Genomic DNA, 57671 nt, shown 5'->3' with positions numbered 1-57671 from the left:
CACCATGTGCCTCATCGACAACTACTGGGATGTTACGGCTATGAACGATTTCAATAATACGCTTTAAATCAGCCGAAAAGCCGTAGTACGTTGGATTAATGACAAGAACTGCTTTTGTATCTGGATAAGCATTTAAAGCTTTTTCAACAGCTTCTGGCGATATTCCATGAGAAATACCGTATTCACTATCTACTTCAGGATGAATAAAAATCGGGATTGCACCAGCGAAAACAATCGCCGACATAATGGATTTATGTACATTCCGTGGTACTAGAATCTTATCACCTGGACCGACGACAGTCAGAATCATCGTCATGATGGCGCCACTAGTACCTTGAACGGAAAAGAATGTATGATCAGCACCAAAGGCTTCGGCAGCAAGTGCTTGCGCTTCTTTAATTGCGCCTTTTGGTGAATGTAAATCGTCTAGTGGAGCAATATTAATTAAATCAATTGATAAAACGTTGTCGCCGACGAATTCTCGGAATGCAGGATCCATACCCTGCCCTTTCTTATGGCCTGGAATATGGAACTGAATTGGATGTCTGTTCCGATGTTTAAGTAATACGTCGAACAATGGAGTCTCTAATTGTGACAACGCAGGTACCACCTCACTTTTTTATATTTAAGAAAACAAATGAATTATAGCACCTAATTGCATGAAAAAAAAGACTTTACTGAAAAAATAAAAATAAAAGGATTTTCAGACGATTTCGAGAAATTAGTATCGTAGGAAAGGGGAGATACTATGAATTGGAATACACGTGTGACAAATCTTTTAAATATTAAATACCCAATTATTCAAGGAGGGTTAGCCTATTTAGCATATGCTGATTTAGCAGCAGCGGTTTCGAATGCTGGGGGGCTAGGGCAAATTACAGCAATGAGTTTACGAGATCCTGACTTATTGCGTGCTGAGATTCATAAAGTACGAACATTAACGGATAAACCGTTTGGCGTAAATTTTGCAATTGGTATGTATGGCACTGGTTATGAGGATATGGTGCGCGTTGCGGTGGAAGAAAAAGTACCAGTCGTTACAATGACTGGCGGGAATCCTGCGCCTATTTTTGACATTTTGGAAGGGACGGATATTAAAAAATTAGTTCTTGTTGCTGCACGTAGACAAGCTCAAAAGGCGGAAGAACTAGGTGCAGATGCTGTTATGGTCGTTGGACAAGAGGGCGGAGGTCATCTTGGACGCGATGATATCGGAACGATGGTGCTTGTGCCACAGGTTGTTGATAGTGTGAAAATACCTGTTATTGCCTCCGGTGGAATTGGCGATGGCCGTGGCTGGATGGCAGCTCATGCACTAGGGGCAGAGGGAATTGAAATGGGCACGCGTTTTATCGCGACAAAGGAATGTGTTGATGCCTCTGAAGCTTATAAAGAAGCCTTAATCGCAAGCACCGAGGCAGATACGACTGTTATAAAACGCTCTATAGGTGCACCGGCAAGAGCGTTGCGCAGTGAATTTACGGAAAAGATTTTAGAAATTGAGAGCACTACACCTACGTATGAGGCATTAAAAGATTATATAAGCGGGCATGCAAATAAACGTTTTATTTATGATGGCGAAAAAGATGAAGGGATTGGCTGGGCTGGACAAGTTACAGGAATGATTCATGATATTCCAACAGTCGAGGAGCTGATCACTCGAATGCTTGCAGAAGCAGAAAGTATTCGGGTAAAATGGGCTTAATGTATATGTTTTTCGTATCGGTCAGTAATATAAAGGTGGTTATGTCCAATGGAATACTCTTATCCGTTTTCGACGGATTGGTCAACTGAGGAAATTGTTGATGTTGTCCAATTTTTTGAAGGAATTGAACAAGCTTATGAAAAAGGTATTAAGCGTGAAGTAATGATGGCAAAATATCGTCGTTTTAAAGAAATTGTTCCTTCACAGGCCGAGGAAAAAACCATTTTCCGTGAATTTGAAGAAGCAAGTGGCTATGTCAGTTACCCTGTTGTGAAACAAACAAAAGAAGCAGCTGATGGCACGATTATTAAAGTTGCACCAAAGCAACGTCGATAAAAAATGAGACTAGGACAAAACTGGTCAAAAAATTAAGAAGCGTGAGAAATCAATTTTAGCAACATTGATTTCTCGCGCTTTTCTGATAAGGATTTTTTAATTTTTCCCCTCGTTTTGCTCCCTAATTTTATTGACTGTTCTTCTATCTGATAGCTTTACACTATCTCTGTGTTAAAAATATGCGTATTTCATATACTACATAAACAATATGAAACATCCTAATTTTTTGAAAAGCAGAGAAAAATAAATAATTTCCTCAAACCCTCATCCACAAGAATATTCTTCAAACAAATTTTTATTTGTTAGGGATAATAACGTAAATTTTCCACAATATATAAATGCCATGGAAATTGTTTTAGTTATTTTGCCGCAGAGCTTGAAGTGTAATCCTTCAAATTTTATTTTCCAACAATGATGTTATAAATAGGGAGTAAACGGCTAAAGGTTTCTTCAGTTAATTGATGAAGTTGACTAGCTGATAGCTTAACTGCTTGGTCTTTTGGAATGTGTCGACCTACTAAAAACTCACCTTTTTTAACATCACGTAAACGAATAAGTAAGTCATCTAGCTTGTCTTCCTTTGCATCTAGCATGGAGATTGCTGCTGGAGACATATGATCCCCAGAAACAATGAAATCATCAGGAAGCTGCTGTAGCATTGCTTTGTTGGCAATTAAACGTTCTGCCATCACATTTTTTTGTGGAGCTTCATAAATAATAGCTAAGACGATGAATAAATGTGTGCTCCAAAGACCAATCTGAAAGTGAGGTAATGATTTATAACCTCTTTTGTACGGAGCGAAGGCAACCCAGCTATCGTTTGGGGGATTTACTGTTCTACGCGCATGCTTCGCAACATGAGGATAAAATTCTTCTCCAAGATGACTCGAAAAGAAGGAAGAAAAATCCTCTCCAAGCAATTGGAATTTTGGTCGTACACAAACATTTAAAGCATCCATTCTCTGTTCTAAACCGTCTATTTGAAAAACATTGAAGTCTTTGTTAGTCCACTTTATTTTCGGCATTTTTATTAACTCCTTTCGATTTATAAGGTTTATTTTATAAGGAAAATGGGAAAAAATCTTATAACAAGCATTTTATCGAATGTGATAAGTTTTTGTAAAAAAATAAAAAAAGGAAGTGATTTTTATGAAACCAATCGTAAAAATTATACGTAAAGTAGACATTGAAAAGCAATATGAACACATTTTACAATTAGAATTAGATTATGAATTAGCCTCCCTATTCTCGGCAATGAATGAAAAAAATGAACTTGAAATTGAAAAAAGTAAAAAACGTCTGGCTGAAATTCAGCGGGAACTTGAAAGTTTGCACGCCTATGCGTAACAAAGATTTTATACCGATTTAAAAAATCACTTGCTGAATATTCCGACAGCAGGTGATTTTTATTGTTATAAAGGGTAAAATAGACAGTATATCATAATGGGAAGTTATATGATCAGGGAAGAATTAGGTGCTACTTATTCACAAAAGTATTTTAAGTAGGCTAAAAGCATAGGGCCTTTTCTTATAATCGAAGGGTGGGTTTTTATGGATTTACAACAAATTGATCAATTTGCGAAAAGTATTATATTTGAAGCGGGAAGCCGTATTCGAGAGGCCTTTTCGTACAATCTAGTTATCGAGACAAAATCAAGTGCAAACGACCTTGTCACAAATATTGACCGTGAAACAGAATTATTTTTTATCGAAAAAATACGAGGTTTCGATCCAACCCACAAAATTTTAGGGGAAGAGGGAATGGGAGAGAAAGTAGAGTCGTTAGAAGGTGTTGTATGGATTATTGATCCAATCGATGGCACGATGAATTTTGTGAAACAACATCGTCATTTTATGATTTCTATCGGCATTTTTGTAAATGGGGTAGGTAAGCTTGGTTACATATTTGATGTAATGCGTGAAGATTTATTTTATGCTATTGCGGGTGAAGGGGCATGGTATAATGACTCACCATTACGTAAATTGCAGTCAGTCAAAATAGAAGAATCGGTCATTGGTATAAACGCACACTGGGTAGCACCCAATCGACATATTCACCATGAAAAAGTAATTGAAATGGTTCGGAAAATACGCGGAACGCGGTCATATGGTTCAGCCGCAATGGAAATAGCGTTTGTTGTCAGTGGTAAATTAGATGCTTATGTATCTATGCGACTATCGCCATGGGATATTGCTGGAGGGACTATTATCGCTAAGGAAGTTGGTGCCATCACCACCAATTTACATGGAGAGGGTTTTGATTTCCTGCATCAGGATACGTTTATCATTGCCAATCCTTCTATACACAAAGAGTTATTAGAAAAATATATTGTGCCTTATGTATAATAAAAGGAGCCATGTCTATTTTTTAGACAGGCTCCTTCTTACTTAATCAATTATGCCTTGGCATAATTCCGTCCGGAATCGGCTTTGTGCTTAGGCCTGCGTGATGCAGGTCAGTTAGCCGTTATCGCATGGATGCGATGATTTTAGGCTAACATCCTTTTAAGAACTCCTTTCCGATTCCGTGACATCCGCCGGAGGCTTTAGGCCAACAAATGTTTTCTGTGCGAAAGCGTAGTGTTAACGCAGCGACAGGATGTTGGTCACTCAGTCGTGTGTTGCTGTCGCTTCGCTTTCGCACAGATAAATTGCCACAGGACGTGGCTTTCTCAGACTGAGTTCCTTTATTTCAGCGGATGTTTGGATACCCACTGAAAAGTGACTTAAAACCGTATTCAGCTCACCACCTATAGAGGTGGTAGACTTCTACTGAAAGAAGTTAAAGTAGTCCTTGCTCACGAAGTTTACGTTTCATTTTAAAGGCTGTCATGAAAATGACACATGTAGCCACAATGCCTGCTATTATACCTAACCAACTACCAGCTGCAATAGAATATCCGATAGAACACATTGCTAAGACAGCCGCTAATGCGTAAACGGCCATTACGAATTTTGCACGATTCATAGCCGAGCCTCCTATATTAAAAATTTGTAAATCAAATATATTTTTTAGAATGAGGAAAATTCTAATAAGGACATTTCTACCCTTCTTGTGCTATAATATCACAGTTAAACATTCGAAAAAAGAATATGGAGTGGAATAATGACAAACTTACGTCAAGATCTTCGCAATATCGCAATTATCGCACACGTTGACCATGGTAAAACTACTTTAGTCGACCAATTATTAAAACAATCGGGTACATTCCGTTCAAACGAACATGTTGAAGAACGCGCAATGGACTCTAATGATATTGAACGTGAACGTGGTATTACAATTTTAGCGAAAAATACTGCAGTAAATTATAACGGGACTCGTATCAACATCCTTGATACGCCTGGACACGCCGACTTTGGCGGTGAGGTAGAACGTATTTTAAAAATGGTAGATGGCGTTTTACTAGTTGTCGATGCGTATGAAGGTTGTATGCCGCAGACACGCTTCGTACTGAAAAAAGCGTTAGAACAAAAATTAACACCAATTGTGGTTGTTAATAAAGTAGATAAGGACTCAGCTCGTCCACTAGAAGTAGTAGATGAAGTATTAGAATTATTCATCGAGCTTGGTGCAGATGACGATCAATTAGACTTCCCTGTTGTTTATGCTTCTGGGGTAAATGGTACTGCTTCACTTGATGCAGATCCATCGAAACAAGAAGAAAATATGCAATGTCTATTTGAAAAAGTAATCGAAGCTATCCCAGCACCTGTTGACAATTCAACTGACCCATTACAATTCCAAGTAGCTTTACTTGACTATAATGATTATGTAGGTCGTATCGGTATCGGTCGTGTATTCCGTGGTACAATCGAAGTTGGTCAACAAGTAGCACTTATGAAATTAGATGGAACTGTAAAACAATTCCGTGTTACAAAAATCTTTGGCTTCTTTGGCTTAAAACGTGAAGAAATTCAATCAGCAAAAGCTGGTGATTTAATTGCCGTTTCAGGTATGGAAGACATCAACGTCGGTGAAACTGTGTGTCCTGTTGAACACCAAGAGGCTTTAACACCATTACGTATTGATGAACCAACTTTACAAATGACGTTCTTAGTAAACAATTCACCATTCGCAGGTCGTGAAGGTAAATTTGTAACAGCACGTAAAGTAGAGGAGCGCTTACGTTCTCAACTTCAAACAGACGTTTCTTTACGCGTCGAAGATACAGATTCTCCGGATGCTTGGACTGTTTCTGGACGCGGTGAGCTTCACCTATCTATTCTTATTGAAAATATGCGTCGTGAGGGCTTTGAGCTACAAGTATCAAAACCACAAGTAATCATTCGTGAAGTTGATGGAGTAAAATGTGAGCCATTTGAACGTGTACAAATTGATGTTCCAGAAGAAAATGTTGGATCAATTATCGAATCAATTGGTACTCGTAAAGGTGAAATGTTAGATATGATTAATAATGGCAATGGCCAAGTTCGTTTAACATTCTTAGTACCTGCACGTGGTTTAATTGGGTATACAACTGAATTCATGTCAATGACTAAAGGTTTCGGTATCATCAACCATACTTTCGATTGCTACCAACCATATATTCCAGGTCGTATTGGTGGTCGTCACCAAGGTGTACTTGTATCAATGGAAACAGGTAAATCGACAACTTATGGTATGATGCAAGTAGAGGACCGTGGTACACTATTTGTAGAGCCAGGTACTGAAATTTATGAAGGTATGATTGTTGGTGAAAATACACGTGATAATGATATCACTGTAAACATTACAAAAATGAAGCAAAAAACGAATGTTCGTTCTGCTACAAAAGATGCGACTAACGTAATTAAAAAGCCGCGTTTATTAACACTAGAAGAAGCATTAGAATTTTTAACTGATGATGAGTACCTAGAAATCACACCAGAATCTATTCGCCTTCGTAAACAAATTCTAGACAAAAACGAACGTGAGAAAGCAGCGAAAAAATTAAAAAACGCTGATAAATAATTTTTGCTTCCACGAAAGGAAGATGAGTCTTGGATATTAAGTCCGCTTTATTAGGTGAACTAAATGTTATTCAAGTTGCTGCACAAACAAACGCAGAGGAAACAGCTGAAGCCTATAAAAAAATGGCAGGGATAACACGTTTTTTATATGAAAACTTACCGAACTATGATATAGCAGGCTATGTTCTGTTTGCTCTAGTGTTTTTACTCTCGGCACTTGTTTATAAACTAGGCTTTGCAAAGAAATTAAAACTATCACAAAATATAATTATTTATATTTTCCTGTTTTTAGGGTGTATTATGTTAACATTTTTTGCATTATATCTTCCGATGGTAGAAGGGCTAATTGTAGCAGCGTTAATTTTGATCATCTATAAAACACGTTTATGGCGTGAAAAAAGAGAAGAGCAACAAGCTACTAATCAGTGAAATAACTTTACTTTAATAGAAGCAGTCTTAGCTTTGAATAGCTAAGACTGTTTTCTTTTGTTTTACTTTTTTCAGGTAGCAAAAGAGAAGCGTCAGCTAAAAATGTCAAAAAGCGAGGGGTGGTAAGTGTCGCATTGTAGAATAATTTTAAAATCTAGGCACCGAAATCTTCCGATATGAATAAGTTAATGTCGATAGGCTTATTTTCATCAATCAAGGAGGAAATGGAATGCGGTGGCTTAAAAAAGGTTTACTATTTAGTATTATTGCTTTATTACTCCTTTCTTTGACGGCTTGTAATAAAACGGAACTTGAAAAAGTCAAAGTTGGAGAAGTGACGCGCTCGATTTTCTATGCGCCGCAGTATGTAGCACTTGAAAAAGGGTACTTCAAGGATGAAGGGCTTTCCGTTGAGCTACAAACAATTGCAGGTGGCGATAAGACAATGACGGCATTACTTTCTAATGGCATTGATATCGCCTTAGTTGGATCGGAAACCTCTATATATGTAACGCTCCAAGGCGCCAATGACCCAATTCAAAATTTTGCGCAGTTAACTCAAACAGATGGCACATTTTTAGTGGCGCGTAAAAAGATGGATAATTTTTCGTGGGATCAGTTAAAAGGCTCTACATTTTTAGGGCAACGTAAAGGTGGAATGCCACAAATGGCTGGTGAGTTTGTCCTGAAAAAACATGGCATTGACCCTGCGAATGATTTAAAACTCATTCAAAACATTGATTTTGCTAATATTTCTACAGCCTTTGCTTCTGGAACGGGGGACTATGTACAGCTATTTGAACCACAAGCTAGTATCTTTGAGAAAGAAGGTAAGGGCTATATTGTCGCTTCATTTGGTACTGAATCAGGGCAATTACCTTATACATCGTTTATGGCAAAAAGCAGCTATTTAAAGGACAAAGCGAAGACAGTTCAAGGCTATACAAATGCATTAAAACGAGCACAGGATTTTGTACAAAAAGCGAGTCCGGCAGAGATTGCGAAAATTATTCAGCCATACTTTGAAAATGTAGATGTTGGATTAATTGAAACAGTGGTAGAGCGTTATAAATCACAGGGTTCCTATGCTACAGATCCTATTTTGGATAAGGGGGAATGGGATAACTTGCAAAAGATCATGGAGGAAGCAGGTGAACTTCCTCAACGGGTGGATTATGAAAAGCTTGTGAATACAACCTTTGCTAAAAAGGCAGCTGAGTAATATGGAATTTTTAAAAGTAGAAAATATTCACCATAGCTATTTTTCGAAAACGCAGGCAAAGGAAGTTTTACGTGATATCAGTTTAGAAATTCGTGAAGGTGAGTTTGTTTCTTTTATTGGACCGAGCGGATGTGGGAAAACGACGTTATTATCAATTATTGCGGGCTTATTTTCATCTACAGAAGGCAAGATATACATTGATGGTGAGGAAATTTCAACTCACAATCAGTCTCTCATAGGCTACATGCTTCAGCAAGATTATTTATTTCCTTGGAAAACTATTGAAGAAAATGTCACTATAGGTCTGAAAATTATGGAGCGAAGCACTAAAACTCATAAAGTAACTGCAAATGCACTTTTGCAAGAAATTGGTTTACCTCATGTAGGGAACAACTATCCGAGAGAGTTATCAGGTGGCATGCGTCAACGGGTTGCACTTGCAAGAACTTTAGCAGTGGAACCTAAAATTTTATTGCTAGATGAACCATTTTCGGCACTTGATTATCAATCAAAATTAAAACTTGAAGATTTGGTTGTTGAAACGTTAAAGGCCTATCAAAAAACGGCAGTTCTTGTGACACATGATATTGGTGAAGCTATTGCGATGAGTGAACGGGTATTTCTATTCTCTGCAAATCCAGGTACATTTCATAGAGTATTTGATATACCTCAAGAGTTACAAGAGCTTTCACCTTTTGATGTTCGACAGCATCCAGCATATTCAGATATATTCCAAACTATTTGGAAGGAGCTGGAGAGTCTTGGATAATACATTATTTAAACAATATCAGCAATTGTTAAAAAAAGAAAAGCGCTATGTTCGATTATATCAGCTAATCATCTTACTCGTATTTTTCGGTGGGTGGGAGCTTCTTTCAAGATTTGGATGGATTGACCGTTTAATTTTTAGTTCACCAACGCAGGTATGGCACACATTAGTAGAAAAAGTGAGCGATGGTACGTTATCACTTCATGTTGGTGTTACTTTAATGGAAACGATTATTGGCTTTATTGCGGGAACACTAATAGGTACATTAATAGCAATAGTATTATGGTGGTCACCGATGTTATCAAAAGTACTTGATCCATATTTAGTTATTTTAAACGCCATGCCAAAAGTTGCTTTAGGACCAATTTTAATAGTCGCACTTGGTCCTGGGTATTTTTCTATTGTAGCAATGGGTGCATTGATTTCAATAATTATTACAACTATCGTAGTTTATACAGCTTTTAAAGGGGTGGATCCAAACTACAGCAAAGTATTACAAACTTTCGGGGCAACCAGATGGCAAATATTTAAAGAAGTTATTTTACCCGCTTCATTTCCAACGATTATTTCTACTTTGAAAGTAAATGTAGGACTTTCTTGGGTAGGTGTCATAGTTGGTGAATTTTTAGTTGCCTCAAAAGGGCTTGGTTATTTAATTATTTATGGCTTTCAAGTGTTTAATTTTAATCTTGTTCTTATGTCGCTTCTCATCATCGCCTTTTTTGCGACGATTATGTATCAGGTTGTAGAGTTGATTGAGAAGGCGATTGTAAAAAATAATGGCTAAATGACAAAGGAGGTGTCTCAATATTATGAGACACCTCCTTTAACTTCTTTCAGAGGATGTTTGGACACTTGCTGAAAGAAGTTAAAATTCTTTATCCATTTGTGGTGAAGTACGATAGAAGCGGAAACTTCCCGTTTCAATGCGTGCAACGGTATTTTCTTCAATACGATCGTGGCATGTACCACACATATACGTATGAATTGGTCGATTGCGTAATTTTTTCGCTAACGGTAAATTATCATCTAAATTGTTAATTGTATCGCAAATAACGCATTTTACGCGCATTGCAATCCCTCCTACTCAGCACGAATAGCTAATACATTTTTGATCGGGTTGTCTACATTTGAACCGTCTCTAAATAGCACATGAACAGGACCATCTTCTAGTAATGGCTTGCCATCTTGGCTATATTTTAAAATTAATGTATGAGCTTCTTCGATTGTAAATGGGTATTCTTTGCCATCTTCGCATTCAATGACGATTGTTGTCGCTTCAGGTTTAATTTCGGCATTTTTCAAGAATGGGCTTAATTCGATTCCGAAAGTACCTGTTTCCATCCCTTTGCGGTCAAATTTCCGTTCTGATTTCAATGTTGGTGGGAAAGTAGCTCCTTCCATAATCTCACGTGACCAGTGAGCACCTACCTCACGCATATATTTAATATCCGAATCTTCCTCAACTTCTTTTGCATCGAAGTACGTTTTTAAATCTAATTTACGATCATCAAAAATCCAAACTGTGGGATCTAATGTTAATTGGAATGTAACTGCGCCCTTGATAGGAATTATTGTTTCCATAATAGAAATCCTCCTCAAATCTTGTATATCCATGAAATAGTATAACGCTAATGACTAGAGATAATAAAGAAATATAATTCGAATTCTCTATTTTCCGATGAAGACACTTGCATTTTTAACGACTAAAAGATAAACTTTATTAAGATAGAATCGAAGAAATATCAGATAATGGGGGCGTCCTCATGGATACTAAATCACAAACTTCTTATCAAGAGAAGGCTTTGGAGCTTTTAGTTGCTGATGCCGACAAAATTGCTCGCCTCATTCGAGTACAAATGGATCATTTAACAATGCCACAATGCCCTTTATATGAAGAAGTATTAGATACACAAATGTTCGGCCTTTCACGTGAAATTGACTTTGCTGTGAAGCTTGAGCTCATTGATCGCGAAAAAGGCAAAGAAATTCTCGATTCACTCGAGAAAGAACTTTCTGTACTACATGACGCGTATACAGACAAATAAAAAGAAAAAACTCAAACGCAATTTGCGATTTGAGTTTTTTTTCTAGAATGAGGTTTTCCGATGAAACAATACTTAAAACGTTATGCACAAAATTTTGATTACCCATTGTTTTTTACGGTCCTATTGTTAAGCCTATTTGGATTAGTAATGATATATAGTTCAAGTATGATGGTAGCGATTGCAATAAAAGAAAAGGCGCCAGATTATTATTACCACAAGCAAGTAATTAATTTATCTGTAGCTTTTCTTGGATTTTTAGCTGCGGCATTTTTCCCGTATAAGCATTATGCAAATAAAAAAGTTATGTTGATACTTACAGCTATATTAGTTGTACTATTTACTTGGGTAAAAGTTGCTGGTAATGGTGATGAAGCAGGAATAGGTTCTAAAAGTTGGATTTCCGTTCCCGGTTTTGGGAACTTTCAGCCTTCTGAATATGCGAAGCTATTTATAATTTTATATTTTGCTGCTGCTTTTTATCGGAAAGGACAAAAATATACGCTTGAAAAGTTACAGCCAACAGAAATATTTTATCCAATATTCCTCTGGATTCTTGTTGTAGCTGGTGTAGCCTTTGAAACCGATTTGGGAGCTAGTATTATTCTTTGTGGAATTGCTGTTTGTGTTGTAGCAGCGAGTGGCATTCCATTTAAAACCTTTTGGAAGTTTTTTGGGGTATTAGGGGCATTTGGTGGAATCATTCTTGGTATACTATGGTTGTTTAAAGGAGATATGTTAACGGATAACCGTATGGGTCGTATTAAATCATTTATGAACCCGTTTGAGTATGAAAATGGTAGTGGTCATCAAGTTGTCAATAGTTATTATGCAATTGGCGGAGGCGGTTTAGAAGGAAGAGGTCTCGGTCAGTCCATTCAAAAATTGGGGTATTTGCCTGAACCACAAACCGATTTTATTATGGCGATTATTATGGAGGAACTAGGAATTTGGGGAGTTCTTATCGTTTTGGGTGGTTTAGGATTTATTGTATATAAAGGGTTTTCGATTGCATTACGCACGAAAGATCCACTAGCACGTATGATTTCTGCTGGTATTTCTAGTTGGATTGGCTGGCAAACGTTTATCAATCTTGGCGGTGTAACTGGGTTAATCCCGTTAACCGGTGTAACGCTACCTTTTATTAGCTATGGCGGGACATCTATAATTATTCTATCTTTAGCGATGGGAATATTAATTAATGTTTCTATGTTTGAAAAGATAGAAAGAAGAAAAACACAATCATAAGGGGGATATCAATGGAGTCAATCAAAAAAATTCTCGTAGCCAATCGAGGAGAAATTGCAATTCGTATTTTCCGCGCATGTACGGAGTTGAATATCCAAACTGTAGCCATTTATTCGCGAGAGGACAGTGGGGCATTCCATCGCTTTAAAGCAGATGAGGCATATTTAGTGGGAGCTGGCAAGAAACCAATTGATGCTTATTTAGATATTGAGGGCATTATTACGATTGCTAAAGATGCTAATGTTGATGCGATTCATCCAGGTTATGGTTTTTTATCGGAAAACGTAGAATTTGCACGTCGTTGCGAAGAAGAGGGGATTGTCTTCATTGGTCCGACTTCCCAGCATTTAGATATGTTTGGAGACAAGGTGAAGGCGCGTGAACAAGCAATTGCTGCAGGTATTCCTGTTATTCCTGGTACAGATGGTCCAGTAGCTGATTTAACTGAGGTAGAGGCTTTTGCTAGCGCTCATGATTATCCAATTATGATTAAGGCAGCACTAGGCGGCGGTGGTCGTGGGATGCGTCTTGTTCATACAGCAGAGGAGCTAGCTTCGTCCTATGAACGTGCAAAATCAGAGGCGAAGGCAGCATTTGGCTCTGATGAGGTGTATGTAGAAAAGGCTATTATTAAACCGAAACATATAGAAGTCCAAATTATTGGCGATAAACAGGGCAATATCATTCATTTATATGAACGTGATTGTTCGATACAACGTCGTCATCAAAAAGTTGTTGAAATCGCACCATCTAACTCGATTTCGGAAGATTTAAGAAACCGAATTTGCGATGCTGCGGTTCAATTAATGAAAAATGTCTCATACATAAATGCGGGGACAGTAGAATTTTTAGTTGCAGGCGAGGATTTTTATTTCATCGAAGTCAACCCTCGTATTCAAGTAGAGCATACGATTACTGAAATGATTACGGGTGTTGATATTGTGCACGCCCAAATTAAAGTGGCAGCGGGCTACGGTCTTCACAGTGAGGAAATACACATTCCACAACAGGCGGATATTCCAATGATCGGGTATGCGATTCAAGCACGTGTCACAACGGAAGACCCAGCGAATGACTTTATGCCAGATACAGGGAAGCTTATGGTGTATCGTTCAAGCGGAGGCTTTGGCGTTCGTTTAGATGCCGGTAATGGTTTCCAAGGGGCTGTAGTAACACCTTACTATGATTCATTACTGGTGAAAATTTCAACAACAGGAATGACGTTTAAAGAAGCCGCAGCAAAAATGGATCGAAATTTAAAAGAGTTCCGTATTCGTGGGGTGAAAACGAATATTCCATTCCTAAATAATGTCGTAACCCACGAGAAATTTTTAACGGGTGCATTTGATACAAGCTTTATCGATACAACGCCTGAACTATTTATTTTCCCTGAGCGTAAGGACCGTGGGACAAAGCTCTTAAGTTATATTGGCAATGTGACACTAAATGGCTTCCCAGGCGTAGAGAAAAAGGCGAAACCAATTTTTGTACAGCCGAGCATCCCAAAAGTCGATAAATTGATCATTCCTCCAGCAGGTACAAAGCAAATTTTAGATGCCCAAGGAGCAGACGGGCTTGTGAAATGGATTCAAGAGCAAGAGGATGTGCTATTAACGGATACAACTTTCCGAGATGCGCACCAATCACTTCTTGCCACGCGTGTACGTTCACAGGATATGTTCGAAATTGCAGACGCAACAGCGCGCATGATGCATGATTTCTTCTCACTCGAAATGTGGGGAGGCGCGACGTTTGATGTGGCGTATCGTTTCTTAAAAGAAGACCCATGGGAGCGCCTTGCCAAGCTACGTGAACAAGTACCGAATGTGTTATTCCAAATGTTATTGCGTGGTGCGAATGCAGTTGGGTACACAAACTACCCAGACAATTTAATTCGTGAGTTTATCGCTGAATCAGCGGCATCAGGCATTGATGTATTCCGTATTTTCGATAGCTTGAACTGGATAAAAGGAATGGAAGTAGCCATTGATGCTGCACGTCAATCTGGTAAAATTGCTGAAGCTGCTATCTGTTACACAGGAGATATTTTTGATGAAACAAGAGCAAAATATTCAGTTCAATACTATAAGGACATGGCGAAGGAGCTAGAAGCAGCAGGGGCCCATATTTTAGCGATAAAAGATATGGCTGGATTATTGAAGCCGGAAGCAGCGTATCGTTTAATTTCAGAGTTGAAAGAGACGACAAGTCTCCCAATCCATCTGCATACGCATGATACAAGTGGCAATGGTATTTATTTATATGCCAAGGCGATCGAGGCAGGGGTGGATATCATTGATACGGCGCTCGGTTCGATGGCAGGTTTAACTTCACAGCCAAGTGCAAATTCCTTGTACTATGCAATGAAGGGCAGTAAGCGTGAGGTTCGTGCCGATATTGATGCGCTTGAAAAGTTATCGTACTACTGGGAAGATGTGCGTAAGTATTATAAGGATTTTGAAAGCGGCATGATCAGCCCACATTCTGAAATTTATGTCCACGAGATGCCAGGTGGCCAATATAGTAACTTGCAGCAGCAAGCCAAAGCAGTGGGTCTTGGGGACAGATGGGAAGAAGTGAAGCGCATGTATTCCCGCGTAAACCTTCTCTTTGGCGATATTGTCAAAGTAACACCATCTTCGAAAGTAGTCGGTGATATGGCGTTATTTATGGTACAAAACGATTTAGATGAAAGCTCTGTACTGACAAGAGGGCAAACTATCGATTTCCCAGATTCTGTGATTGAGTTCTTCCAAGGCTATTTAGGACAACCACATGGTGGCTTCCCAGAGGCACTTCAAAAGGTAGTGTTAAAGGATCGTGAAGCAATTACGGTACGTCCTGGCGAGCTACTAGAGCCTGTGAATTTTGAGCAATTAGAGGCGATACTCGAAGAAAAATTAAATCGTGCCGTGACGAAGCAGGATGTGTTAGCGTTTGCTTTGTATCCGAAAGTGTTTGAAGAGTATGCAAAAACTGTGAACTCCTTTGGGAATATTTCAGTATTAGATACACCAACATTCCTTTACGGGTTAAAACTTGGCGAAGAAGTCGAAGTTGAGATTGAAAAAGGAAAAACATTGATTATTAAACTTGTTTCCATAGGTGAACCACAGCATGATGGTACTCGTGTTATTTACTTCGAGCTTAATGGTCAATCTCGTGAACTAGTCATTCAAGATATGACTGTCGAGGTAGATGGCAGCTTGGCTTTAAAAGCAGATCCAAGCAATCCAAATCAAATAGGAGCAACGATGCCAGGTACGGTCTTAAAGGTAGTCGTATCGAAAGGAAGCCCTGTAAAACGTGGGGATCACTTATTAATTACCGAAGCTATGAAAATGGAAACGACCGTCCAAGCACCAAAAGACGGCGTTGTGAAAGAAGTACACGCAAGTGCGGGGGACGCGATTTCAACAGGTGATTTGTTAATTGAAATTGAATAATCAATAAAAAAGAAGGTTATTAGATTGCTTTTATAGCATACTAATAACCTTTTTTATTTTGCTATTTTGTCTCATCATCATAGTGTAGGATTGATTTTCGTTCCGGCTGATTCACATGACATGCGTTTTAACAAATGCTATCCAACTAACTTTTGAAATTTGTCGGCATCCACCTATCATAGTGAAAAAAAAATCCACATACTATTGATGATGTGTCTATCAATTTGCTATTTTTCAATAATAAATTGTGAAATTTTTGAGGCAGAAGCGTTTGAAAAAATAAAAAGATTCGCCATCATAAAACATGGCGAATCTTTTTCTACTATTATTTGTTTTTTTCATTATAATTGCTACGTGCAACTAGCATTACCATATAGCAAAGTAGACCAAATAGAATTGAAATAAATAATGAATGAAGTAATGCGACTGTTAAATTCAATTTAGTTAAAACTACTAGCATACCAGCAATCACTTGTAAAATTACTATCGTAAAGGCAATAATCCAGCCATAGTAAATAACACGTTGATGTTTATATTCTTTTACAGCGTGCCAAGTTATGTATGCAATCCAAATGAAAAAGATAAGAACAGCTAAGCGATGTCCCATTTGCACCCATTCATACATATTATTAAAAGCTGCGAATGGTGTATCGTTATAGCAAAATGGCCAGTCAGGACATATTAAGCTAGAATCAGTATGACGAACAAGCGCCCCTGTATAAACTACTAAATAAGAATAAATTGTGACAGCAATCGTATGCCGACGTAATTTTTTTCCAATATAAACGTTATCGGCATCAAATTTCCGATCGACTTCAAATACAATCATAGAAAGAAGGAGAACAGCAGCAAAGGAAATAAGAGAAATCCCAAAGTGGAGTGCTAGTATGAAATCACCTTGTCCCCACAACACTTGAGCTGCTCCAATAAGAGCTTGTGCGATTAAGAAAAACATCGCTAAGAAACCTAAAAATTTTACTTCACGAATATGACCGAGTTTACGCCATGTCCAAACTGTTAACGCAAGAATTGAAATAGATACGACCCCAGTTACAAGACGATGTGAAAATTCAATTAAGACTGCTGGTGTAATTTCTTTTGGAATAAGAGAACCATTGCAATCAGGCCAGTTTCGACCACAGCCTAAGCCACTATCTGTTTTGGTAACAAGTGCTCCACCTAGTAAAATAAGGAGCATTCCAACTGTAGCGGCAACAGCAAACCATTTCATATACCTGTTGTGTTGCATAAAATGAGTCACCTACTTTATCTATGAACATTACATGAAAGTAATGTTTCTGCTACTAGATGATATCGAAAATACAGGTAAAAAACAACTTGTAAAGAGTAGGGAGTATTAGATGTTGATTCCATTTCACAAATTGTTCATAATTTCGTGCTCTAACCTTCACAATTCATTTTAGAAAATGTTTTACTATAGATATGTTGTTTTTAATTATTTTTCTAGACAAAGCTAATTTTTACAACTTCATCTAAATTTCACTTAATGTCTAGAAATCAATCGCAAATTTCGCTATAGTAATTGGTAGCGGAATATGCTTACAAAAATGAAAGGAGAGGTATTATGTCAAACGGTCGTGCACTGACGGCTACTAGAAATGGCGGACCAGCATCAACATCAGTTGTAAAAGATTTCTTAGCACTAATAAAAATTGGAATCGTTAACTCGAATCTTGTCACAACTTTTACAGGGATGTGGCTGGCATTTCAATTTACTAGTAGACACTTCTTGCAAGAGCTAGATGTCATATTGTTCACCATGCTGGGTGCGGCATTGATTATAGGTGGCTCGGGCGCAATGAATAACTTTATTGATCAGGATATTGATCCAATCATGAAAAGAACGAAAAGTAGACCGACAGTAACAGGTAGATTTAAGCCGAATTTTGTATTGACCATTGCCCTCTCATTTTTAATTGTAGGTGAAATTTTGTTATTTGCGGCATCGTTTGCGGCCGGCATGTGGGGACTAGTAGGGATATTTGCTTATGTCGTTCTGTACTCAATGTGGTCAAAGAGGAAGCATGTTAGTAACACGGTTGTAGGTAGTATTTCAGGGGCGATTCCACCAGTTATTGGGTTTGCAGCTGTTGAACCTGCATTAGGTCCTGGAGCACTGGCCTTATTCCTCATCATGTTTGCATGGCAACCACCGCATTTTTATGCGCTTGCTATGAAACGCACTGAGGAATATCGTGCAGCTAATATACCAATGCTACCTGTAGTAAAAGGATTTAAACGTACAAAGTACTCGATGTTTTTCTGGATTCTTTTATTATTACCATTACCATTCCTTTTACCAGAGCTTGGGGTTGGCTTTTTAATTCTTGCCACTGCATTGAACTTGGGCTGGTTAATTCTAGCTTTTAAAGGCTTTACCACAAAAGATGATATGAAATGGGCAAATAAAATGTTTATCTATTCGTTGAATCATATGACCATACTATTTGTATCCATCATAATTTTTGCGTTGTTTAGCTGAATTTAGGAATTCTTTCTTTTCCTAAAGAATTCATATAGACAGAACTTATTTCCTAGGTACACATGAAAATACAACAAAGAAAGAGGGGTTTAATTAAGCATGATGAAAGGGCTTAAAAAATGGCGTCTTTTTTCACTACTAGCAGTGATGATGGTTTTCCTTTCTGGTTGTGGTGAAGATTATATTTCTGCACTGAAACCATCTGGTCAAGTAGGTAAAGAACAATTCAATCTATTAATGCTAGCTACTGGGATTATGACGTTAGTTGTAGTAGTAGTATCCGTTATCTATTTACTTGCATTCTTAAAATTCCGCCGTTCAAAAGTTGGCGAAAACGTTATTCCTAAGCAAGTAGAAGGAAGTCACACTCTTGAAATAATTTGGACAGTTATTCCAATTATTTTATTATTAATCTTAGCTGTACCAGTTGTTACGGCTACTTACAAATTTGCAGATGTTGCTGCAATGGACGAAGTAGATGAAAACGGTGACAAAACAGCACTTACAGTAAATGTAACTGCTAAATTATATTGGTGGGAGTTTGAATACCCTAACCAAGGTATTGTAACTGCTCAAGAATTAGTTGTACCAACAGGTCAAAAAGTTTACTTTAACTTAAAAGCTGCCGATGTTAAGCACTCATTCTGGATTCCTGCTGTAGGCGGTAAAATGGATACGAACGTAGATAACTTAAACAAGTTCTATCTAGAATTTGATAAGGAATCAAAAGACCTTAAAGACGGCGTATTCTATGGTAAATGTGCTGAGTTATGTGGTCCTTCACACGCTCTAATGGACTTCAAAGTTAAAGCATTAAGCCCAGATGCATTCGATGCATGGGTAGCTTCAATGAAAACAACAGATGGAAATATGCCAGATAAAACTTCAGCTGATCTTGGGGAAGCAACATTTGCTAAGAGCTGTATGGGTTGTCATGCTGTATCTGGTACAAGCGGCCCAGGTTCAAAAGGTCCTAACTTAACTGCATTTGGTGACCGTAACCGTGTTGCTGGTTTCTTAGAACATAATGAAGAAAACTTAAAAGCTTGGATTAAGGATCCTGGCCAATTCAAACCAGGTAACTTAATGATGAATGCAGATGGTACTGCACCAATTTATGGCGACTTAACTGACGAAGAAATTCAAGCTCTAGCAACTTATATCATGGGCTTATCTGTTGAGAAATAATTTTAAGTTTTATGTAACAAACTTTGAGGGAGGTAAAAGTTGTGAGCTCATACACACAGAAAAAGGGCTTTGGAGCAACTGTCTGGGACTACATTACAACTGTTGACCATAAAAAGTTAGCGGTAATGTATTTATTAGCCGGTACATTGTTCTTCGCTATCGCTGGTTTTGAAGCGTTATTAATGCGTATTCAATTAATGAAACCAAATAACGATTTCATCTCAGCTGGTTTTTTCAATCAATTATTAACAATGCACGGAACAACAATGTTATTCCTAGCTGCGACTCCATTACTATTTGCATTTATGAACATGCTTGTACCATTACAAATTGGTGCGCGTGACGTAGCATTCCCGTTCCTTAACTCTTTAGGGTTCTGGTTATTCTTCCTAGGTGCAGTATTCCTTCACCTGTCATTCTTTATGGGTGGCGCTCCTGATGCGGGCTGGACGTCTTATGCATCATTATCTTTATATTCTCCTGGACATGGTATTGACTTCTATGTTCTCGGTTTACAAATATCAGGGGCAGGTACATTAATATCAGGTCTTAACTTTATCGTTACGATTATTACAATGCGTGCTCCAGGTATGACATTCATGCGTATGCCATTATTCACTTGGACTTCACTTGTATCAAGTGCATTAATTCTATTCGCATTCCCTCCATTAACAATTGGTTTATTAATGATGTTATTTGACCGTATGTTCGGTGGTAACTTCTTTGACCATACAATGGGTGGTAACACAATTATTTGGGAACACTTATTCTGGATCTTCGGACACCCAGAGGTTTATATCTTAGTATTACCAGCGTTTGGTTTATTCTCTGAGATTATTCCAGCGTTCTCTCGTAAACGTTTATTTGGATACTCTTCAATGGTATTCGCAACAATTTTAATCGGTTTCTTAGGGTTCATGGTTTGGGCTCACCACATGTTTACAGTTGGTCTTGGGCCAACAGCTAACGCAATCTTTGCTGTTGCAACAATGGCAATTGCCGTTCCAACAGGTATGAAAGTATTCAACTGGATCTTAACTATTTGGGGCGGATCAATTAAAGTTACAACACCAATGCTTTATGCACTTGGTTTCATCCCGTCATTCGTTGCGGGTGGTGTTACAGGGGTAATGCAAGCATCTGCACCTCTTGACTACCAATTACACGATTCTTACTTTATCGTTGCTCACTTCCACTACGTAATCGTTGGTGGTATCGTAACAGCGTTATTTGGTTCAGCGCACTTCTACTGGCCAATTTTCTTCAACCGTATGTTAAACGAAACACTTGGTAAAATTACTTTCTGGGTATTCTTTATTGGATTCCATTTAACGTTCTTCGTTCAACACTTCTTAGGTTTAATGGGTATGCCACGTCGCGTATTTACTTACATGGAAGGTCAAGGTTGGGATCAGTTCAACTATATCTCTACAATCGGTGCATTAATGATGGGTGTAGGGGTTATCTTAATGGTAATCAACTGTTTAATGTCTATCAAAGGCAAACCAGCAGGTCGCGATCCATGGGGCGATGGACGTACATTAGAATGGTCAATTCCACAACCAATCCCATTCTATAACTTCCGTCAAACACCACTTGTTCGTGGTTTAGATCCTTGGTGGATTGAAAAACAAGAAGGTAATAAAGAAATTACATTTGCTGAGCCAATCGGTGATATTCATATGCCAAATAACTCAGCTATCCCATTTGTTATTTCTATAGGTATGTTTATCGCGGCATTCGGTGCTCTTTATAATCCAGATGCGGATAAACCGTGGTCAATTTACATTTTAATTGCAGGTCTTGCAATTACATTTGGTGCTATGATTTTCCGTTCTGTTAAGGACGATCACGGCTTCCACTTACACAAAGAAGAAATTCTTGAAATCGAAGAACATCTTTATGGCAAAGGGGGAAATAAATAATGGATTTCAATACTAAATTTACTCCTCATACTTGGCCTGATCATCCTGAACAAGCTACGATGGAAGGGAAAAATAAAGTTGTTGGTTTCTGGATTTTCCTTGCTTGTGAAGTTGTACTTTTCGCAAGTTTATTCGCTACTTACCTAGCACTGAAGAACAAAGGGCCTGCTGGCATGGAGTTCACAACACAAAGTTTATTTGAATTACCTTTAGCTTTCGCAATGACGATGTTATTATTAACATCTTCACTAACGTCTGTTTATGCAATTTACCATATGCGTAACTTTAACTTTAAAGCTATGCAAACTTGGTTTGGTATTACAGTACTTTTAGGTCTTGGATTCTTATGTCTTGAAATTTATGAATTCAATCATTATGTAGGTCTTGGTTTTACATTTGACCAATCTGCATTCTCAACTGCGTTTTATTCATTAGTTGGTACACATGGTTTCCACGTAACATTAGGTCTTGTGTGGATTACTACGTTAATGCTTCGTAATGCTAAGCGTGGCCTTAACTTATACAATGCACCTAAATTCTTCGTGGCTGCTTTATACTGGCACTTTATCGACGTAGTTTGGGTATTCATCTTTACAGTAGTTTACTTGATGGGAGTGATCGGATAATATGTCTTCACACGATACACCTATAGTTGCTAAGTCTCAGGCACAATTCGAGTATGATCGTCATCATAATGCCGTTCATATGCGTAAACAAGTAATCAACTTTGCGCTAATGATTTTCTTTACGTTTATCGCATTCGCAGTAGTTGCAGCTGATTTTTCTAAATACTTAATATTACCACTCATTTTATTGCTTGCTGGTGTTCAAGTTGTTCTTCAACTGTACTCTTTCATGCACTTAGAAGACAAAAAAACACACTTCGGTGGTGTAATTGGCTTCTTCATGTGGATGGGTATATTAATCGCATTTACATTCTTCTTAGCATTTTTAACAATTATTTGGTGGTAATCACCAAAAAAGCACGTTCTCTACTTCCAGTAGAAACGTGCTTTTCTTTTTGGGTCTATTTAAGAAATAATATAATTCATGTTGGGTTTAGATACTTTGAATATTTTTTCTATAGATACGATAATCTTGTAAGAGGGGTAAACTATAGATAGTAATTTGTTCACCTTTCGTTCATTGCAGAATAAGTGTAAGCGTTCTATAATAGGAGTACTGAAGTTAAAGGAGTGCGTTCTGTATGCCACTTAGTATATTTGGTTTCCAAGCTTTATGGAGCCCATATTTAATAGGGGTTCTTGTTTTCATAACAGTCATCTATTTTTTAGTCACAACAAAGTGGCGCAAGGATTTTAAAGTAAGTGAGCCTTTGAAAAAGGGAGAGGCTATTTATTTTGTACTGGCAATGGTAACGATTTATATTATTAAAGGATCTCCAGTAGATTTAATGGCGCACATTATGTTTACGATGCATATGGTACAAATGGCTATTTTATTATTACTTGTACCGATTTTCTTAATTAAGGGAATTCCTTGGTGGGTATGGAAAGTAGCGATTGAAGCACCGGTTGTTAAATCTTTATTTAAAGTATTTACACTCCCTGTGGTTGCGGTATTTGTGTTTATTGGTTTATTTTCTTTCTACCATTTACCTACAGTATTAGATTACATTAAATTAAACGAAACTTTACATGGTACATATACATTTGTATTATTTGTTTCTGCTGTTTTAATGTACTGGCCTTTGATTCAAAAGATGCCTAATAGTCCACAAATGAAACCTTTGCATAAGTTAGCCTATATCATTGCTAACGCTGTATTAATTACACCTGCGTGCGCGTTAATTATTTTTGCTTCAGACGCTATGTATGAAACATATACAAATGGTGATGCATGGTTAAAAGCAATGGAACTTTGTGTACCAGCTTCTACATTATCTAGTTTATCTCTTTCAGGACCAGAGCTCTTTACAAATATGGATCCTGTTGCTGATCAGCAGCTAGGCGGCGTTTTAATGAAGATTTTACAAGAGATTATTTTTGGTGTATTACTTGGAGCAATATTCCTTAATTGGTATCGTTCAGAACAAAAGGATCCTGATAAAATTACTGCTGATGCGTTAAAAGAACATCAAAAGAAATGGGAAAGCCAACAGCAACATCAGTTGTAAAATAGAAACTTTAATTTGTATAAGGGGTTTTGTAAATGGAATTGCAAATTTTGCCTACTATAAGTACATCATTCATCGTTATTAGTGCAGTACTTGTAGCTATTGGTTGGGGCTTAATTATAAAAAGAAAAGTAGAGGCACATAAAAAAGTAATGCTTGCAGCAGGAGTTGCAGCACTTATCTTCTTTATTATTTATGCTTCACGTACAGTCTTTATTGGTAACACAGCATTTGGTGGCGGAGAAGATTTAAAACCATATTATACTTTCTTCTTAATTTTCCATATTACTCTGGCAACAACTGGAGCAGTATTTGGTATTGTTAGTATTATTTCTGGTTTGAAAACTAATCTCAAGCTTCATCGTCGTATTGGACCGATTACAAGTATTATTTGGTTCTTCGTAGCTATTACCGGAGTTTTAGTATACATTTTACTATATATTATGTTTGAACCGGGTGAAACAACATCTGTCATTAAAGCTATTTTAGGCTTTTAACCTCTTTCAGCGGGTGTTCGAACATCCGCTGAAAGAGGATGCAATTATGCCTATGCCGAGGCATAATTGATTAAAAAAGTCTCCCTCCTTATTTTTGAGAAGGAGGGAGATTTTTTATGGATGTTTGATTAAATAGGGAAAGGACAACAACTACGAGTAAAGGACCGATTAGAATACCAAAAAATCCAAATATTTTAAAGCCGATAAACATCGCAATAAAAGTTGTTAGTGAGGAGAGTCCAACTTTATTTCCAATAACTCTAGGCTCAATCATACGTCGAACTAGAAATTGTAAGATCGTTAGTATGACTAGCATAACTGCATAGATATATTCACCTGTAAAGGCTTTGTATATTGCCCAAGGAATAAGCAAAATAAATGAGTCTAAAAAAGGAATGAAATCTAAAATGACTAGTAAGAGTGAAAAAATAAGTGGGAATGGAGTTTTAAGAAAATAAAAGGTTCCAAAAGATATAGCAAAAATGCAAATACCAACTAAAAATTGTGCTTTCATAAAACCAAATAAAGCAAGTTTCACGCGCTGTCCAATAAATAGTATTTTTTGATGATAGTGAAATGGAATAGGCGCTAACATTTTACGGTTAATATTCGGTAATTCTAAAAGAAGCATATATAACACAATCCAATAAACAAAAATATCAAACAAACGAGAAGGTATATACGTAAGTAAAGATGACCAAACATTCACATTTGTTAAAGAAAGAGCATATTTCTCGATTGAAGATAGAGCTCGTGCTATCATAAGTTGAATTTGTATAACTAGATCTAAGGGCAAATGATAAGTATAGTTGGAAAGCTTTGATTGTATTTCAATCCATAGTGCTGATAGCTGATTGAGGTACTCTGGAATATGAACGATAAAAGTTGAAAATTGTTTCCAGCTTATAAATATAATGAGAATACATAATAGTAATGAGATACTTGAAAAGAATATAAAAAAAATGGATGCGACTATTTTGCGTTTTTTTCGGAACCGTTTACTAATTCGGATGATGACCGGTTCCAATAATAATGCAGTTACGTAGGCAAGCAATATGGGTAGTGACAGGGATATAAACCAGAGAATTGCAATTCCGACAGCTATAACGATTATCGGATGGCGAAAAAAGGGGTGTTTGAAAAATTGTAACATTAACTTCACCTACATCATGTAAAAGATATAGTTAGTATGGGAAGAAATAAAATTTTTACTCAAAATAAAAAAGACTGGACCACCAGTCTTTTCAGATTTAGCTATTGCACTGCATGCTGTTGCCAATTTTGCTGTTGCCTGATAAATAATAAAATGATTTCGATGTTTAATCGACATGTAAGCACCGTGAAATAACTATCTAAAATTATGCATGAATTTCAAAAGCTTGTAGGTCTAATTTAACCTTTTTTAAGATTTCTTCACATTTTTTTACAAGATGAGCTGGGAAAACTTCATCATCACCATACTCAACGCCGTGTGGATAGTAGTACTTACCAAGCGCTGGTTTCATTAATGTTAGGATTGCATCGTGTGCACCAACATCACCTGATTTTGCATATGCGAATACACGTAGGTAATAACGTCCTTCACGAGTATCGAAACGCTTATCAAATGTCATACGCTCGTAATCCCAGCCGCCGTCACATTCTAAACCATTGTTTTTCATGACGCTTACAATAAGTTCTTGATCAGCTGTTAAATTTTCAAGGTTAGTATTTTCAAAATACATTTATAATCCTCCTTTTGGTTCTCGTACCAAAGTATACGCTCATTTTTATAATAGAGCATATTCGACATTGTTGCAATGACAACATTGTGTCAACCCAATTACAATTGATATAATAAATTAGAATAATGTGATAAGAAGGAGTCATGTATGAAAGCTTTATTTCGCATTTTTATGGCATGTATTGCAATTGTGTTGATTGGCTTTATTTTTTTTAATACACCACGTGAAAACGAGCCACTAAAAGGCCCGAATGCCAACTCAAATATTATTCCAAAAACTGAATTAAAGCAGCCAGAAGTGGGGGCAACGACACGTCCAAAAAGTGGGATGTCGACTTTAATCGGTCAAGGAGTAAAGGTAGTTTTGGATAAATATGGTGAGCCGGCACGAAAGGAACCATCATCCTTTGGTTACGATTGGTGGATCTATAATACAAATGCTTCTACATTTTTCATGGTAGGCGTTGAAAATAATGTTGTAACACAAGTTTACATTTCAGGTAAAGATTTAGATGCTTACCCTTTTAAGGTTGGTCAGAAGCGCGATGATATATACAGAATGACAATCATTGATTATGAAGTAACTGCGAATGTCGATAAAAATATTTTCGTTTTCTCAATGAGTGAAGAAGATATGCAGACACGATTGCTTATAAAATTCGATGGGCTTTTTGCACAACTTTATATAGATAGAGAAACGGGTGAGCTACAAGGGATACGCTTTACTAATAGTAAAACGCTTGTTCTTCATCAACCTTATGAAATGACTTATCAAGGCGAGCTAGTTATACCAACACCTCCTTCTTCCTTTTTACAGCAGGAAATTAATGAAGCCAGTGCTACAGAGCTTGACGATTTAATAAATGTAACGAGAGTCCAACATGATTTAGCTCCATTAAATATGGATAAATCATTAGAAGAAGTTGCAAAAATGCATAGTGAAGATATGAAGGTTCAAAATTTCATTGGTCATGAATCACCAACAAATGGAGATTTAAAAAAGAGATTGGAAACTCATGGAATCGAATATAGTGAGGCGAATGAAAATCTTGCGACTGATTATTTTGATGCGATTGAAGTAATACATGGCTGGCTTAATTCACCTGAGCATCGAAAAATCATTTTAAATGATAAATATACGGCGGTGGGATCTGGTGCATTTTTAAACTATTATACGCAAATATTTTTAGAATCTTCATCTCAGAAGTTAAATAGTGACTCTGAGGAATCAGAAGAAAATATCGATGAATCATCACAATAAATATAGAAATCTGAGACTGAAGATAAACTTGGCGAAATCAAGTTTATCTTCAGTCTTTTTATTTTTAGGCGAAATAGATAAGCACAATGACCTCCTACATTTTTCGTCACACCGGTACATATGCCGTCATATGATAGAGAACCGAAAGGGGGAATGAAGCTTGCAATTAGCTGAGCTATTAAAAGACTGGCCATGTAGCGTAACCGGAGGATCTATTCGCACAACTATTACAGGTATTGAGGATTATGCTCAGGCAATAAAACCTGGGGATATTTTTATTGTACGTAAGGGTAAAAAAACATCAGGAAGTCGTTTTGTCAAAGAAGCATTAGCTCGGGGTGCAGCCGCTATAGTATCAGAGGAAAGTATTTCACTACCTATTACCGATCAAAATATTCCTTTTGTTTGGGTTCCGAATACATCACTATTTTTATCGTATGCGAGTGCAAAGCTTTCAGCCTTTCCAGCAGAAGCATTAACAGTCATTGCGATTACTGGTACAAATGGTAAAACAACAGTGAGTCATTTTGTGAGCCAATTGCTAAGAGCGCTACATAAAAACGTTGCAGTTATTGGAACTGTAGGATTTTTCATCAATGAAGAGAAACAACAAACAGTGTATGAGCAATTAACTACATTACAGGCAAAAGAGTTGCATCCTATTTTAAAGCAATGTGTACGAAATGGTGTTACACATGTTGTTTTAGAAGCTTCATCAATGGGATTACAGCAACATAGACTTGATCATTGTGATATTGATTGTGGCGTTTTTTTAAATTTATCGGAGGATCATTTAGAAGATCACGGAGGGCTTGAGGCATATAAACGTGCGAAAAAAAGGCTGGCAGATTTATCGAAAAAGCTAGTGCTAAATGGAGATGATAATTTTTGCCGTTCTGTCGGTATTTATGATAAGAAAAAATCCTGCTCATTTGGCTTTGATAATCATAATGATTTACATATCCAAATTGTCAGTGAATCAATTGGAAAAACAGTACTTTGTTTGCAAACGTCATCGAGTGAGCATATTGTAGAAATCCCTTTTGTCGGGAAATATCATGTGCAAAATGCTGTAGCTGCGTTAATGACTTTATGGCGTCTAGGTTTCTCAATTGAAGAGATAGCGGAGCATATGTGGTTGTTAAGGCTACCGGAAGGAAGACTTGAGAAAATAGACAATCCATCTGGGATTGATGTGTTTGTAGATTACGCGCATACTGCAGAGGCATTACAGGCTGTTTTGCAAACTTTTGATCGCTCGAAAACTCTTTACCTTGTATTTAGTTGTGGGGGAAATCGAGATAAGGCGAAACGTTTTGCGATGGGAGCAGTAGCTAGTAAGTATGCAGATGTAATTTTTTTGACAACTGATAATCCACGTGATGAAGACCCTATTTTAATTAATGAGAGTATTGTAGCTGGTTTTACTGAACAGCAATATTATGAAATCTATCTAGATCGAAAAGTTGCTATTCATCAAGCATTAGCAAAGGCAGAAAAAGGTGATATTGTACTTGTTGCCGGAAAAGGGCATGAACAGACCCAACAAATAAAAAATCAAAAATTCCCTTTTTCCGATCAACAATGTATTCGAGATTACTTTTTAAATCTTATGTCTGAGGACGGCGTTGAATGACAAAGAAAGAACCAGTTGCAATAGCAAGTTTTCGTCCAGTCTCATCCTCGATATCACATTCCATCACAAGTGTCTGACGACCTTTATGTACGAAACGTCCACGAGCGATTAGTTCCTTGTTAGTCGTTGTAGCGATATAAGAGATATTCATATTTGTTGTGACAACATTGTATCCTTCTGGTACTGAACGCGAAGCAAGTCCTCCCATTGCCGCATCTGCAATAGTTGCAATAATTCCACCGTGTGGTACCTTAATGGTATTATGGATAACGGGTGTAATGGGAATACGAACCTCACTAACTTCAGGCTCAAATTTGCCTACCATGTGTAAGGCAGCATTAATATATCGTCGATGAATACCTTGCTGTTTATCGCGAAGACCAGACAATAAATGTAGTAAAACTTCCTCATCTTCACCTGTACTATGTTGTAAAATCTCTGCTAGTAATTGTTCTATTTGTCCTTTAGATGATGGTACCAATTAAAAAACTCCTTCATTAAAAATTATCAATAATGTAAAATTACCATAAAATCTGTTATGATGGGAAAGAGATTGGGGGAATTAAAAATGATGATGACCTCTGACTGGGCAATCATTTTGGATGAGGCCGATGCGCTTTGTGAGATGATTCTTTCCTCTGAGCCTGCGAAAATGCTGCAGCAAGCGTATGATGCTGTGTATAGCGATGTTCAAATAGTTGAAGCTATTTACGCATTTAATCGCATGAAAGAGCAGTATGAAGATGTACAACGTTTCGGAAAATATCATCCGGACTATCATACAATTATGAAATCGATTCGTCAGCAAAAGCGCGCACTCGATTTGAATGAAAAGGTTTCGGCTTTGAAAATTGCTGAGAATGATTTTCAAGATTTGCTTGATCAAATAAGCTTACTTATAGGGAAAACTGTTTCAGAAGCGGTAAAAGTTCCTGTAAGTAATCCGTTCTTTTCAGCAGGTTCTTCATGTGGTGGAGGATGTGGCTCAGGCGGTTCTTGCTCTTGTTCTGCATAAACAAAGTAATACTTTTTCTTAGACTGTAAGCGAACTCAAGTGAGTTTGTCTGCAGTCTTTTTTTGTTACTATCGCGATAGTCATAAACATCAGGATGTATTTATTGCAGAAAAATTGTATAGTAATTGCATAGGTGATATAGAAATTAAAGGAGGAATAACTGATGAAGACTTATCGAATTGCCGTTATACCAGGAGATGGGATTGGTAAAGAGGTTGTACCAGCGGCGATAGAAGTTCTAAATAAAGCCGCTCAATTAGATGGTAGCTTTCAATTTGAATGGACAACATTCCCATGGGGCTGTGATTATTATTTAGAGACAGGCAAAATGATGCCTGATAATGGTATTGAAATTTTGAAAGGTTACGATCAAATCTTTTTAGGTGCTGTAGGTATGCCAGATTTAGTACCAGATCATATTTCATTATGGGGACTACTTATTAAAATTCGTCGCGAGATGAAGCAAGCAATTAATGTGCGTCCAGCCAAGTTACTTCAAGGTTTGCCTTCACCTTTACGTAACCCAAATGGCTTTGATTTTGTTGTTGTGCGTGAAAACTCAGAGGGAGAGTATGCTGAAAGTGGTGGCAGAATACATAGTGGACAGGATGAGGTTGCAATCCAAAATGCTATTTTCACAAGAAAGGGAACAGAGCGTGCAATGCGATATGCATTTGAAATGGCGAAAACTCGACGTCAGCATGTTACAAGTGCCACAAAATCTAATGGAATTACATACAGTATGCCTTTTTGGGATGAAGTATTTGCGGAAGTAGGTAAAGATTACGAGAACATAGGACAAGTATCTAATCATATTGATGCGTTAGCTGCCTTTTTAGTGATGAAACCAGAAAACTTTGACGTAATCGTTGCATCCAATTTATTTGGAGATATTTTAACTGACTTAGGTGGTGCAATTATGGGGAGTATCGGAATTGCTCCGGCTGCAAATTTAAATATAGAGCGACAATATCCATCCATGTTTGAACCAGTCCATGGCTCCGCTCCTGACATTGCAGGACAAGGGATAGCAAATCCGCTTGGACAAATTTGGACAGGTAAAATGATGCTTGATTTTTTAGGCTATCATGAGCTTGGTACAAAAGTACTGAATGCGATGGAAGCAACATTGGCAGAAGGTATTAAAACAGCCGATTTGGGAGGAAAAGCTACATTACGTGATGTAACGGATGCAGTATTACGTCATTTACAATAAAGTGAAAAAATTATTTAAAATGATCCCTGTTACATGTTAATTATATAGGTAGAGAATTAATAAAAGGTAAGGGCTTTTAGAAGGCCCTTACCAATCAATGTGTTAAGCAATATAAAATGGAGAGAAGGCTCCATTCCTATGTTCTTATTTTTGTAGTAATTCTACAGCAATATCAGGTCGATCTGTAATAATACCTTTTGCGCCGTTGTGAATTAATTTATTCATTGTTGTTACGTCATTGATAGTCCAATAATGAACAGGGATGTTTAAATTGCTTAAAAACTGAATAAACTTAGGAGATTCTAATGTAATGACTCCTGATTTAGGCGGTATTTGGAATACATCTACCTTTGGATGATATAAATGTCCGAACTGGCTTGAGAAAGAAGCGAATGCTTTACGAATATCTGATTCACCTGCACCGAGTGCTACTTGATTTTGCGCATATAAATTAAAACGATCTACTTGTTCACCGTAAAAGCTTGTGACAACAACTCGATTTTCAGCCCCGAGCTCTTCGATTAAACGCCATAGTTTAGAAGGCATTAAACTTCCTTCATACGTATCTGGTGCATCTTTAATATCAATATTTACCAACATGTCTGGGTAAGTTTCTAATAGTTCACGTAATGTTACAACATCTATTTTTTCATCTCGATACGGAAATTCCCCATCTAAATCTTCAAATTGATAACCGTGGTTTAATGCATTTATTTCTGCTAAAGTCATATCTGCAACAAGTCCATAGCCATCTGTCGTACGATCAACAGTATCATCATGAAAAACGATAATTTCCTCATCTTTGGTTAAGCGAATATCTATTTCAAAACCGTCAACACCTAACTGTGCGGCTTTTTCAAAAGCAGGCATTGTATGCTCAGGTGCTAAATGAGCACCACCACGATGTGCGAGAATAATTGGGTGATCAAATTGTAACGCCTGTTTACCTTCTCGTTGTTGTGGTTTAGAAATAGCTTTACTACCTGCCCATGCAGCCGCACTTGCCGCTGCGATTGCAAGCGCAATCTTTGTTTTCTTACCCATTTTCGTCCTCCTTAACAATTAAATTAATATAAATAGTACTGGCAATTTCACTTTTAAAATTCAGCGAGCAAACAAAAAGTTCTAACTTTAACTAGTACTCTATAACTTGCATAAGTGAATGTAAAACTCTTAGTCAACGTTGTATGCTTTTCCATTATAACGGAAAATTGAGCGTTCTGTCAGCTAAACTCTGTTGCTATCATTTTCCGGTCTATGGTATTCTTTTATGTAAGAAATGAGGGGAATACTATATGAACGAACGACAAGGACTAATCGTTTACGTCCATCAATTAAAACATGCGAAGTCTCTTCGAAAATATGGTCATGTTCTTTATATTTCTCGGAGGCAAAAATATGTATTGCTTTATTGCGAGCGAGAGGAAATTGAATCAATGACAACAAAACTTCAGCGCCTTCCATTCGTGAAAGACGTTGTAAAGTCTTATCGTCCATTTGTTAAAACTGAGTTTGAAAATGCTAAACCAGATAAAGCGAAAGAATATGACTATAAAGCAGGTCTATAATATTATGTTAATGCCGGGATATAGTGATGAAGTCTCATTATTCCAATTAAGTATTGATAAAATAGTTTTGATTCCGAAAATATAGAAGAGTGCTTTATTTCTACAACAACCGCTTTTCTATCTAGTCGTTTAATACTTTCTTCAAATATTTTTTGTCGCTGTGAAGGCTGCTCTTCGTTATAAGGGATGCCTTCTCGACAAATATAAATCGGCATGAATTTACTTTCACCGACTGGTTTTAAAGCGACTGCTAAAGAGACAACCTTTTTTTCTTCTTTAGTGGATGTTAGTATAAAGGCTTGGTGGAAGCGATCTTGATTGGTTCTCACTAATTCAAGTAGCTCATAAACATCACCATAGCCCTCACCTAATTCTATAAATTGTTGTGGCATAATAAATGCACATCCTTTCCAATACACATAGTATCATGCTGCGGGAGGTCAAGCACATGAAATTTGCAATGAGTTTTTTTTCTATTCTAGCACTAATCATTACCGGAACGATGTTTTTCCAGTACCATGCTTATTCGTCTGACTTAGAAACAGGCGAAGGTGAATTCCATTATTCTCAAGAGATAGAAATTGTCTATCGAGAAAATAGCTTGGATATTCGTCAACATTTTAAAAATTTACCCAACCAAAAAGTGAAAATAAAGTGGCCGGAAAATGCGGTGAATCCAAGTTGCTTTATTGATAACGAAAAAAGCTGTGATCGCTTATCAAAAGAAGTCTCATATTTTAAAAAAGGAGAGACTAAATCACAATCTGTTTCATACATAATTCCAATTGAGGGTGGCTTAAAAGATAAAATGCTCATCCAAAATGTTTTCGCCACATTAACGAATGGTGAAGCATCTTATTCTGTTGTACATATTTCAACTGATAGTAAAATTGTTGGTCAATGGATAACTGGCTTGCCTTTAGTAGGTCAGCAAAAACTATCACTTGTTAACTATACAATGTTTAGTGGATATGGTACAGTTCGTGATATTTATTGGCAAACGGGTAATTTAAAAGTACAAGAGCAAACCCCTGTGTTATCTATTTATGCCCCGGGAGCTATTTCGAAGGATTTCTTAAAATCATTGGAAAATTTAAAGTTTTTGAATGATCAACACATTGCTATTATTCAAGAAAAGAATCCGGTGAAAGAACATGATGATCGACTTCTATTTTTGCCAGAGTTAACTGAACAAGCTGTTGAACAAGAAGTTATATTATCACAAATAAAGTCACAATATAAGTTTGAAAATTCACCAACATGGTTGCCAGAAGTTATAGCATCCTATTTAGTGAAGGATACGATTGGGTCGGATAAGGCAAAAGAAATCGTGAAGACGTTAAAAGAATATATGACAGCTAATCAAGAGTCAGCATGGCTAGAAATTTTGAATAAACTTGGGGAAGAGCCGATTTCCCCTACATTAATGGACGATCTTTTATCTGAGGTATTAGATGCAAAAACGTCTTATTTTAAGTTGAATGCGGCTCAAGAAAATGGCACGTATCCACTATTATTTGAGGACGATCGAAGTGTTTACGTTAATGACGTTTTGAGAAAAGATGTTCATGTAATTCTTCATGAAGGGCAAGTATTATATACTGCTGATACATTGTTGCCTTATCTAGGCTATACTGCTGGTGAAGGTGAAAATGGATATTATATCAATGGTGATAATCGTATTTTCCGATTCCCGAAAGAACCAGGATTTTATGTATTTAATCAACGTAGATATTCTACTATTTCAGAACCGATTATTAAAATTGCCAATAATTATTATGTTGAAGAAGCTTGGCTACAACGATTATTTTTAGTAGAATTACAAAAAAGCGATGGTCGTATTAATATCAAGATGTTAACTCAAGAACAAGAACAAAAATAAATTTTTTGCAGCGGAGGTTCGTCTTTCGCTGCAAAAATGCTTTTATCTTCATTTAGCATGTTTTTTGTAGCGAAAGAACAATTTTTTTGTCTGTGCGAAAGCGAAGCAAGCGACAGCAACAACGTTTTTTGTCTGTGCGAAAGCGAAGCGACAGCAACAACAACAACAACAACAATTACGCCAAGGCGAAATTGATATATGGAATAAGAAAGTACGGTGATTTGCCTATGAGAGTTGTAGCAGGAGAACGTAAAGGGATGCCATTAAAGGCGATTGCAGGGAATACAACGAGACCAACAACTGATAAAGTAAAGGAATCTATATTTAATATTATTGGTCCATTCTTTAATGGTGGAATAGCGCTAGATTTATTTGCAGGGAGCGGCGGCTTAGGTATCGAATCTTTAAGTAGAGGGGCTGAGCACGCTGTTTTTATCGAAAAGGATGCAAAGGCGTTCCAAGTGCTACAGGAGAACATAAAAAAATGTCGTTACGAGGATTGTTCTGAGTTATTTCGTATAGATGCGAAACGTGCTGTGAAAGCGTTATTAAAACGTGATATAACGTTTAAACTAGTATTTTTAGATCCACCATATCATCACAAAGAATATTATGACTTGGTGCAGATTCTTGTCGACAATGATAAAATTCAGCATGATGGCATTATTTTATGTGAGCATGCAAAAGAAGTAGAATTACCACAAAGATTTGGGGACTTTGTATTAAAAAGACAAGAAACATATGGTGGAACGATTATTTCAGTTTATCTGTGCGAAAGCGGAGTGTAAACAAAGCGTCATCAAACACATGTTTACTGTAGCGAAAGCAAAGCGAAATTGATCGTTGCATAGAGGAAGAGGGAGAATAAGTTGGCAGAGAAGATTGCTGTAGTTCCTGGAAGTTTTGATCCGGTAACATTTGGTCACTTAGATATTATTAAACGGGCGGCAGATGTATTTGACACAGTTTATGTTGCTGTTTTAAATAATTCATCTAAGCAGCCATTGTTTTCAGTAGAAGAGCGTATGGCTTTAATGGCTGAAGTTACTAAAACGTTGCCTAATGTACGTATTGAAAGCTCGTCTGGGCTATTAATAGACTATGCTAAGGAAAAAAAAGCAAAAGCGATTGTTCGAGGTTTACGAGCTGTTTCGGATTTTGAATACGAAATGCAAATTACTTCGATGAACCGCTTTCTTGATGAAACCATTGAAACGTTTTTCATCATGACAAAAAATCAATATTCATTCTTAAGCTCAAGTATTGTCAAAGAGGTTGCGAAATACGGTAGTGATGTTAGCGAGCTTGTTCCTACTTGTGTTGTAGAAGCTTTGAAAGAAAAGTATGGTTTTAATAAATGAATCAAAAAGGGGGATGTCTTATTTTTAAAGACATCCTCCTTTTTTTGATTAAAAGATGGATTTAGGAATTATTATATTTTTTGTTGATATTTACTGTTGTAATAAAAATGAATGAATTCCTCTGTTGTACTTGCTCCTAAGTCCAGTCTTTACTCCAAAAAATGAGAAGGTAGATGATTATTTATTTTAAGAAAAAAAGAGCATAAATAGTGGGTACAATGATTATGCTAAGTAGGCGGAATTTTATATATGGTCGAACGGAAAGCTTGGCTGATTTCGCAATAACAAAAATTTGTAAGTGAATGCTTATACTTTGCATGGTTAACAACATTACAACTAGTAATGGTAAATAGGAAAGATTGGGAAAAGCTGAGACAGTCATTTTAAGACCGTTTGTAACTTCAAGAATTGCAGCTATGGAAAGCTCAGCTGTATAGGGAAGTTTAGGTAGCAGTGAATCTAAGCCTTGCTGGACAATCGTCTGGATGGTAGTGAAAAAAATTATTGTAGTTCCAACTAATAGTATTGTCGGTGCTGTTTCTTTAATGCTTTCAGAAAATGGTGCTGTATGCAAAGGTGTATTGTGGATGGAGATACTAGGTGGATCCGTTTTACGAAATAAGAAATAACCAGTTATTAAACAACAAATATTAAAACTATGTAGTAAACATAAAAACATCCATCCGAACGTATTACTGTGTAATAAATCAAGGCTTACAAATCCTAGCACGAAAAGAGGACTTGGCGCGTGACATACGGCTAATAAAAAATTTGCTTCTTTAGGATGTAGTTGCCCACTGTTTTTTAAGTAAACAATGGTTGTTGCTCCAGATGGATATCCCCCCAGTGCGCTAATAATGTAGGCTTGTACGTATAAAGAAGCTCTTTTTGTTTTCGTTCGCATTGGAGCTGTTAAACGGAGAAGCCATTGCGTTAAAATAAGGTAAGGTAATAAATACGGGAAAAGGGCCTCCATAAAAAGATTTAAACCTAAATCAGTACCGTTATGAGCAGTTTGTGGGAATAACAAGAGTAATAGAATAAGAACTATGCAAATCGCTATTTGAATTATCGCATACATGTTATCATCTCGTTTCAACTTTTTGTCATTCACATAGGCAAATGCTAAAATCAATATATGTAAAAAAGGCAAAAACATGAACGTATGGTTTTGTGAGCGTCCTAGGAGGTTTTTTCTAATGAAGAAAAAAATTAGTATTTATGCAGTGTTATTAGTCGTGATTTGTTTTTTAATGTTATACCGACTAGACGCTTATATCATGAAGCCAGGAAGTGCTTATGATGTCAGTAAATTTGTTAACGTTGACAATAGCCACACTGATGATAAAGGTTCCATGAGTTTGATGACAGTGGCTATGCAACAAGCTACGCCTTTTTCATATCTATGGGCGAAAACTCAAAAATATCAAAAACTAATGGATATTGAACAAGTTCGAAACCCATTGGAGGATGAAGAGGAATATAATGTTCGACAGCTTAAATTAATGTCTGATTCTCAATTTAATGCAAAGTATGTAGCTTTTCAGAGAGCCAACATTCCAACAAAAATTCTTTTTAACGGTGTTTTTGTATTAAATGTCCTTGATGGCGGTGCTTCGGATAGTTTATTAAACGCTGGGGATGAAATTATTGAAGTTGACGGACAAAAAATTACAAACCAACAAATGCTTGTAGATCTTTTAAAGCCAAAGCAGCTTGGAGATACCGTGACGATTAAATTTATACGCAATAAAAAAGAACAAGAAGTAACGATTACATTGAAGGAAATCCCTGGATCAGAAGAGAAAAGGGCTGGTTTAGGTATTACTTATACTGAAAGTAAATCTATTGAAACAAATCCAAATGTGTCTATGAAAACTGAGGATATTGGAGGTCCGTCTGCTGGACTAATGTTTACTTTAGAAATTTTGGATCAACTCCTTGATGAAGATTTAACGAAAGGTTATGCTATTGCGGGAACAGGGGAAATGCTAGTTGATGGCTCTGTAGGAAGAATCGGTGGAATAGACTATAAAGTCATTGCTGCTGACCGTGATGGTATGGAAATCTTTTTTGCACCAGATGATGAAATTTCTCCAGAAATGAAAGCTAAATATCCTGAATTGGAATCTAATTATGCTACAGCAGTAAAGACGGCTAAAGATATTGGAACAAAAATGAAAATAGTTCCGGTTAAAACTGTGGATGATGCAATTGCATACTTAAAACAGTTACAGCCAAAATAAAGTTTTTTCTTTGTAACGTGGGGCGACATAAAAAAGTAAAAGGATTCACACATAGTTTTGTGTATGAATCCTTTTTTGCTCTTTGGAAGGTGGATGTCGATAAAAATTAAAAGTTGGGTGATAAAACGTGAAAGTTAGTCGATAAAAATTAAAAGTTAGGCGATAATTCCTGAAAGTATTCCGATAAAATGCAAAAGTTGGATGACATTTTGTTAAAACGTATGTCATGTGGATAGGTTGATTGGAGTGGAGGCTGGGATGAGCTATAAAAGATGCCTCTAATTTGATTTATACAATTTTTTTTACAGTAAAAAAGGATGCTAGAAGAATTTCTGGCATCCTTTTTCGTTACTTAAAAACGAATCGGTGGTGTTTGATAATCTTTAGGAAGACTGTGCTCTTTTGTTCCACGTTCTATACTTAAATTGTATACTTCTGCTGCATGAATATCTACAGCAAGCATAGCATCATCCATAGCTGCAACACGACTTATTAAAGGTAAAGGTATGTCTTTTTTATGCTTCCCTAAATAAGCTTGTCCCTTCTTGCTCATACCAAGTAAACGTATACTGGATGGGGCTTCAAAGCTTTGCAACTGTTTCTTTGTAAAACCAGTATAAATGTGTGTGAGCATACGTTGAAGTCTTGTCCAAGTATAGCGCTTGGATTTAATTTTCTCCATGAAGCTATTGAATGAATGACTCGTTTTCGCTGCTTTTATAAGCGCGTTCTCAATTCCTTCTGTTACTTCAGCATAGCGCGTAAGTTCATTAGGTGTGTGGCGAATAAGTGTAAACTGTAAAAAAGGCCAAAAAGTCTCCCAACTTGCAAATTCACCATATTTTTCGTGCCAATCAGCTAAATAATCAAACGATGCTTTAGGGAGAAAATCTTCCACACCTTGTAGGGTGCTAGTTGTTGCTAGAGCCTTGCGTATTCCTGTTGCACTAGCAATGGATGCACCTTCTTGTAAAGCGTCATGGTAACCCGCAACGATACGTGGAATCGTTAAAGGCTTAATGTTACTACTTAGCGCTTTGGCAGCCTCAATATAATGAAAACCAAGTATATTGTTTGGTTGTCCCAAATCAATGTATGTAGCAGGGAACTTTTGAGAAAGCTGTTCATAGGCGTAATGTAGACTTTTAGGATAGCTTGCACCCGTTTTAAGGCTTTCTTTAATAAGAGTGTTATATTCAGTACGATGACTATTAATGAGCTGAAACGTATTCATAAAGGGTTGAATGGAACCATCTTCGCTTCCAAAGGCAAAAGAATCGCAACCAATTGCAGATAGTAAGGAAATTGCACCTTTTGCGAAATCGGTTGCGGGTGCGGTACTATAAACGTAGGGTAGCTCGATGACTATATCAACACCACCTGCTAGAGCCATTTTTGTACGTGTCCATTTATCGACCATGGCTGGTTCACCACGCTGCAAAAAATCCCCGCTCATGATGGCGATGACAATATCCGCTTGTGCTACTTTTTTTGCCTGTTTCAAATGATAGGCATGTCCGTTGTGAAAAGGATTGTATTCAACAACTATTCCGACTGCTTGCAAATTTAAGCCCCCTTTATCAATATCATTTGCTTCTCGTTCTTGTAAATTTGGAGCATTTTTCCTATTTATAGAACGATTTGGAGCAAATAAACTTAGTATAATATATAATTATAGGTGGGTTTTATTGTGGTGACAAGAAATTATCTTGACATCTATTTTTACACATTATATAATCAACAGTGTTGTCTCGAGGTGATTAAACGAATGAAATGGTCAATTCATCAATTATCTAAATACCGCCAAAACGGGATGCCAATCGATGCCTATGTCCAGTTGGACGAGGTGATGGAGCGAAACCAGGATATTCGAGCAATTTCGCCCGTTCATGTAAAAGGGCTTTGTACTTTCGGTGCATCGCAAATGACATGTCAGCTAACCGTGAAAGCGACGTTAACACTACCATGTGCACGCACGTGGGAAGATGTTGAGTTTCCTATCGAAGTTGAGACAGTTGAAGTTTTCAGCTGGATTGACGAGGAAAAACGAGGGGAAGATGACGGAGAACTTCACTATATTGATGGTGAAGTAATCGACATGAAGCCTGTTATCGAGGAGTTAGTGCTTCTTGAAGTACCAATGCAAGTGTTCAAGGAGAATACCGAAGGACAAGTGCATGGTGGTAAAAACTGGTCTTACGCAACAGATGAAGACGTTGAACTACACAAAAAAGCTGACGCACAAAAAGTGGATCCAAGACTAGCTTCTTTAGCTAAGTATTTTGATCAAACAGACGAATAGACGATCTGTAAGGAGGTGCCATCAATGGCTGTACCATTTAGAAGAACTTCTAAAACTGCAAAAAGAAAGCGTCGTACGCATTTCAAACTATCTGTACCTGGTATGGTAGCTTGCCCAAACTGTGGTGAAGCTAAATTATCACACCGTGTTTGCAAAGCTTGCGGACAATACAAAGGTAAAGAAGTAGTAAGCAAATAATACAGTGTTTGCTCACTTAAAAGGCTAGTAGAGAGACCATGGCTCTTTACTAGCCTTTTTGTTGGTTCGAAAAGACGGAATCTTTCGGCAATAACGAAAAGATATATAGTACTATAATAATTGTATGATACAATTTATCCATCGGGACAAAGGGGGAAATAGTGTGGCTTACATAATTGATAACAAAGAAGGTATTATGACGTTTACGATTAATCGAGAAGAAAAACGGAATGCGGTTAATGATGAGGTTATGGATGGGCTTCAAGAAGTCATTACATATATTCGTAATCATGATGATGTACGTTTCTTGGTCGTTACGGGTGTGGGGGATAAATCATTTTGCTCAGGAGGCGATTTATCTGAGTTCCATTCGCTTGAAACAGAGGACGAAGCGTTCGGGATGTTAGGTAAGATGGGTAAAATATTATATGACCTTGCAACATTGCCTGTACCTACGATTGCGTTGATTAACGGAACAGCGGTTGGTGGGGGCTGTGAAATTGCAACTGCTTGTGATTTCCGTCTAGTGGCAAGTCATGCGAAGTGTGGTTTTATACAGGGGACATTAGCAATTACGAGCGGCTGGGGAGGCGGTACGTATTTATTCGAACGAGGACTTCGCCATGATCGTGCGATGAAGATGCTAGTCGATGCGAAGCCTTATCCAGCAGAATTACTATATGAAATTGGCTGGGCGATGCGTATTTTTGAAGGTTCGAAAGAGGCTGCGCTGAATGATTTTATCGAACATATGCGTAAAATTCATCCTTCTGTTCATAAGGCTTATAAAGAAATTGAGCTTCGTAAGTGGCGTGAGCGTAATATGTATGAGCGTGTTATGGAGGAAGTTCGTACATGTGCGAAATTGTGGGAAAGTGAAGCTCACCATGAGGCAGTTGCTAATTTCCTAACAAAGAAAAACAATAAATAGTGTATAACGGCAGTGGTTATAGCAAAACATAATCACTGTCTTTTTTAATTCGATGATTCTATTTTGCTCGCTAATGCATATAGTAGTAAAAAATGCGAGGGTGATAGATTATGGAATTGAAAAAAAGAAAAGATCAATGGACAAAGGAAGACGATGAAAGATTAGCAGAAATTGTGTTGCATAATGTGCAAAATGGCAAGACACAGCTAGAAGCTTTTGAAATGGCTGCTACTGAACTAGGTCGTACAAAACAAGCATGTGGTTTCCGTTGGAATAAAACATTACGTAGTCAATATAGTCAGTCACTACTAGCTGTTCGGAATCAGCCTCAACAATCTATGCGAAGCCATTTGAAATTGGCGTTAACGAGTTTTGATGAATTAACAGAGGCCTATCAAAGTCTTGAAGTAAGGCACCGTGAATTACAAAATGAGCACGATAAACTAGTGAAATGGTTGCAGCAAGGATATTCTTTAATGAAAGATTAAAATAAGGAAGCTGACGAAAGGTAAAAGTATTGTAGGGTAAGTACTTAGAAAAAATGTAAACTTGAAAACAAAAACATAATGCTGCATGCTGCCTAAGTGTTTCAACAGCTGTTAACGGGCAGTAACTTATCTGTACCGAAAGCAAAGCGTCAGGTACAAACTTATCTGTACCGAAAGCAAAGCGTCAGGTACAAACCTCACACTTAAACATTCAGTAGAAGCAAAGGGGAAGGTGTGAGATTAACTACCCCTCAATTGTTATCGTAAACGCTTAGTCAATCCTGTATAATAAAATAACCTGCATAAGAGGTGCCTTAGAACAATTTCTAAGGCACCTCCTTCTGTAGAAAGCGACAAAGAACCTTATAAATGATGACGGTAGTGGCTATGATGTAATTGCGATAGAACTGTTTAGAGGACGTTCTCTTCTATTAGAGCGTCCGTTGTAAAACTGGGAGGTGTGAGGTATTGTGGATGTAGCGATTATTGGTGCAGGGGCAGTAGGTCAGTTAACGGCAAGTTTTTTAGCTGAGTCTGGTATGTCTGTAACGTTGGTTGCAAGAAGGCAGGAACAAGTAGATGAACTTAATGAGAAATGTTTGACGCGAGTGAATGTTGATGGAACGAAAACTGTACGAAAAGTTGCTTCAACTACGAAATTAGAGGAGCTACCACAGCAAGATTTAATTGTAATTGCTGTTAAATATGGTCAGTTACAAGAACTTTACGAACAATTATCTACGTTACCTAATACAGTATCGTTGTTGTTTATGCAAAATGGTTTAGCGCATTTTGACGAAGCGCTACGTTTGCCGCAAAAAAATATTGCCTTTTGTTCAGTGTCATTCGGTGCTCAAATGATAAATCAGTCAACTGTGCAACATAGAGGTGTAGGAGTTTGCAAAATTGCGATAGAGCGAGGGAATAGTGATGCGTTTAACGATTTGTTGCAAGTGAGAAATTCCTTATATCCAGTTGAATCGGTTGCTAATGCTGAACAAATGTTATTTGAGAAAGCTGTGTTCAATTGTTTGATTAATCCATTAACGGCTATATTGCAAGTGAAAAATGGAGAGTTAGTAACGAATAAACAAGCGTTTTTATTAATGCAAACTATCTATCAAGAATTAACGGATGCTTTTGAAGGTGTGGAACAAGCTATACCTTTTTTCAAGGTAATAGACTTATGTGAAAAAACAGCAAATAATACATCATCTATGCTAGCGGATCTGATGCAGGGGAGAAAAAGTGAAATTGACACGATTGTAGGAGTAATACTAGAAAAAGCTCTAGCGAATGGTCATAATTTACCTACTTTACGTACTTTATATCACCAAGTACTTGCGATAGAGGAGAGCGGTGAAAGACGTTGAAAGATTTTTTACATATAATTATAAGTATCATTATTTTTTGCCCAATCCTCCTTTTTGTGATTGTCTATTTAATTAGTCGAAAGGTTAAATTTCGAGGCACTCATGCTTTTGGAGTGGCATCAGACGTGACAACGTTGTGTTTGTTTTTTTCGGTACCGCTAGCGATTGGGGTACTATGGAATGTCAATGTTAGCTCCCTATTAGTAACATTAGCGCTAATGATGGCGATGATTTTTACATATATTGATTGGCGAACAAAAAAAGAAATTGAAGTTAAATCGCTACTTAGGAAAATTTGGCGCTTTCAGTTTTTAGTACTAAGTACGGCGTATATTGTCATTTGTATAGTGGGTGTTATTCAATCTGTAATAGAATATTTACAGGCAGTCTAAGCATTTTCTTTTCATGTTGAAGCCATAAGCGTTAAAATAATAGCATTAAATATTGTTTTTTAGAAATGACTCTATATGTGCAAAAAATTAAATAAAATTCCAATGTACGACAATGATTGAGTATCAAACAAAAATCGTATTATTGTTTTTTCCGAAACTTGTTAGGGAATGTCATTTTGAATAAACGTTCTAAAGGTAACAGTAAAGGGATCTATTTTATTTCAAGTTTGCTTATGAAGAGTAAGAAGATGATTTAGTGAGTAGAGGAGTTTGTGTTAAATGAAACTGGAGTCAATCCAAGTACCCATAAAAAATCGTTTGCTAGCAGATTATTGGTCGCCTAATACTGCCATCCATGAGTTTTTTGAATACGAATATAACGATAAATCTTTTGAAAAACGAGCGCAATATTTAGATCAGCACGCGGATGATCAAAAAGAATTAACAGCGATCATACGTCAATTTATGGAGCCGCTCGGTATATCAAAGAAAGCGAATGAACATTTGCAACAACTTGAGCAAGGGGCTGTTGCAGTTGTCGGTGGACAACAAGCGGGTATCTTAACTGGTCCTCTTTACTCAGTGCATAAGGCGATTTCGGTCATTGCATTAGCGAAAGAGCAAAGTGTAAAACTTCAGCGACCGGTTGTTCCTGTTTTTTGGATAGCTGGTGAAGATCATGATTTAGAGGAAATTAACCATACTTATACAGTACATGGTGAAGATATTAAAAAACGAGGTTACGGTGAACGTTCAAGACGTAAAACAATGGCTTCTGAAACAAGTATAAATAAAGAGTCAATGACACAATTAATAAATACTATTGCGAAAGATATAGGTGAAACAGAATTCACTGAAGCGCTTGTTAAACAATTATCAGATACTCTTACTAAGTGCGACACATTTACGGATTTCTTTGCGCAACTTATGAACCAATTGTTTAAAGATGAAGGTTTATTGATGATTGATGCGGCGAACTTTAAATTCCGTCAATATGAGCGTGAGAATTTTACCCGTATCATTCATAAAAATGAAGAAATAGCTAAAGTGGTAACAGAAAAAGAAGCGGAGCTTGAACGTGCAGGCTATGGCAATCCTATTCTGGCAACAAGCGAAGCGGCCAATTTATTCTATGTAGAAGATGGGGAGCGACATCTTTTAGAAAGAAAAAATCAGCAATTTGTCAATTTAGCTGCAAATATTAAGCTATCTCGTGAAGAGATTTTAAGAATTGCTGAAAAACATCCTGAGCAGTTAAGTAATAACGTTGTGACGCGTCCATTAATGCAGGAAATGACATTGCCTGTGCTAGCATTTGTTGGTGGACCAGGGGAGCTTGCGTACTGGGCGACATTGAAGGATGCATTTGAGGTATTAGGCTTACAAATGCCGATTTTTGCTCCGCGTCTTCATATCACGATTGTCACACGTCACGTAGAACAACTTTTACGTGAATATCGATTAAATGTTGCTGAAGTTTGGGATGGGAAAGCGATGCAGCTTAAAGAACAGTTTATTGCTGAAGTACAAGATACTGAGGCGACACGTCAAATTCAGACGATGCAACGAGAGCTTTTAGAAAAATATGATGCACTTCAGCTTTATTTAGAAGAGCAGCATTTATTGCTAGATAAAATTCTTGTAAAAAATAAAGAGAATCATCGAAAGCAATTTGAGTATTTACAGCAAAAGGTTGAACAAACTGTTCTTAACAAGCATGAAACGACAATTCGAAAATTCATGACACTACAAAATGAGTTATATCCAAATGAAGGATTCCAGGAAAGAACTTATAATCCTTATCAATATTTCAATGAGTTTGGACCTATGTTAATTACTGAAATGCTGAAACAAAATTATAACATTGGCAATCATCACTATATAATCTATTTATAATTCCAAAAATGTATCTTTTTACCTAATTAACAATTTGATACAATGTGAAAATGATGAACAAAGTCGACTTAAATAGTAAATAGAGAGCTATCCTACTAAGGGTAGCTCTTTTTTTATGTCATTTAGCATGGATTCAATAATTTGTTAAAGGTCTATTCGCACATTGAGTGTTAAAATGTCAAGTTTTTTTTAAAAAAAGTGGAGGAAAGTGGGGGGATGTGGTACATTATTTAATAAAGTGGGGTGAATAGCATGTTCATGGGAGAATATCAACACTCTGTTGATGCGAAAGGACGATTAATCGTGCCCGCAAAATTTCGTGACGCATTAGGTGAAACATTTGTTGTGACACGCGGACTTGATAATTGTTTATTTGGCTATCCTATGGATGAATGGCGAAAACTCGAAGAAAAATTAAAGGGCTTACCGATGACCAAAAAGGATACACGTGCTTTTGCAAGGTTTTTCTTTTCTGGAGCAACGGAAGTAGAAATAGACAAGCAGGGGCGTATTAATATTCCTTCAACTCTTATGCAACATGCACATCTTGTGAAAGAATGTATCGTGTTAGGAGTTTCGAATCGAATTGAAATATGGGCAAAAGATGCTTGGGAGACTTACTTTAGTGAGTCGGAACAATCCTTTAATGAAATTGCAGAAAATATGATTGGCTTTGATTTTTAATTTTTTTAGTTAAGGCCTGGAGGGAGCGAGTGGTATGTTCGATCATACAACCGTGTTATTAAAAGAAACTGTTGACGGGTTGAACATCGATCCTGATGGTGTGTATGTGGACTGTACGTTAGGTGGAGCAGGACACAGTGAATATTTAGTACAACAATTATCTGAAAAAGGGCGTTTAATTTGCTTTGATCAAGATATGACAGCTATTAACAATGCAAAAATTCGATTAGCGCCATATATTGAGCGCGTGACATTTGTTCATTCGAATTTCCGCTATTTAAAAGAAGAGCTATTAGCGCTTGGTATTGAGCAAGTTGATGGTGTTTTATATGATTTAGGCGTATCTTCACCACAGCTAGATACACCAGAACGCGGTTTTAGTTATCACCATGATGCACCGCTAGATATGCGCATGGATCAAACGGCAACACTGACAGCTTTTCATGTCGTGAATGAATGGGCATATGAAGATTTAGTACGTATATTTTTCCGTTATGGAGAAGAGAAATTTTCAAAGCAAGTTGCTCGTAAAATCGAAGAGGCACGTAAGGTGGCGCCGATCGAAACAACCGGCCAACTTGTAGAACTTATTAAAGAGGGTATTCCAGCAGCGGCTCGCCGTAAAGGTGGACATCCAGCGAAGCGCATATTCCAAGCAATACGAATTGCAGTTAACGATGAGCTAGGCGCGGCAGAGGATTCATTAGTCGATGCGATTGATATGATAAACGTAGGTGGACGCATTAGTGTCATTACGTTCCATTCTTTGGAGGACCGCCTATGCAAGACTATTTTTAAGGAAGCGTCATCATTACCGGAATTACCACCGAATTTACCAGTGATTCCAGATGACATGAAGCCAACTTTAAAGCTTATCACGAGAAAACCGACTCTTCCTTCAGATGAAGAATTGGCAGTAAACAATCGTGCTCGTTCAGCAAAGCTTAGAGTGGTTGAGAAAATTAACGACAAAGGGCGTGAGTAAATGGCAGCAGTTCGTGTAAGGCAGCACCAGCAACAACAAGTGCAACAACCGATAACACCCCCTAGCCCACAACCCACTATCATACGTCGCAAAAAAACGAACCAGAAGTTTGAAAAGACAATGCTAATCGTTTTAGTTAGCATTATTGCTGTATTATCAGTACTAGCTTTAAATAAACAAGCAGCAATTCAAACAACAAGCATGGACATTCAAAAAATCGAAACTGAAGCAGAAGAGATTGCTAAAAAGAATGTTGACTTGACAGTTCGTGTGAGTGAACTTTCTACATACGACAACATATGGAAAAAAGCTAAAGAACTCGGTTTAACTCAAAATGAGAAAAATGTAAAGGTAGTGCCGGGAGAATGAAAAAAAAGAGATTTCGATTCCAATGGGGAGCCTTTCTATTATTAATTTTTTATGGAGGGCTCTTTTTTCTATTGTTCTCAAGAATGTTTATGTTACAGGCGACAGGTGAAGTGGAAGGACAAGAACTTGCGGCAAGGGCAGCTGCGAAATACAGCAAAGAAAGTGCAATATCAGCAAGTCGTGGAAAAATTTACGATACAAATGGACAAGTCATCGCTGAGGATACACTAAGTTATCGACTAATCGCAATCGTCAATGAAAAGGCTACGACGGATGCAAAAAACCCTCGACATGTAGTAGATGCTGAAAAAACTGCAAAAATATTAGCAGAATATATTCCTGCTATGGACGAAGAAAAAATCTATAAACAGCTTACTAGAGTAAATGATAAGGGCGAAAAGCCGTATCAAGTTGAATTTGGAAGTGCGGGCCGAGGAATAAGTCATGAGACTATGAGTAAAATCAAAGCGGAGAAATTACCGGGGATATTATTTGTCAACGATTTAAAACGTTATTATCCAAATGGTATCTTTGCCTCGCACTTAATTGGTTTCGCACTCAAAGAGGACAATAATGATGGTACGTTCACGACAAAAGGGAAAATGGGTCTAGAGCTTACTTATAACAAAGAACTAACCGGCAAAGATGGTAAGGTTGAATATGAGACGGATGCTTTCCGTTATTTATTGCCAAGTAGTGAAAAGATGGTGACACCTGCGAAAAATGGTGATGACATTTATTTAACACTGGATAAAACAATTCAAAGCTTTTTAGAGGAAGCGATGACATTGGTTGAAAAGGAGTATAACCCTGAAGCGATGACAGCTATTGTGGCAGATCCGAAAACAGGTAAAATTTTAGCGATGTCTCAGCGACCTACGTTTAATCCGGATACACGTGAAGGCGATAATATGAAATGGCTGAATGAGGCTATTGAAGAGACTATTGAACCAGGTTCGACGTTGAAAACATTCACGCTCGCTTCGGCTATTGATTCAGGGGCGTGGCAACCAAATACAAAATATATGTCAGGTCAATATAGAGTCCTTGACCGTGTAATTAAAGATTACAATAAAGTTGGTTGGGGTAAGATTACTTATTTACAAGGCTTCCAACGTTCATCCAATACTGCAATGGCACACTTATTAAAGCTTATAGGTGAGGATGTCTTTTTTGACTATTTAGATCGATTTGGGTTTGGTAAAAAAACAGGCATTGATTTACCAAATGAAGCATCGGGAAAACTTTTATCGAAATATCCAGTAGAACGAGTAACAACAACGTTCGGTCAAGGTTCTACGGTAACGCCGATTCAGTTAATTCAAGCATTGACAGCGATTGCGAATGACGGGAAAATGATGCAACCTTATGTGATAGATCGTATCGTTGATCCTTCGACAGGAAAAATTATTAAAAAGCATGAGCCGATTGTCAAGGGGAAACCAGTTTCGGCCGACACGGCGAAGCAAGTAAAAGAAATCCTTGCATCTACGTTAACAGCTGAGAAAGGTACAGCGAGTGACTTTATCCTTGATGAATATGAAGTAGCTGGGAAAACAGGTACTGCTCAAATTCCTAAGCCAGATGGTAAATATTATGCGAACGAGTATCTATATTCATTCCTAGGGATGGCTCCTGCAGATGACCCTCAGCTTATCATGTATGTCTCAGTAAAAAGACCAAAGTTAAAGCAGGGTGAACAAGGTTCTATACCAGTTTCAAAAATATTTAACCCTGTTATGTTAAATAGTTTAAAGTATTTAAATGTTAATCCAGAAGATGTAAAGCATGTTGACGATACAAAAATTCAAGATTACACAGGTCAAAGTGCTGAGGCTATCCAAGTAGAGCTTGCGAACGATGGTCTACAGCCAGTGATTGTTGGTGGTGGCGGTAAAATTATTGACCAATATCCAAAAGGTCCTCAAAAACTTGTTAAAGGTAATTTTGTATTTTTAAAGACTGAGGGTGATATAACGTTGCCAGACTTCACCAATTGGTCGTTACGTAATGTACTTGCTTTTAAAACAATGGCAAATTTAGAAATTGAAGTCGTTGGAGAGGGCTTTGTAGCTAGTCAGAGCGTCACAGCAGGAACCGTAATTTCAGATAATTCACCGATTGTTGTGAAGCTGAAAACGCCAGCTGAAAGCTTTAAGCAAGATGTAGAGACCCCATCCGAGGGTGAAACAACTGAATAAACCTGAATAGAAGCCCACTTTATTTCATACGTTGTAAAAAACAAGGTGTGATGTCGAATGAAGTGGATTTCTATCCATTCCAAAAAGCGATTACGTATTTTATACGTATTGTTTATGTTTGTAGCAGTTGCGGTTGTTATTAGGCTAGTCTTCTTGCAAGTATTAGATCAAAAAGAACTGACAAAGAAAGCCGAAGAGAATTGGGATCGAGAAATTCCTTTCGCCAATGAGCGAGGGCATATTACTGACCGTAATGGGAAAAATATTGTCACTAATAAGCTTGCGCCAACTTTATATTTCATGCCTTCTCAAAGTAAGGATATTGAAGGGGCGGCAGCGAAAATTGCACAGGTTTTGGGAGTAGATGAACAAAAGCTTTTGGAAAAAATGAAGAAAAAAGCATACTTAGTAAAGCTAGCACCTGAAGGAAAAAATATTCCCTATGAAAAAGCAGTGGAGTTACAAGGTATGCAGATTGAGGGATTATATAGTGGTGTCGATTATTCAAGGGATTATCCATACGGTACACTATTATCCCGTTTTTTAGGTTTCACAGGTTATGATGCCCAAGGTTTAGCGGGAATTGAATATGAATACGATAAGCTGTTACAGGCCAATTCTTCGGCAATACGGATCTTTACAGATGCGAAAGGGAATAATTTACCGAACGTAAAGAGTGCCTGGAAGGCTGGTGAAGATGGTGCAACGGTTGAGCTAACGATAGATGTAGATGTACAACAGGTCGTTGAGCGTGAATTGTCACAAGCGATGGAACGTTATGATGCTGACCAAGCAATGGCTATTGCCATGAATCCAAACACTGGCGAGATCTTATCGTTAGCCTCATATCCAACCTTCAATCCAGCAGAATATCAAACGGTAGAGCCTGCTATCTACAATCGGAATTTACCAGTTTGGATGACATATGAGCCCGGGTCAACGTTCAAAATTATAACTCTTAGTGCTGCTTTAGAAGAAAATGTAGTGGATTTAGAGAAAGATACTTTTTATGATCCAGGCTATTCAATGGTTGCTGGAGCAAGATTACGTTGTTGGAAGCGTGAGGGGCATGGCTCTGAAACTTTCCTTGAAGTTGTAGAAAACTCTTGTAACCCAGGCTTTATAGAATTAGGTCAGCGAATAGGTAATGAAAAACTACTACAATATATTAAAGATTTTGGTTTTGGTCAAAAAACAGGGTCTAATATCGCTGGCGAAGCTTCAGGGATTTTATTTTCCAAGGATTCTTTTGGACCTGTTGAGCAGGCCACAACTTCATTTGGCCAAGGTGTTGCCGTTACACCAATTCAGCAAGTGCAAGCAGTAGCCGCAGCAATAAATGGGGGCAAGCTTTATACGCCATATGTTGTGAAGAAAATTCTTAATCCTAATACTGGAGATGTTATAAAAGAAACTAAACCGGAAGTTAAAAAACAGGTTATTCGTGAGGAGACATCTGCAAAGGTTCGAGGCGCATTAGAATCTGTTGTAGCGAAGGGCTCAGGACGTCAAGCTTACCGAGATGGATTACGAATTGGCGGCAAAACAGGTACAGCACAAAAGGTAGAGAATGGACGTTATAAAGACGGCGAATATATCGTATCATTTATTGGTTTCGCACCTGCAGATAATCCGCAAATTGTCGTTTATGTAGCAGTAGATAACCCTAAAAAGGGAACACAGTTTGGCGGTGTGATAGCAGCTCCAATCGTTGGTCAAATTATTGAAGACGTTGCGCCTTTTGTTGGCATTGAAAAATCGAAGGAACAGCTTGAAAAGGATTATCGTTGGGGTGACCCAATCACTGTGAAGGTACCAAGTTTTATTGGTCAAACGAAGGACGATATTGCCAAGCAACAATATCCATTCCGTATTGTATGGCATGGAGAGGGAACTAAAATTGGCAATCAACTACCTGAAGTGGATAGTGTTATCAAACAAGATGGCACCATTCATCTTTATTTAGAAAACTAATTTAACTTTACCTTTAAAAAATGGGAAAGAACCACTATTATTATGAAGGGTAGTAATAAATACATGAAAGTTTGTGCTTTTTTCTTTAAGAAGAAAGTGAAACAAGATTTAAAGGAGATTTTTCAATGAAACTCGCAACAACGCTTACCATTTTAGCTATTGCTTTTATAGTAACAGTTATCCTGGCACCAATTAGTATTCCACTTCTTCGCCGATTAAAGTTCGGTCAAAGTATTCGTGAAGAGGGACCAAAATCCCATATGAAAAAGGCTGGTACACCAACAATGGGCGGTATTATTTTCTTACTTGCCATTATCCTCACTACTGTTGGTGTAGGTAGCTTTTTAGATTTATTTACAACACAAACCGTCGTACTGTTATTAGTATTAATAGGGTTTGGGTTAATAGGCTTGTTAGATGATAGCTTAAAGGTTGTTTTTAAACGTAATTTAGGGCTAACATCACTTCAAAAGCTTATCGGTCAAATTGTCATTGCGGTCTTGGCTTATTTCTTACTACATGTAGGATCATTTGATACAACACTTGCTATACCATTTACAGATTGGACGATCGAGCTTGGTAATTTCTATGTAGCCTTTTTAATTTTCTGGTTAGTCGGTTTCTCAAATGCAGTGAATTTAACAGATGGATTAGATGGACTTGTGGCAGGTACTGCATCCATTGCCTTTGCAGCATTTGGAGTTATTGCTCTGTTCCAAGATCAAGCTGATATTGCCTTATTTGCATTTGCGGTGACAGGAGCATTATTAGGATTTTTACTTTTCAATGCAAATCCTGCAAAAGTATTTATGGGAGATACGGGATCATTAGCATTAGGTGGAGCTTTAGCTATGGTCTCTGTTTTAGAAAAAGTAGAATTCTTACTGTTATTAATAGGATTGGTGTTTGTTATTGAAACATTATCCGTTATTTTACAGGTAGGTAGCTTCAAACTTCGTAAAAAACGTATTTTTAAAATGAGTCCTATTCATCATCATTTTGAATTATCAGGTTGGTCAGAATGGAAGGTAGTACTTGTCTTTTGGTCAACTGCTTTAGCAGTAGCATTGATTGCAGTTTTATCGGAGGCGTTCTTATGAGAAACTTTACAGATTTACAACATAAAAAAGTCCTTGTTTTAGGTCTAGCTAAAAGTGGTGTGGCTGCAGCTGAGATTTTACATGAGCTTGGCGCCTTTGTGACGGTCAATGATTCAAAACCATTTGATGAAAGCCCAGATGCGCAAGGTTTATTGCAAAAAGGAATTACAGTTATTTGTGGGCGTCACCCAGAGGATTTACTCGATGAAGGCTTTGAATTAGTAGTGAAAAATCCAGGGATTCCTTATAGCAACAAAATAGTAGCAGATGCAATAAGTCGTGGAATCCCCGTTTGGACAGAAATTGAGCTTGCCTATTTAATTAGTGAAGCGCCGTTTATCGGTATTACTGGGTCTAACGGTAAAACAACTACGACAACATTAATTTTCGACATGTTGAATAACGGTGGTTTAGAACCGTTAATTGCAGGGAATATAGGTACAGTTGCATGTGGTGTGGCAAGCGAAGCACACAAGGATAATGTAATTGTTACAGAGTTATCATCTTTTCAATTAATGGGGACTGAAACGTTTAAGCCGAAAATTGCTATCTTAACAAATCTTTATGATGCGCATCTTGATTATCATGGGACATTTGATAACTATGCAGAGGCAAAATTTGGTGTTACGCGTAATCAAGATGAAAGCGACTATTTTATCTATAATGCTGATCAGCCGATTGTTGTTGGATATGCAACAAAATCAAATGCTAAAAAGGTACCATTTAGTTCTAAAGGACGCACGAATGAGGGAATTAGTGCGGATGATACAACAATTTACTGGCAAGGTGAGCCGTATCTAGAACGAGAACATATTGCTTTGCCTGGTAAGCATAACTTAGAAAATATTTTAGCGGCTGTCGCAGCTTGTATTTTAGTCGGCTGTGACAAAGCTAAAATGGAAGAAGTTTTAGCGAAATTTGGAGGAGTTCGTCACCGTACTCAGTTCGTGCGTGAATGGAACGGACGCAAGATTTACAATGACTCAAAAGCAACAAATTGCTTGGCTACAAAAAGTGCTTTAGATGCATTCCAAGCACCTGTTATTTTACTTGCAGGTGGCTTAGATCGAGGACATTCGTTTGAAGAATTACGTCCAAGCATGAGCCATGTAAAAGGTGTTGTTGCCTTCGGAGAAACAGGATTACGCTTTGTAGAATTTGCGAAGTCATGTGGTGTACAGCAAACTGTCATTGCCCAAAATGTTGAGGATGCAGTGCATTATGCAGCACCGATGTCAGCAGAAGGCGATGTTATTCTATTATCTCCAGCATGTGCAAGCTGGGATCAATATGACAGCTTTGAAATACGAGGCGATGTTTTTATTGATGCTGTAATGAAGCTGTAATGAGCCTGTAATTATTTTAGAATATACTTGACTTGGAAGGATGGCATTACTGAGAGGGAAAGAAAGCTATTTATTGCTCGGAACAACATTGCTGCTTTCTATAATCGGCATTATTTTCGTCTATTCTGCAGGTACCTATTGGAGTGCCGTTCATTATAGTGGGAAAATGCCGTTTTATATGAAGCAAAGTCTATACTTTGCCGTAGCCATTGTAGTGTTTTTAATCACGATTCGATTAAATATTTTGAAAGAGCAGTCCTTTTGGAAAATGGCCTATATATTTTCGTTAATTTTACTTGTCCTTGTACTTATACCAGGAATTGGACTTGTACGAAATGGTTCTCAAAGCTGGATTGGTGTAGGTCCTTTAACAATTCAGCCAGCAGAGCTGACGAAAATTACAGTCATTGTATACATGAGCCATATTTTAGCACAGCATAAAACTGGTACTTCGATTATTAATTGGCGGCATGGATTGATCTTATTATTGCCAGTTGTACTTATTATGCTACAGCCTGATTTTGGTTCAGTTTTTATTCTCGTAGTTTCTGTGTTCTTATTGTTTTTTGTGGCAGGGTATCCTTTAAAGCTTTATGCGATGTTTATGGTTGCTGGGGTTGCTGGATTAGTTGGATTGATCGTCACAGCGCCATACCGACTAAAGCGGATTCAGGCATTTATTGATCCGTGGGTCGATCCTTTAGGAAGTGGGTTTCAGGCTGTACAATCGTTAATGGCTATAGGTCCTGCTGGGATTTTCGGGCATGGTTTTGGACAAAGCAGGCAAAAGTTTTTATATTTACCTGAACCACAAAATGACTTTATTTACGCAATAATTCTTGAAGAGGTTGGCTTGTTTGGTGGACTTGTTATTTTAGCACTTTTCGTACTGGTGATTTATGCAGGCTATAAATTTGCAGTGCGGGCTAAAACAAGAACATCTTATTACGCAATCATTGGACTTGTAACAATGCTTGCAGTACAAGCATTTCTAAATATAGCAGTAGTAATTGGCTTAGTTCCTGTTACAGGTGTCACATTGCCATTTATCAGCTATGGAGGAACATCTTTAGTAACAATGTGGCTAATAATAGGTATTATTTATCAATTAGCGAAATAAATATAAAGGAGGAGTACTTTTTGGAGAAAGTAATTGACATAGAAGATCGCATACCTACGCTAAAAAAGCGACGAAAAAAGCGTACAAATCGGAAATTTATAGTGCTAATATTACTTTTCTTTATCGTGTTAGCAGTACTCCTTTATTTTCAATCTCCTTACAGTAAAATCAACAAAATAACAGTCAACGGTGCTCGATTAGTAGAAGACCAATATTATTTGAAGACAAGTACTCTTGCAACTGGGAAGTCGATGTGGGGATTTAAAGTTGAAGACGTAGAGAAATTATTACTAAAGGATAAATGGGTGAAAGAAGCGCATGTTAAACGTAATTGGCTTCAAGGCGTGACAATAGATATTAAAGAATGGAAAAAGGTTGCGTACTTAGCTGGTGACGGTACTTATTATCCATTGCTTGAAAATGGCAAGCGCTTTGAACAAGCTGGGGATGACATCCCGATTGATGCACCTGTATTTATCGGCATAACTGGTGAAAAGACAATTAAGAAGCTTGTAAAGCAATTAGCACAACTTAATCCAGAAGTATTAGCATTAATTTCTCAAGTCAATACAAATAGTAATGAAGCAAATCCTAATGCAATCAGGCTCTACATGAACGATGGCTACGAAGTTCGTGCTGTTATTCAAACTTTAGCGGAAAAACTAAATCATTACCCTTCACTCGTAGCGCAAATTCCAAATTTGGAAAAGGGGGTTATCGATTTAGAGGTCGGCTCGTATTATCGCCCTTTCAATAATGAGTACAACCAAGCAAACCTTGATATGGATAAAGATGCGGCCAACCAGGAAGTGAAAAAAGATGAACAACAAGAAAAAGAATAGCAAAGAAAGTTTCTTTTCAAGAAAACAATTTCAGTTGCTTATCGTCTGTATAACTATGGGGTTTATCATTGGCTATTCCTACAACCAGGCAAAAGATAATCGAGATGCAGGTTCTTCAACTAATACAAAGCTTTTCGAGCAAGAGGAATCATATCGTGAGGAGTTAATCGCACAGCAAGAGCGCAATAAAGAATTGACAGATGAGGCGAATGCTTTACAAGAAAAAATTCGCAAGTATGAAAAGTCGTTTGTCGCAAACAAGAAGGATTATACAAAGCTTGTTGAAGAAGCGGAGGATTTGCGCTTGTTGTTAGGCGATTTAAATTCAGAAGGAAAAGGAATACGTATAACTCTTCAAGATGGTGATTACGATCCGAAATCTGCTAATCCTAATGAGTATATCGTGCATGAAAGCCATATTTTTAAATTGCTCAATGAGCTTAAAATATCTGGTACTCAAGCAATTGCTATTAATGGTCAACGTGTTTTGGCGAATTCATATATACGCTGTAATGGACCAGTCATTACAATTGATGGCAAGCAGTATCCAGCTCCATTTGTCATCGAGGCAGTCGGAGATTCAGCAACATTAATAGCTGCTTTAAACTTAAATGGTGGCGTTGTGGATCAATTATTAAATGACAATATTGTTGTATCATTGGAAGCAGATCAAAAGCTTACAATGCCAAAAGCAAAAGTAGAAAGTTAAACGATTTCTAGTCAATATTTACAGATTAAATTAAGTTATAGCCTCTAGGTAGTAGGTTATAGATTTTAGTAAATCTACGATGGGGTTACGATACGTCTAGGAGGGGCTATTTTGAAACAAAATATGTATACCCGAATAACGATCGTGCTATTTATTATCGGTTTGATGATAGCGGTACAATACAATACCATAAAGCAACCAGCTGAGCGAGATACACGAGATATTTGGGCCATAAGAGAGGAATTAGCAGAAGAAAAGCAAAGGCATTCCACATTATTAGCAGAAATTCGCTCACTTAATGAAGTAGTGGGTCGCTATGAGCAATCTGAGAAAGCAAATTTGCAGTCAGCATTATATGAAACGCTGCATCATTTAAAGCTACAGGCAGGGCTAACTGAAGTCACAGGGCCAGGAGTTATACTTCGTGTTGAACCAGCGCCCGAATTAGTAGAA

At 37.4% G+C, this 57671-nt stretch carries 59 protein-coding genes (2 of these 59 running past the window's edge); 46 read left to right on the top strand and 13 right to left on the bottom strand.

The features are described 5' to 3' along the window. Positions 1-598: the start of an aminotransferase class I/II-fold pyridoxal phosphate-dependent enzyme gene (locus ACFVT8_RS11730; RefSeq protein WP_387079736.1), read on the bottom strand. 872 nt of this gene lie to the left of the window's left edge; the window shows 598 of its 1470 coding nt (coding positions 1-598); it begins with the start codon at positions 596-598; its stop codon lies off the left edge, out of view. 150 nt (positions 599-748) lie between these two features. On the opposite strand from ACFVT8_RS11730, the gene ACFVT8_RS11725 reads away from it, so the two are divergent. Both ACFVT8_RS11725 and ACFVT8_RS11720 read left to right on the top strand, forming a co-directional pair. After that, entirely contained in the window at positions 749-1705 is a 957-nt protein-coding gene (locus ACFVT8_RS11725) for an NAD(P)H-dependent flavin oxidoreductase (protein ID WP_387079738.1), read from the top strand. A 48-nt stretch (positions 1706-1753) separates the two neighbouring features. Continuing rightward, the gene (locus ACFVT8_RS11720) at positions 1754-2041 is read left to right on the top strand and encodes a UPF0223 family protein (protein ID WP_387079739.1); all 288 of its coding nucleotides are present in this window, start codon (positions 1754-1756) and stop codon (positions 2039-2041) included. A 398-nt stretch (positions 2042-2439) separates the two neighbouring features. On the opposite strand, the gene ACFVT8_RS11715 is transcribed toward ACFVT8_RS11720, so the two are convergent. Then, a complete protein-coding gene (locus tag ACFVT8_RS11715) occupies positions 2440-3066 on the bottom strand; it encodes a YktB family protein (protein ID WP_387079741.1) in 627 nt (208 codons plus the stop codon). A gap of 124 nt (positions 3067-3190) precedes the next feature. Here ACFVT8_RS11715 and ACFVT8_RS11710 point away from each other — a divergent pair, with 124 nt between their 5' ends. Both ACFVT8_RS11710 and ACFVT8_RS11705 read left to right on the top strand, forming a co-directional pair. After that, a complete protein-coding gene (locus ACFVT8_RS11710; RefSeq protein ID WP_387079743.1) occupies positions 3191-3388 on the top strand; it encodes a hypothetical protein in 198 nt (65 codons plus the stop codon). Between the two features lie 204 nt (positions 3389-3592). Beyond that, entirely contained in the window at positions 3593-4387 is a 795-nt protein-coding gene (locus tag ACFVT8_RS11705) for an inositol monophosphatase family protein (protein ID WP_387079744.1), read from the top strand. Between the two features lie 436 nt (positions 4388-4823). Here ACFVT8_RS11705 and ACFVT8_RS11700 read toward each other — a convergent pair whose 3' ends face one another. Next, a complete protein-coding gene (locus ACFVT8_RS11700) occupies positions 4824-5009 on the bottom strand; it encodes a DUF5325 family protein (protein WP_387079745.1) in 186 nt (61 codons plus the stop codon). Between the two features lie 138 nt (positions 5010-5147). Between ACFVT8_RS11700 and typA the strand changes: the two genes are divergently transcribed. The 5 genes from typA (at position 5148) to ACFVT8_RS11675 (ending at position 10198) form a co-directional block, all read left to right on the top strand. Then, positions 5148-6992: a translational GTPase TypA gene (typA, locus tag ACFVT8_RS11695; RefSeq protein ID WP_387079746.1), complete on the top strand. Its 1845-nt coding sequence runs from the start codon at positions 5148-5150 to the stop codon at positions 6990-6992. 29 nt (positions 6993-7021) lie between these two features. Next, a complete protein-coding gene (locus tag ACFVT8_RS11690) occupies positions 7022-7420 on the top strand; it encodes a YlaH-like family protein (RefSeq protein ID WP_387079748.1) in 399 nt (132 codons plus the stop codon). A 229-nt stretch (positions 7421-7649) separates the two neighbouring features. Further along, positions 7650-8642, top strand: coding sequence for an ABC transporter substrate-binding protein (locus ACFVT8_RS11685; protein WP_387079750.1), 993 nt, complete (start codon positions 7650-7652; stop codon positions 8640-8642). 1 nt (position 8643) lies between these two features. Then, a complete protein-coding gene (locus tag ACFVT8_RS11680; protein ID WP_387079752.1) occupies positions 8644-9411 on the top strand; it encodes an ABC transporter ATP-binding protein in 768 nt (255 codons plus the stop codon). After that, a complete protein-coding gene (locus tag ACFVT8_RS11675) occupies positions 9404-10198 on the top strand; it encodes an ABC transporter permease (RefSeq protein WP_387079754.1) in 795 nt (264 codons plus the stop codon). The genes ACFVT8_RS11680 and ACFVT8_RS11675 overlap by 8 nt, the downstream gene beginning before the upstream one ends. A gap of 81 nt (positions 10199-10279) precedes the next feature. On the opposite strand, the gene ACFVT8_RS11670 is transcribed toward ACFVT8_RS11675, so the two are convergent. Next, positions 10280-10483 carry a YlaI family protein gene (locus ACFVT8_RS11670; RefSeq protein WP_387079756.1) on the bottom strand — a complete coding sequence of 68 codons (204 nt, stop codon included), beginning with the start codon at positions 10481-10483 and terminating at the stop codon, positions 10280-10282. 11 nt (positions 10484-10494) lie between these two features. Beyond that, on the bottom strand, positions 10495-10995 hold the full coding sequence (locus ACFVT8_RS11665) for a peptidyl-prolyl cis-trans isomerase (protein ID WP_387079758.1): 501 nt from the start codon (positions 10993-10995) through the stop codon (positions 10495-10497). 182 nt (positions 10996-11177) lie between these two features. Between ACFVT8_RS11665 and ACFVT8_RS11660 the strand changes: the two genes are divergently transcribed. The 3 genes from ACFVT8_RS11660 to pyc are packed head-to-tail and all read left to right on the top strand — an operon-like array spanning position 11178 to position 16150. Next, positions 11178-11459, top strand: coding sequence for an Fpa/YlaN family protein (locus ACFVT8_RS11660; protein ID WP_387079760.1), 282 nt, complete (start codon positions 11178-11180; stop codon positions 11457-11459). A gap of 60 nt (positions 11460-11519) precedes the next feature. Further along, on the top strand, positions 11520-12704 hold the full coding sequence (locus tag ACFVT8_RS11655; RefSeq protein ID WP_387079762.1) for an FtsW/RodA/SpoVE family cell cycle protein: 1185 nt from the start codon (positions 11520-11522) through the stop codon (positions 12702-12704). 11 nt (positions 12705-12715) lie between these two features. Then, positions 12716-16150, top strand: coding sequence for a pyruvate carboxylase (gene pyc / locus ACFVT8_RS11650; RefSeq protein WP_387079764.1), 3435 nt, complete (start codon positions 12716-12718; stop codon positions 16148-16150). 325 nt (positions 16151-16475) lie between these two features. Here the strand turns inward: pyc and ACFVT8_RS11645 are convergent, their stop codons facing one another. Beyond that, positions 16476-17399, bottom strand: a complete 924-nt coding sequence (locus tag ACFVT8_RS11645) for a COX15/CtaA family protein (RefSeq protein WP_387079766.1) — start codon at positions 17397-17399, stop codon at positions 16476-16478. 336 nt (positions 17400-17735) lie between these two features. Between ACFVT8_RS11645 and cyoE the strand changes: the two genes are divergently transcribed. From cyoE to ACFVT8_RS11610, 7 genes are all read left to right on the top strand, one after another. Beyond that, entirely contained in the window at positions 17736-18653 is a 918-nt protein-coding gene (gene cyoE, locus ACFVT8_RS11640; protein WP_387079768.1) for a heme o synthase, read from the top strand. Positions 18654-18752: 99 nt separating this feature from the next. Next, positions 18753-19841, top strand: coding sequence for a cytochrome c oxidase subunit II (gene coxB / locus ACFVT8_RS11635; RefSeq protein ID WP_387079770.1), 1089 nt, complete (start codon positions 18753-18755; stop codon positions 19839-19841). A gap of 41 nt (positions 19842-19882) precedes the next feature. After that, positions 19883-21766 carry a cytochrome c oxidase subunit I gene (gene ctaD / locus ACFVT8_RS11630; protein ID WP_387079772.1) on the top strand — a complete coding sequence of 628 codons (1884 nt, stop codon included), beginning with the start codon at positions 19883-19885 and terminating at the stop codon, positions 21764-21766. After that, positions 21766-22392 (top strand): cytochrome (ubi)quinol oxidase subunit III, encoded by a 627-nt coding sequence (locus ACFVT8_RS11625; protein WP_387079774.1) that lies wholly within the window; start codon positions 21766-21768, stop codon positions 22390-22392. Before ctaD ends, ACFVT8_RS11625 begins: the two co-directional genes overlap by 1 nt. A 1-nt stretch (position 22393) precedes the next feature. Beyond that, complete coding sequence (locus ACFVT8_RS11620) at positions 22394-22738, top strand: cytochrome C oxidase subunit IV family protein (RefSeq protein WP_387079775.1); 345 nt, start codon at positions 22394-22396, stop codon at positions 22736-22738. Positions 22739-22973: 235 nt separating this feature from the next. Then, positions 22974-23903: a cytochrome c oxidase assembly factor CtaG gene (ctaG, locus tag ACFVT8_RS11615; protein ID WP_387079777.1), complete on the top strand. Its 930-nt coding sequence runs from the start codon at positions 22974-22976 to the stop codon at positions 23901-23903. 35 nt (positions 23904-23938) lie between these two features. After that, the gene (locus ACFVT8_RS11610) at positions 23939-24400 is read left to right on the top strand and encodes a DUF420 domain-containing protein (RefSeq protein ID WP_049668312.1); all 462 of its coding nucleotides are present in this window, start codon (positions 23939-23941) and stop codon (positions 24398-24400) included. 88 nt (positions 24401-24488) lie between these two features. Here ACFVT8_RS11610 and ytvI read toward each other — a convergent pair whose 3' ends face one another. Both ytvI and ACFVT8_RS11600 read right to left on the bottom strand, forming a co-directional pair. Then, entirely contained in the window at positions 24489-25553 is a 1065-nt protein-coding gene (gene ytvI / locus ACFVT8_RS11605) for a sporulation integral membrane protein YtvI (RefSeq protein WP_387079779.1), read from the bottom strand. 205 nt (positions 25554-25758) lie between these two features. Next, positions 25759-26124 (bottom strand): YugN family protein, encoded by a 366-nt coding sequence (locus ACFVT8_RS11600; RefSeq protein ID WP_370045550.1) that lies wholly within the window; start codon positions 26122-26124, stop codon positions 25759-25761. A gap of 147 nt (positions 26125-26271) precedes the next feature. Between ACFVT8_RS11600 and ACFVT8_RS11595 the strand changes: the two genes are divergently transcribed. Both ACFVT8_RS11595 and ACFVT8_RS11590 read left to right on the top strand, forming a co-directional pair. Beyond that, positions 26272-27384: a CAP domain-containing protein gene (locus ACFVT8_RS11595; protein WP_387079781.1), complete on the top strand. Its 1113-nt coding sequence runs from the start codon at positions 26272-26274 to the stop codon at positions 27382-27384. A gap of 160 nt (positions 27385-27544) precedes the next feature. Then, a complete protein-coding gene (locus ACFVT8_RS11590; protein ID WP_387079783.1) occupies positions 27545-29020 on the top strand; it encodes a UDP-N-acetylmuramoyl-L-alanyl-D-glutamate--2,6-diaminopimelate ligase in 1476 nt (491 codons plus the stop codon). Here the strand turns inward: ACFVT8_RS11590 and ACFVT8_RS11585 are convergent. Beyond that, entirely contained in the window at positions 28995-29501 is a 507-nt protein-coding gene (locus ACFVT8_RS11585) for a PaaI family thioesterase (RefSeq protein WP_387079784.1), read from the bottom strand. The two genes, ACFVT8_RS11590 and ACFVT8_RS11585, sit on opposite strands and share 26 nt — an antisense overlap. An 87-nt stretch (positions 29502-29588) precedes the next feature. On the opposite strand from ACFVT8_RS11585, the gene ACFVT8_RS11580 reads away from it, so the two are divergent. Both ACFVT8_RS11580 and ACFVT8_RS11575 read left to right on the top strand, forming a co-directional pair. Continuing rightward, entirely contained in the window at positions 29589-30035 is a 447-nt protein-coding gene (locus ACFVT8_RS11580; RefSeq protein WP_387079786.1) for a YlbF/YmcA family competence regulator, read from the top strand. Positions 30036-30198: 163 nt separating this feature from the next. Then, entirely contained in the window at positions 30199-31251 is a 1053-nt protein-coding gene (locus tag ACFVT8_RS11575) for a tartrate dehydrogenase (protein WP_387079788.1), read from the top strand. Between the two features lie 144 nt (positions 31252-31395). Here the strand turns inward: ACFVT8_RS11575 and ACFVT8_RS11570 are convergent, their stop codons facing one another. After that, positions 31396-32295, bottom strand: coding sequence for a glycerophosphodiester phosphodiesterase family protein (locus ACFVT8_RS11570; protein WP_387079790.1), 900 nt, complete (start codon positions 32293-32295; stop codon positions 31396-31398). A 251-nt stretch (positions 32296-32546) separates the two neighbouring features. Between ACFVT8_RS11570 and ACFVT8_RS11565 the strand changes: the two genes are divergently transcribed. Continuing rightward, positions 32547-32819, top strand: a complete 273-nt coding sequence (locus ACFVT8_RS11565) for a YlbG family protein (RefSeq protein WP_053483414.1) — start codon at positions 32547-32549, stop codon at positions 32817-32819. Positions 32820-32821: 2 nt separating this feature from the next. On the opposite strand, the gene ACFVT8_RS11560 is transcribed toward ACFVT8_RS11565, so the two are convergent. Then, positions 32822-33211, bottom strand: a complete 390-nt coding sequence (locus tag ACFVT8_RS11560; protein WP_387079792.1) for a DUF7147 family protein — start codon at positions 33209-33211, stop codon at positions 32822-32824. A gap of 56 nt (positions 33212-33267) precedes the next feature. Here ACFVT8_RS11560 and ACFVT8_RS11555 point away from each other — a divergent pair, with 56 nt between their 5' ends. From ACFVT8_RS11555 to coaD, 3 genes are all read left to right on the top strand, one after another. Then, positions 33268-34701, top strand: a complete 1434-nt coding sequence (locus ACFVT8_RS11555; RefSeq protein ID WP_387079794.1) for an RNA polymerase II — start codon at positions 33268-33270, stop codon at positions 34699-34701. A gap of 227 nt (positions 34702-34928) precedes the next feature. Further along, positions 34929-35489, top strand: coding sequence for a 16S rRNA (guanine(966)-N(2))-methyltransferase RsmD (gene rsmD, locus ACFVT8_RS11550; RefSeq protein WP_387079796.1), 561 nt, complete (start codon positions 34929-34931; stop codon positions 35487-35489). Between the two features lie 81 nt (positions 35490-35570). Further along, on the top strand, positions 35571-36062 hold the full coding sequence (coaD, locus tag ACFVT8_RS11545; RefSeq protein ID WP_387079798.1) for a pantetheine-phosphate adenylyltransferase: 492 nt from the start codon (positions 35571-35573) through the stop codon (positions 36060-36062). Positions 36063-36243: 181 nt separating this feature from the next. On the opposite strand, the gene ACFVT8_RS11540 is transcribed toward coaD, so the two are convergent. Beyond that, entirely contained in the window at positions 36244-37143 is a 900-nt protein-coding gene (locus ACFVT8_RS11540; protein ID WP_387079799.1) for a hypothetical protein, read from the bottom strand. Between the two features lie 118 nt (positions 37144-37261). Between ACFVT8_RS11540 and ACFVT8_RS11535 the strand changes: the two genes are divergently transcribed. After that, positions 37262-38308: a SepM family pheromone-processing serine protease gene (locus ACFVT8_RS11535; RefSeq protein WP_387079801.1), complete on the top strand. Its 1047-nt coding sequence runs from the start codon at positions 37262-37264 to the stop codon at positions 38306-38308. Positions 38309-38660: 352 nt separating this feature from the next. On the opposite strand, the gene ACFVT8_RS11530 is transcribed toward ACFVT8_RS11535, so the two are convergent. After that, on the bottom strand, positions 38661-39872 hold the full coding sequence (locus ACFVT8_RS11530) for a nucleotidyltransferase (protein ID WP_387079803.1): 1212 nt from the start codon (positions 39870-39872) through the stop codon (positions 38661-38663). Positions 39873-40076: 204 nt separating this feature from the next. On the opposite strand from ACFVT8_RS11530, the gene ACFVT8_RS11525 reads away from it, so the two are divergent. The 18 genes from ACFVT8_RS11525 to ACFVT8_RS11440 form a co-directional block, all read left to right on the top strand. Continuing rightward, a complete protein-coding gene (locus ACFVT8_RS11525) occupies positions 40077-40610 on the top strand; it encodes a YceD family protein (RefSeq protein WP_387079805.1) in 534 nt (177 codons plus the stop codon). Between the two features lie 24 nt (positions 40611-40634). After that, complete coding sequence (gene rpmF / locus ACFVT8_RS11520; RefSeq protein WP_010858320.1) at positions 40635-40808, top strand: 50S ribosomal protein L32; 174 nt, start codon at positions 40635-40637, stop codon at positions 40806-40808. 163 nt (positions 40809-40971) lie between these two features. Continuing rightward, complete coding sequence (locus ACFVT8_RS11515; RefSeq protein ID WP_387079807.1) at positions 40972-41739, top strand: enoyl-CoA hydratase/isomerase family protein; 768 nt, start codon at positions 40972-40974, stop codon at positions 41737-41739. A 110-nt stretch (positions 41740-41849) separates the two neighbouring features. Next, complete coding sequence (locus tag ACFVT8_RS11510) at positions 41850-42227, top strand: transcriptional regulator (RefSeq protein ID WP_053483404.1); 378 nt, start codon at positions 41850-41852, stop codon at positions 42225-42227. Between the two features lie 470 nt (positions 42228-42697). After that, complete coding sequence (locus ACFVT8_RS11505) at positions 42698-43600, top strand: ketopantoate reductase family protein (RefSeq protein ID WP_387079809.1); 903 nt, start codon at positions 42698-42700, stop codon at positions 43598-43600. After that, on the top strand, positions 43597-43992 hold the full coding sequence (locus ACFVT8_RS11500; RefSeq protein ID WP_387079810.1) for a DUF3397 domain-containing protein: 396 nt from the start codon (positions 43597-43599) through the stop codon (positions 43990-43992). The genes ACFVT8_RS11505 and ACFVT8_RS11500 overlap by 4 nt, the downstream gene beginning before the upstream one ends. Before the next feature lie 279 nt (positions 43993-44271). Further along, positions 44272-45888, top strand: coding sequence for a bacillithiol biosynthesis cysteine-adding enzyme BshC (gene bshC, locus ACFVT8_RS11495; RefSeq protein WP_387079812.1), 1617 nt, complete (start codon positions 44272-44274; stop codon positions 45886-45888). A 252-nt stretch (positions 45889-46140) separates the two neighbouring features. Then, the gene (mraZ, locus tag ACFVT8_RS11490) at positions 46141-46572 is read left to right on the top strand and encodes a division/cell wall cluster transcriptional repressor MraZ (RefSeq protein WP_387079813.1); all 432 of its coding nucleotides are present in this window, start codon (positions 46141-46143) and stop codon (positions 46570-46572) included. 34 nt (positions 46573-46606) lie between these two features. Beyond that, complete coding sequence (gene rsmH / locus ACFVT8_RS11485) at positions 46607-47557, top strand: 16S rRNA (cytosine(1402)-N(4))-methyltransferase RsmH (protein ID WP_132357563.1); 951 nt, start codon at positions 46607-46609, stop codon at positions 47555-47557. Next, positions 47558-47926, top strand: a complete 369-nt coding sequence (gene ftsL2 / locus ACFVT8_RS11480) for a cell division protein FtsL (protein WP_387079815.1) — start codon at positions 47558-47560, stop codon at positions 47924-47926. Further along, positions 47923-50127: a penicillin-binding protein gene (locus ACFVT8_RS11475; RefSeq protein ID WP_387079817.1), complete on the top strand. Its 2205-nt coding sequence runs from the start codon at positions 47923-47925 to the stop codon at positions 50125-50127. The genes ftsL2 and ACFVT8_RS11475 overlap by 4 nt, the downstream gene beginning before the upstream one ends. 57 nt (positions 50128-50184) lie before the next feature. Next, positions 50185-52101, top strand: coding sequence for a stage V sporulation protein D (locus ACFVT8_RS11470; protein ID WP_387079818.1), 1917 nt, complete (start codon positions 50185-50187; stop codon positions 52099-52101). A gap of 125 nt (positions 52102-52226) precedes the next feature. Then, a complete protein-coding gene (gene mraY, locus ACFVT8_RS11465) occupies positions 52227-53201 on the top strand; it encodes a phospho-N-acetylmuramoyl-pentapeptide-transferase (RefSeq protein ID WP_387079820.1) in 975 nt (324 codons plus the stop codon). Beyond that, positions 53198-54547 (top strand): UDP-N-acetylmuramoyl-L-alanine--D-glutamate ligase, encoded by a 1350-nt coding sequence (gene murD / locus ACFVT8_RS11460; RefSeq protein WP_387079822.1) that lies wholly within the window; start codon positions 53198-53200, stop codon positions 54545-54547. Before mraY ends, murD begins: the two co-directional genes overlap by 4 nt. A gap of 40 nt (positions 54548-54587) precedes the next feature. Next, a complete protein-coding gene (gene ftsW, locus ACFVT8_RS11455) occupies positions 54588-55667 on the top strand; it encodes a putative lipid II flippase FtsW (protein WP_387079824.1) in 1080 nt (359 codons plus the stop codon). Between the two features lie 20 nt (positions 55668-55687). After that, positions 55688-56509, top strand: a complete 822-nt coding sequence (locus ACFVT8_RS11450) for a cell division protein FtsQ/DivIB (RefSeq protein ID WP_387079826.1) — start codon at positions 55688-55690, stop codon at positions 56507-56509. After that, a complete protein-coding gene (locus ACFVT8_RS11445) occupies positions 56487-57218 on the top strand; it encodes a DUF881 domain-containing protein (protein ID WP_387079827.1) in 732 nt (243 codons plus the stop codon). The genes ACFVT8_RS11450 and ACFVT8_RS11445 overlap by 23 nt, the downstream gene beginning before the upstream one ends. A 111-nt stretch (positions 57219-57329) precedes the next feature. After that, positions 57330-57671, top strand: the 5' end (the start) of a protein-coding gene (locus ACFVT8_RS11440) for a DUF881 domain-containing protein (protein WP_387079829.1). The gene runs 378 nt beyond the window's last position; only the first 342 of its 720 coding nucleotides appear in the window; it begins with the start codon at positions 57330-57332; the stop codon falls past the right edge of the window.

It is taken from the genome of Lysinibacillus sp. NPDC058147 (assembly GCF_042884205.1).
Taxonomy (GTDB): Bacteria; Bacillota; Bacilli; order Bacillales_A; family Planococcaceae; genus Lysinibacillus.
The sequence above is the reverse complement of the archived record's forward strand: the minus strand, read 5'-3'. Positions and strand labels throughout refer to the sequence as shown.

Coding starts and splice junctions, on each gene's coding strand:
- ACFVT8_RS11725 (WP_387079738.1), top strand. CDS start 749: ATGAATTGGAATACACGTGTGACAAATCTTTTAAATATTAAATACCCA.
- ACFVT8_RS11720 (WP_387079739.1), top strand. CDS start 1,754: ATGGAATACTCTTATCCGTTTTCGACGGATTGGTCAACTGAGGAAATT.
- ACFVT8_RS11715 (WP_387079741.1), bottom strand. CDS start 3,066: ATGCCGAAAATAAAGTGGACTAACAAAGACTTCAATGTTTTTCAAATA.
- ACFVT8_RS11710 (WP_387079743.1), top strand. CDS start 3,191: ATGAAACCAATCGTAAAAATTATACGTAAAGTAGACATTGAAAAGCAA.
- ACFVT8_RS11705 (WP_387079744.1), top strand. CDS start 3,593: ATGGATTTACAACAAATTGATCAATTTGCGAAAAGTATTATATTTGAA.
- ACFVT8_RS11700 (WP_387079745.1), bottom strand. CDS start 5,009: ATGAATCGTGCAAAATTCGTAATGGCCGTTTACGCATTAGCGGCTGTC.
- typA (WP_387079746.1), top strand. CDS start 5,148: ATGACAAACTTACGTCAAGATCTTCGCAATATCGCAATTATCGCACAC.
- ACFVT8_RS11685 (WP_387079750.1), top strand. CDS start 7,650: ATGCGGTGGCTTAAAAAAGGTTTACTATTTAGTATTATTGCTTTATTA.
- ACFVT8_RS11680 (WP_387079752.1), top strand. CDS start 8,644: ATGGAATTTTTAAAAGTAGAAAATATTCACCATAGCTATTTTTCGAAA.
- ACFVT8_RS11670 (WP_387079756.1), bottom strand. CDS start 10,483: ATGCGCGTAAAATGCGTTATTTGCGATACAATTAACAATTTAGATGAT.
- ACFVT8_RS11665 (WP_387079758.1), bottom strand. CDS start 10,995: ATGGAAACAATAATTCCTATCAAGGGCGCAGTTACATTCCAATTAACA.
- ACFVT8_RS11660 (WP_387079760.1), top strand. CDS start 11,178: ATGGATACTAAATCACAAACTTCTTATCAAGAGAAGGCTTTGGAGCTT.
- ACFVT8_RS11655 (WP_387079762.1), top strand. CDS start 11,520: ATGAAACAATACTTAAAACGTTATGCACAAAATTTTGATTACCCATTG.
- pyc (WP_387079764.1), top strand. CDS start 12,716: ATGGAGTCAATCAAAAAAATTCTCGTAGCCAATCGAGGAGAAATTGCA.
- ACFVT8_RS11645 (WP_387079766.1), bottom strand. CDS start 17,399: ATGCAACACAACAGGTATATGAAATGGTTTGCTGTTGCCGCTACAGTT.
- cyoE (WP_387079768.1), top strand. CDS start 17,736: ATGTCAAACGGTCGTGCACTGACGGCTACTAGAAATGGCGGACCAGCA.
- coxB (WP_387079770.1), top strand. CDS start 18,753: ATGATGAAAGGGCTTAAAAAATGGCGTCTTTTTTCACTACTAGCAGTG.
- ACFVT8_RS11625 (WP_387079774.1), top strand. CDS start 21,766: ATGGATTTCAATACTAAATTTACTCCTCATACTTGGCCTGATCATCCT.
- ACFVT8_RS11620 (WP_387079775.1), top strand. CDS start 22,394: ATGTCTTCACACGATACACCTATAGTTGCTAAGTCTCAGGCACAATTC.
- ctaG (WP_387079777.1), top strand. CDS start 22,974: ATGCCACTTAGTATATTTGGTTTCCAAGCTTTATGGAGCCCATATTTA.
- ACFVT8_RS11610 (WP_049668312.1), top strand. CDS start 23,939: ATGGAATTGCAAATTTTGCCTACTATAAGTACATCATTCATCGTTATT.
- ytvI (WP_387079779.1), bottom strand. CDS start 25,553: ATGTTACAATTTTTCAAACACCCCTTTTTTCGCCATCCGATAATCGTT.
- ACFVT8_RS11600 (WP_370045550.1), bottom strand. CDS start 26,124: ATGTATTTTGAAAATACTAACCTTGAAAATTTAACAGCTGATCAAGAA.
- ACFVT8_RS11595 (WP_387079781.1), top strand. CDS start 26,272: ATGAAAGCTTTATTTCGCATTTTTATGGCATGTATTGCAATTGTGTTG.
- ACFVT8_RS11580 (WP_387079786.1), top strand. CDS start 29,589: ATGATGATGACCTCTGACTGGGCAATCATTTTGGATGAGGCCGATGCG.
- ACFVT8_RS11575 (WP_387079788.1), top strand. CDS start 30,199: ATGAAGACTTATCGAATTGCCGTTATACCAGGAGATGGGATTGGTAAA.
- ACFVT8_RS11570 (WP_387079790.1), bottom strand. CDS start 32,295: ATGGGTAAGAAAACAAAGATTGCGCTTGCAATCGCAGCGGCAAGTGCG.
- ACFVT8_RS11565 (WP_053483414.1), top strand. CDS start 32,547: ATGAACGAACGACAAGGACTAATCGTTTACGTCCATCAATTAAAACAT.
- ACFVT8_RS11560 (WP_387079792.1), bottom strand. CDS start 33,211: ATGCCACAACAATTTATAGAATTAGGTGAGGGCTATGGTGATGTTTAT.
- ACFVT8_RS11555 (WP_387079794.1), top strand. CDS start 33,268: ATGAAATTTGCAATGAGTTTTTTTTCTATTCTAGCACTAATCATTACC.
- rsmD (WP_387079796.1), top strand. CDS start 34,929: ATGAGAGTTGTAGCAGGAGAACGTAAAGGGATGCCATTAAAGGCGATT.
- ACFVT8_RS11540 (WP_387079799.1), bottom strand. CDS start 37,143: ATGTATGCGATAATTCAAATAGCGATTTGCATAGTTCTTATTCTATTA.
- ACFVT8_RS11535 (WP_387079801.1), top strand. CDS start 37,262: ATGAAGAAAAAAATTAGTATTTATGCAGTGTTATTAGTCGTGATTTGT.
- ACFVT8_RS11525 (WP_387079805.1), top strand. CDS start 40,077: ATGAAATGGTCAATTCATCAATTATCTAAATACCGCCAAAACGGGATG.
- rpmF (WP_010858320.1), top strand. CDS start 40,635: ATGGCTGTACCATTTAGAAGAACTTCTAAAACTGCAAAAAGAAAGCGT.
- ACFVT8_RS11510 (WP_053483404.1), top strand. CDS start 41,850: ATGGAATTGAAAAAAAGAAAAGATCAATGGACAAAGGAAGACGATGAA.
- bshC (WP_387079812.1), top strand. CDS start 44,272: ATGAAACTGGAGTCAATCCAAGTACCCATAAAAAATCGTTTGCTAGCA.
- mraZ (WP_387079813.1), top strand. CDS start 46,141: ATGTTCATGGGAGAATATCAACACTCTGTTGATGCGAAAGGACGATTA.
- rsmH (WP_132357563.1), top strand. CDS start 46,607: ATGTTCGATCATACAACCGTGTTATTAAAAGAAACTGTTGACGGGTTG.
- ftsL2 (WP_387079815.1), top strand. CDS start 47,558: ATGGCAGCAGTTCGTGTAAGGCAGCACCAGCAACAACAAGTGCAACAA.
- ACFVT8_RS11475 (WP_387079817.1), top strand. CDS start 47,923: ATGAAAAAAAAGAGATTTCGATTCCAATGGGGAGCCTTTCTATTATTA.
- ACFVT8_RS11470 (WP_387079818.1), top strand. CDS start 50,185: ATGAAGTGGATTTCTATCCATTCCAAAAAGCGATTACGTATTTTATAC.
- mraY (WP_387079820.1), top strand. CDS start 52,227: ATGAAACTCGCAACAACGCTTACCATTTTAGCTATTGCTTTTATAGTA.
- murD (WP_387079822.1), top strand. CDS start 53,198: ATGAGAAACTTTACAGATTTACAACATAAAAAAGTCCTTGTTTTAGGT.
- ftsW (WP_387079824.1), top strand. CDS start 54,588: ATGGCATTACTGAGAGGGAAAGAAAGCTATTTATTGCTCGGAACAACA.
- ACFVT8_RS11445 (WP_387079827.1), top strand. CDS start 56,487: ATGAACAACAAGAAAAAGAATAGCAAAGAAAGTTTCTTTTCAAGAAAA.